Raw genomic sequence first — 57,671 nt, forward strand, 5'->3', positions numbered from 1 at the left:
AGGGTACATAAAACAGGGTACATAAAACAGGGTACATAAAACAGGGTACATAAAACAGGGTACATAAAACAGGGTACATAAAACAGGGTACATAAAACAGGGTACATAAAACAGGGTACATAAAACAGGGTACATAAAACAAGGGGAAATAGTTCAGGACCGGTAAAAATTAGGATAAGATGACTGTCCTGTCAGCAAGATAATTGTCAGGATCTGACTAAAAATCGGGATGCGGAAATTTCAGGTCTTCCCTTTTCTTTTTTCCTTCCCCTTTTCCGCTTCCTTTTCTTATTTTATTTCTGGATGATAATGGTAAGGATGTCTTCGTCCTGCATCACGTGTTCGAGCCCTACTCTCTGCCCGGGGTGCTTTGCGGACGTGCCCCAGACCTGAGCATAGCGGAATTTCCTGCGGAAATCGCGGTGCAGGCGGTCACAGATCTGGCCGATGTTGGTCCTGCTCATGACTATCAGGGGTTCTTCCATGTCTGCGGGCTGGCCCTGGGGTTTTAAGTAGACCCGGATAAAGCCCAGGCAGTCATAGATCTCGTCTTTGAGGGTCTCGATATTGATCCCCTGGTGGGCTGAGATGAAGATCGAGTCCGGGTAAATCTCTTTGCATTCCTTGATCAGCTGGGGGTAGGCCAGGTCAACCTTGTTGACTGCGATAAGGGAGCGGACGTAGCTCCGGTTGCCCAGGACGACGTCGATCAGCTGGTCTACGGAGATGTTTTCCCTTATCAGGACGTGGGCGTTGTGGATCTTATACTCGTCAAGCACGGCCTTGATGGTTTCTTCGTCCAGGTCGAGCTCGATTGTTGTGTTGATCTCTACCCCTCCCCTGTCCTTTCTTTTGATCACGACATCAGGGGGAACTTCATCCACGCGGATTCCTGCCTGGTAAAGTTCGTCCATAAGCACATCGTAGTGCTTGGGCTGGAAAACATCAAGCAAAAAGATGACCATGTCGGAGTTCCGGATAACCGAAATGACTTCTTTCCCTCTGCCTCGCCCGGAAGACGCACCCTTGACGAGCCCGGGAACATCCAGGAACTGGATCGTTGCACCCTTGTGTTCCAGCACTCCGGGGACAACGGTAAGGGTGGTGAATTCGTATGCTCCGACTTCAGATTTGGCGTCTGTGAGTTTGTTCAGGAGAGTGGATTTTCCGACTGAAGGGAAGCCTACGAGGGTTACGGTCCCGTCTCCGGACTTCCTGACCGAGTACCCTTCTCCTCCACCTTTCGAGGACGCCTTCTTCTCTACTTCGTCCCGCAGGCGTGCGATTTTGGCTTTAAGCCTGCCGATGTGGTGGGAAGTTGCCTTGTTATACTGGGTCTTTCGGATTTCGTCTTCTATTTCCTGTATTTGCTCCTGTATGCTGCTCATCTGGAACCTGCCGACTTCGAGACTGAAGAAATGATAATAATAGTTGAAAAACGAAACCGCCTATAAGCGGTCTCTACAAACCCTTTTTGATCCAAAACAGATCCTTAATCCGGATTTTTTATCCTGAATAGTTGGATGAAATATATATAGCTATGGAATAATCCCGCGTTTCTATTTCAATTTATATTACTTAATAAATATAATAGTATTTAAACATTATTGGTGCCCTGCAGGTTCTGCCGGAAATTTACTCTTTCCAGGCTTCCTGTCGGGCCCCGGGCCGCGAAAAATGTCTGCTCGGGGGCTGTAAAACCCCCTTTTGCATTAAAAAATTAAAATATGCGGGAAACCCGGTTTAATCGGCCTCAATAATTTCCCCGGTCTTCTCATACACCCGCGTCCCTGTCGGCAGTTTCGATGCGAACTCTTCGGAAACCAGGGCCTCAAGGAACTTCCTTATCTCTGGGATGTCCAGCAGTTCTTTTCGGACCAGGAAATCATATTCTTCTTCTGCGATTTTTATGAACTTCAGGCCGTTTCTTTCGGCACAGGTCCGGGCACCTACGCCTGCTTCTGCCTTTCCTGATAAGACCGCCTCGCAGACCGCAAGCTCCGATTTTGCTCCCGAGTCATAACCCGGGATTGAGCCCGCAAGTTCTTTCTTGCTTATTCCCCGGGTTCCAGCCAGTTCCGTGAGCTTGAGGTCAAGAAGTGCCCTCATGCCCGAGCCCAGGTTCCGGTTGATGAGGCGTTTTCCAGGAAGGGCTTCCAGTCCGGAAACCGGGCTGTCATGAGGGACAAGCAGCCCCACTTCCCGGAGGTAGCCTTTGACGAGCACTGCGCCGGAAAGCCCCATACTCTCGATTACCGGAAGGTTGTATTCACCTTCGGAAGAAGGCATGTTCACTCCGGCAATATCGGCGGTGCCTGCGGCAATTGCACTGAAGCCTCCGCTTGAGCCCGTGTTCAGGACCCTGAACCGAAGCCCGCTCAGGTCTTCCAGCAGGTCAAGGCAGGGGCAGGGGTCTCCGGCTATCAAAAGGTCCGGCTTTTCAACGTCCCCGAAAAGGGTAACTTCCACCGGAGTCCCGGCTTCGATGAACTCGGTTTCGGGTGGGATTTCGATAAAGCCGTCTGCTCCTGCAAGGGAGGTAATGGCCCCCGAACCCCTGTCTGCCGGGTACGCCCTGCCTCTTACGAGGCCTACGGGAAGGAGCTGCTGGCGTCCTTCCGAGCGGAAGTCCGTGCCAATTATTCCGTTTTCGGTCTTTTTGAGCCCGGTTTCGGCCCCCAGGGCTTTTCGGAGAAGGGGGGCAACGAATTCGTCAAAGATCATAAGGGCTGAAGTCGGGTTTCCCGGAAGCCCGATTATTGGGACCCCCCGGATGATGCCTATAATCACGGGTTTCCCTGGCTTGATGTTTATCCCGTGGGCAAGGGTTTCCCCCATTTCATCAATCAGCCTGTACATTACATCCCCGGCTCCGGATGACGTGCTGCCCGAGGTAAGGACCAGGGCGCATTCTGAGACAGCGGTTTCGAGTACCTTTCTCATGGAGGTTTCATCGTCTTTTACGATGCCGTAAAGCACGGGTGAGGCCCCGCATTCCTGCACCCCTGCATATAATGTGTACGAGTTTGCGTCATAGATCTGCCCGAATGCCAGTTTCTCTCCGGGATTCACTAGCTCGTCCCCAGTCGAGAGGATCCCTGCGGGCAGCTTAAGGACAGGGACTTCTTTTTTCCCTATGGAAGCCAGGACTCCGATTTCCCGGGTCCCCAGTTTTCTCCCCCTCCTGAGCACCCTTTCCCCTTTAAGGATGTCTGACCCGGCTTTCATGATATTTTCGCCCACTGTCACAGGCCTGGTGATAAATACCTCCCCGCCTTCTTCCGAGCTGTACTCTACCATCACCACAGCATCAGCTCCTTCGGGGACCGGGGCACCGGTTGCGATTTCCACGGCTTCTCCTGCCTGTACGGCGTATTTTGCGCCCGAGCCAGCGGGGATGTTCCCGAGCAGCCTGAGCCTTATAGGTTCGGTCTCGCTGCAGGCATAGGTGTCGCTGGCCTTTACGGCATAGCCGTCCATCACTGCTCTTGAGAAGGAAGGGACGGAAATCCCGGCAACGATGTCTTCTGAAAGGGTTTTTCCCCGGGCGTCTTCAAGGGGTGCAATTTCGGTTCCGGGATTGACCTGAAGGCCGCCTATTATTCTCCGCGCCTCCTCAACAGAGACAAGTTTCCGAAATTCTTTGCGTTTCATGTGACTCAAATCCTACTTTATCCGTTTTTCAGATGAATGTTTTACTTTAATATCGTTTCCCGGCCCATTTCATGTTTTTCACGGCCTGCTTCTGAACCGGCCTGCCTCTGGACAAGTTAACAATGGTGAAATAAATAGCTCAAAAATGAACATAGAAATGAGCAGGGAAATGAGCAGGGAAATGAGCAGGGAAATGAACAGGGAAATGAGCAGGGAAATAAGCAGGGAAATAGGCAGGGAAATAAGCAGGGAAATAAGCAGGGAAATAAGCAGGGAAATAAGCAGGGAAATGAACCGGGATCTCATATAAACAAGTTAAAAAAGTTCAATAATGGCTAAAAAGAGAGTGCAGCGGGAAAAATCCCGCCATCTATTTGTTTTTTTCTTTTACCCTGTTTGGGGCCTGCCCGTTTATTTGTAGATGGGGGTCCCGGAGTTCTGGGTGATTTTCTCGAAAGCCTCAACCATTTTTCCGGTGAGAGGTCCGGGCTTGCCTGTGCCGATGAGCCTTCCGTCGAGCTTGGTCAGGGGAGCGGATTCGGCTGCTGTCCCTGTGACGAAGATTTCGTCGGCGGTGTAGAGGTCAAAGAGGCCGAGGTTTGCTTCGATTGTCCTGTAACCCATCTCGTCCAGGAGTTCGATTGCAGTTGCCCTGGTGATGCCTTTTAAGTTGCTGATGGTATAGGGAGTCAGGACCTGGTTGTTCTTGACGATGAAGATGTTGTCTCCCGAGCCTTCGCAGACAAAGCCGTTCTGGTCCAGGAAGATGGCTTCGTCGCCTCCCTTCTCATTGGCCTCGATCTTTGCCAGGATGTTGTTGAGGTAGTTTAAGGACTTGATGTTCGGGGACAGGGCATCGGGAGCATTTCTCCGGACGCAGACGCTGACTCCGGTGAGCCCGACTTCGTAGAGGTCGCCGTACATGGCGCCCCAGCCCTGGGCGATAACAACCACGCTGGGCTTTTCACACTTGCGTGGGTCAAGCCCGAGGTCTCCGACCCCTCTTGAGACGATGGGGCGGATATAGGCGTCCCTGAGGTTGTTTTTCCTGAGGGTCTCAAGGATTACCTCGCTCATCTCTTCTTTTGAGAGAGGGATCTCCATTGCAATTGCCTTTGCCGAATCATAAAGCCTGTCAACGTGTTCCTTTAACTTGAAGACACGCCCGTTGTAGGCCCTTATACCCTCGAAAACGCCGTCGCCGTAGAGGAAGCCGTGGTCATAAACCGAAACTTTGGCTTCAGTCTTGGGGACAAATTCCCCATTTAAGTAAATCAGTAACTCACTCATTTGCGAACCATCCTCTTGAAGTTTTACTACCTTTGGGGGTTAATTTACAGCGCACTTCTGTCTGCCGCCCGGTGGGGCGACAATTTACAGTGTACCTCTGTATAGTGTATTTTCCTTGATGTTTTCAATCCAATATAATCTTTGATGTATAACCTCAATAGCCCATTTCCGTTTTTCACGCATTAGCAGTCTGTAGAGCTCTATACGGAACTCTAAGGAAACTCTAAGCCTTTGGGAAGATCCCATACTGATAAATTATTGAGGAAGATCCCGGATAATATCGGGAAGATACTGAATATATATTACAATTCCGCTTCTACATAAATATTTTAAGATTTTTTACAACTCTCCTGAACATTTTCATACAAAAAGCTTTTATCTTAAAAGGCTCATTTCGTATTCCGCAGTAGGATAATCAAAGTGGGCTCGTGGCTTAGCCAGGATATAGCGCTGGGCTTCTAACCCAGACGTCGGGGGTTCAAATCCCTTCGAGCCCGCTTTATTCCTTTTCAGCTTATTTCTCTCTACTTTTACCCGATTCTTTTACCCAATTCTTATCCTGTTCAATGTTCAGTATTTTCTTATCATTTTTGACATCTTTTCTTTCAAGTTCTTTTTTTCGTTACCTGACCCTCTCATAATGCCGTTTTTTTCCGTTTTTACTTTGAAAATACGGATTAAACCGGGAAAGGAGGCAGAAAAATAAGCAAGTACAAGAGAACTAAAATAAGTACAAGGTAATTAAAATATAAGGTAATTAAAATACCAGAGAATTAAAATAAAAAAGAAGGTTTGGGACTCAGGAAAACCCTGATAATTCCCTTTATTTTTAAATTGCAGTTGAATTAATCCGTTTCAGTTATCCCTGTTCTTAAGCAGCAGCCAGGCCCCGCCAAGGATCAGGATTACAGGCAGGAACAATTCATCAAGCCACCTGAACCTCCAGAATATGCCTGTCCTGTCAAGCAGCAGGTAAGCGCCCACGATAAGTAAAATCGAACCCAGGAGACGGTTGCGGTCTGACTTTTCCCTTATGCCGCCGCCGGCCTGCTTGAGTTCCTCATGCAGTCCGTTAAGGTTGCTGGTAACGGTTTCTTTTGGAGTCATCTCCACGCTGTCTTCCGTGGGCATGATTACGGCCAGGATTATGTAAATGACCAGCCCTACCCCGTCTATGAGAGTAAGGGCCACGAAGGCAAGCCTCACCAGTGTCGGGTCTATCCCTAAGTATTCCCCAAGTCCGCCGCAGACCCCAAAGAGCATGCGGTTGCTTTTGCTTTTTGTCAGGCGCTTCTTCATGGTGTAGGCGGTGCGCCTCTCTCCTTCGTTTTTCTCTTCTGTCCTTTTTTCTTCGGTTCCTTCTTCAGCCTCTTCTTCTGTTCCTTTCCTGCTTTCTCTTTCGTTTTCTTTCCAGGGCTCTTTTCCGGTTTCTGCCTCAGGTCTCCCCGGGGCTTCGGAGATGTCTTCTTCTACTCCCTTTCTGTCCTGGGAGTCGGGATTTTCCTGCATACTGAGAATTCCTTTCCTGCGGATTTATATTATTTGGTTTCCTTTCCACATTTTTCATTATTTTATACTATTTTTTCCACAGTCTTTTTCAATCTTTTTGAAGTTCTGGGGTATATATAATAAACCATTTTTGGATTTCTTTTTACATTTCTCTTCACTTTTTGAGTTCCTTCATTATGGCCGGGAAGCTTTTCGGGAATCTTAACGGTGCAGGTTGGGGTTGGATTAGAGTTGGAAGGGTAGCTTGCAGAGGCTAACTGCCGTATCAAAAAGAAGTTAGGCTGAATTGTCAGTTGGCTGAATGGTCGGAATTGAAAGGATGGGAAATAAAATGTTGCAAAAAAAGTATCTATTCAGCGTACCAAAAATCAGTCGATTGATGCTGATTTTGAGGTTTCAAAAACATAGAATTACCAACTTACGTAAAACCGAAAAACACAATCAATAGCCGACAATTATATAAAATAAGGCAAGATGATTTTGCCCGTTTTACATTTAGGAGGATGTCTATTGATGTTGTTTTTCATACGCTGAATAGTTCCCAAAAAACAATGAAATAAATTTTTCGAGATATGAAGGGTTCGGGAATCTCCGAAAACCTCCTCTCTTTTCACTTCCGGTTTTTGTAGAGTAGCCAGGCTCCTCCGAGGATGAAGATTACGGGAAAGAAGAATTGTTTGAGCCACCAGAATACTGTGTAATCGCTCAGTTCGTTCAGCACGAGGTAAATGCCGGTGATAATTATGATCATACCAAGAATCTTTTCGCGCTCCACCCGGTCTATTTTTTCTTCCCCTCCGGGCTTCTCTGCCTGTTCGGACCCCATCTATTCTTTGCTCATCTCAATGCCGCTTTCCGAAGGCATGATGACGGCAAGTATGATGTAGATGACAATCCCTATCCCGTTTAGAAGAGCAAGGAGCACGAAAGCAAGCCTGACAAGTGTCGGGTCTATCCCGAAGTACTCTCCGAGCCCCCCGCAGACGCCAAAGAGTATTTTGTTGCTTTTGCTCTTTGTCAGGCGGCGTTTCATGGTGTAGGTGGTACGTTCTTCTTTAGCCTCTTCGGCTCCCCACACTCTTTCTTTAGCTCCTTCAGCCCCCTCTTTTGCTTCTTCAGCTGCTTCTTTTACTTCTTCGGCCGCCACTTTTGCTTCTTCAGCCGCCTCCTTTGCCGCAACTATCTCTTCTTCGGGCAGCCTTCCTCCTATAACTTTTTCTTCCCCTGCAGCCTTTTCCATTGCTTCTTCTGCAGCTTCTTTTGCAGTTTCCACCTCAGCTTTTACCTCTACTTCTTTCTCCACCTTTTTTCCGACTCCTTCTTCAGGCTCCGGGGCGGTTTTGGAGGTACCTGCTTCCACGTCCTTTTTTTCAATTGGATCGGGATTTTCCTGCATACAGGTAATTCAATTTCAGCGAATTTATATTATTCGTATATATTTTTTCAATGGCAACCACATTCTTTTTTTTGCCGGAATATCCCGTAAAGCATCAGGGGGAGGAGGAGGACTGCAAATCCGAGCTTTACGGTTTCGGGAAGCATTTCGCCTGCGCTTCCCAGGGTTGCTGTTGCGCTTATTCCCAGTTTCAGGTAAAGGAAGTCCAGAAGGATTCCCGCTCCCAGGGCGCAGAGGGAAATCACTCCCAGGTAAAGGGCTGCAGAGCGTTTGCCCAGGAAGCGGGCGACCATTGTAATAGTAGCCGCGTTGGTCGCAGGGCCTGCCAGGAGAAAGACGAAAGCTGTGCCCGGGCTCATTCCTTTTGCCATCAGGCTTGCTGCAAGGGGGGTCGAAGCTGTTGCGCAGATGTAGAGGGGAATTCCAACCACAAGCATGACCATCATTGAACGGAGGCCGCCTCCCAGGTATTCCTGGATCAGGGTGTCAGGGACAGCATAGGATATGGTGCCTGCAAGGAGGATTCCTATGAACATCCATTTCGAAATGTCTCCCGGAAGTTCGATGTAAGCGTACCGGAGTCCTTCGAGGACTTTTTCTTTTGCGGATTTCCCGGCTTTGCTGCTTTCCTTTTCCCCTTCGATTTCGTGCCCGCAGCTCCCGCAGCCACAGGAAGAGCTTTCTTTTATCGGGGAGGGAATGGAAAGGGGTATGGTGAAGGGGGAGAGTTTTTCACCGGTTTTGTTGCCGATTCCTGCAGGCTTTATTTCTAAAGTTCTAACTCCTGCAGGTTTTGCTACGTTTTTCAAAGCCGCCCCTTTCCCGTCTCCGGAGTTCGCAGCCGTGCTGCAGCCGCAGGATGATATGTTGCATGAGCTGTCGCTGCATGAGCTGTCACTGCATGAGCTGTCACTGCATGAGCTGCCGGTTTTCGGAGCCCCGATCAGGGTGGCAACTGCAAGCATCCCTGTCCTGTTTCCCGGCTTTTCCTGTGCTTTTGTCTCCTTCTTTTTTTGCTCATCTCCTATCAGCAGGTTGTCCGCAAGCCCTGCAAGGAGGGCGGTTGCAAGGGTTGCCAGGGGGCGAAAGACCGTCATCAGGGGGTCCAGGAGGGCGTAGGTGATTGCAATGGAGTCCACGCCGGTCTGGGGGGTCGAGATAAGGAAAGAGAGGGTTGCTCCCCGGTTTGCCCCTCTTTTCCGTATGGACATGGCGGCAGGGATCACTCCGCAGGAACAGAGGGGAAGGGGCAGGCCTGCAATGGATGCGTTGACCACGGAGCGGACTTTTCCTGCGGAGGTCCCCAGGTAATCAATGATTTTCTGGTCGGGGACCAGGACGTTCAGGAGGCCTGCAACCCCGAACCCGAACAGGAGGTAGGGGGCAGCCTCCGTGAATATGTCCCAGGAAGCCAGGAGGACGCCTGATATGACGGCCGTCAGGGTGGACAGGATCTCAGTGCTCATGTTTTTCCTCCACGTGTTCCAGGCACATCTCTATTAACATTCGCACGTGGGCGTCGGCAATATAGTAAATTGTAAATTTCCCCTCCCTCCTGACCCGCACAAGGTCAAGCTGCCTGAGGGTGCGGAGGCTGTGCGAGATCGCTGACTGGGTGACGTCCAGGGCCTGTTCGAGTTCGCAGACGCACATCTCCTTCTGCCTGAGCAAAAAGAGGATTTTCAGGCGGGTGTCCGACTGGAGGGCCTGGAAGACCGCAGCCATCCTTGTGATGCTTTCGGTTTCCGGGACTTTCTTCAGCATGCCTCCTATCTGCCCGGCATTCACTCTTTCGCATTTTTCTTTCATGAATATATGAACAACTGTTCATATATTAATATCTTATTAAAAACTGCAGCAGTTAACGGTAATTGGCCGGCTCCCGGCTTTCAGAGCCCCAGGACCAGTATGGAAAACAGCAGGAGGACCAGCAGGGCTGCCCAATCCCTTCCCTTCATGGAAAGTTCGTGCATCGAAGTCCTGGCCCTCCCCTGGTAGCCCCTGCTCTCCATTGCAAGGGCAAGTTCCCCTGCGTCCCGGACAAGCCCCCTGAGCAGGGGGACGGCAAGGGCGGGAATCGACCTGAAGGGACTTTTCCCAAAGTCCATACCCCGGGCAGCCTGGGCGGCTTTTGTCCGTTCCACCCTTTCGAAGAGGAGGGGGAGGAAAGCGATGGAGAGGTTCATCATCGTGGCAAGTTCAAAGGATGTCACTCCCAGCCAGCGCAGGGGGAGGGGGCGGAGCATCCTTTCGATCCCTGCGGTAATTGCGGAAGGGTTGGTGCTTGCGGTCAGGACGGCGGCAAAGAGCAGGAGGAGCACGAAGCGGGATGCAATCCTGGTCCCGTTTTCAAGCCCTTCGAGGCTCGGCTGCAGGGCCCCAAAAGAGGCCAGTGCCTCTCCCTCCGTGAAAAAAAGCTGGGCAAGGAAGATAAAGGTAATAAACAGCACCATTGGCCTGACTGCCCGGGCAAAGACCTTCAAAGGGACTCCCGAGAGCAGGGCAAGGGTGAAGAAGAGTACGAAAAGAGCCCCTATCCCTGTGAAACTCTCAGCCCTGAAGGTCAGGACCCCTAGCAGCATCACGGCTGCAAGCTTTGTCCTGGGATCAAGCCTGTGGAGAAGGGATGTCCCGGGCACGTAGCTGAATACAGGCTCTTTCATGTTTTTTCCTCAAATGCTGATTTTGCTTTCAGGATCTCCTCAAGGGCAGCTTTTACTGTGAATGCGGCAGGGTTTACGGGCAGCCCCCGGTTTTTAAGTTCCCGCATCAGGGATGCAACAGGAGGGAGGGGGCCGCATCCGGCTTCAAGGTACTCTTCCCGGCTGCCCTGGAACACTATCCTTCCTTCCTGCATAAGCACGACCCTTTCCAGCAGGGGGAAAAACCCTTTAAGGTTGTGGGTAACCGTCACGACTGTAGTGCCCTGTTCACGGATTCTCTTCAGGGCCTCAAGGGTTTCGGTCTTTCCGCCAGGGTCCAGGCCTGTTATGGGCTCGTCCAGCACCAGGTAGTCCGGCCTGAGGGCAAGGGCGCTTGCAAGGGCAACCCGCTGCATCTCCCCTCCGCTCAGGCTGAACGGGGACCTTAAAAGCACTTCCCGGTCAAGGGAAACGGCTTTTAAGGCTTCCAGGACCCTTTCTTCGGTTTCTTCCTTTGAAAACCCGAAGTTTGTGGGGCCAAAGGCTATCTCCTCATGCACGGTCCTGCAAAATAGCTGGTCTGCAGCCTGCTGGAAGAGCATGCCCACCTTTCTTTTTACCTCTCTCGAGGAAGGGTCAAGCCCGTCCACGCTCACGCTTCCCGAGTCCTGGCGGAGAAGCCCGTTAAAGAGTTTCATCAGGGTGGATTTTCCTGCTCCCTTCTCCCCGAAAATTCCTACAAATTCCCCTTTTTCGATCCGCAGGTTTATGTCCCTGAGGGCGGGAGTTTCAAGGGGGGTCTTTTTTGCGTAGGCAAAGTTTACGTTTTTGAGAATAATCGGCATATCTCCTCCGCAAATGTTTCCGGGGAACGGGTCTTTTCCCAGGGCACGTGTATCCCGTGGGCCCTGAGCTGCGCTGCAAGTTCGATCAGGGAGGGAAGGGCAAGGCCCGGGTCTCCCGGGAGGTCTGAAAACAGCTTCTCAGGCTGTCCTTCCCGCACGATTTTTCCCTGCTCCATAACTATGACCCTGTCTGCGGCATGGAGCTCTTCGAGGTTGTGAGTGACATATACTATGGTTTTTCCTTTTTCCCGGAGCCCTTCTATGCGTTTGAGGACTGCAGTCCCCGAACCGGGGTCGAGCATTGAAGTTACTTCATCAAATACCAGGCATTCGGGCTCCATTGTAAGGACGCCAGCCAGGGCCGTGCACTGCCCCTGGCCTCCGCTCAGGGTTTTCGGGGAACGGTGCCTGTATTTCTCAAGCCCTGTTTCGGCAAGGACCCTGTCCACCCGTACCCGGATCTCTGCGGGGGAAAGGCAGAGGTTTTCAGGGCCGAAAGCCAGGTCCTCTTCCACGGTCCTGCCCACAAACTGGGTTTCAGGGTTCTGGAACACGATGCCCACAAGTTTTCTTATCTCCGGGAGCCTTGCAAAGTCCCGGGTATCCAGTCCCCTGACCGTGACCTTTCCTTTTTCGGGCCTGAGGAGACCGTTAAGGTGGAGGGCGAGAGTGGATTTCCCACTTCCGTTTCGGCCTATTATCCCCAGGAATTCTCCCTCTTCAATCTCCAGGTTTATGTTTCTGAGGGCAGGAGTCCCGCCAGGGTAGCTGTAACTTACATTTTCGAGCCTGATCATGCTGAATCGGATTTCTTCTTTTTTTCTTCTTCTTCTTCTTCTTCTTCTTCTTTTAATTCTCTTAAATATGCCAGAGCAAATTTCTTTTCCTCTTTTTTAAATCTCCGGAATATCCGGAATATGCTAAACCGGATTCCTTATACTCTTTTTAAATTCTCCGGAAAAATTCGGGAAATGCCCTGTTTCTTTTTGCAGGAAAAGGTGAGAGCCGGGGGTGGCCTTTACAGTTCATGTGTTGCAGCAATGTATGCGGCAACTGCAGTCTTTAAGGCTTCTCCCGGAAGGAAGGGTAGGACTCCGAGGGCAAGGGCGGTTTTGAGCCCGAGCTCGGCTACGAACATCAGCTGGGCAACTCCGCAGGCGTAGATTACCAGGATTCCGGCTCCCATGTTCAGGGCATTTGTCAGAAATCCCGGTTTACCTTTCTTTTCAGCGATTTCGGAAAGCCGGCCTATCAGGTAGGCTGCCAGGATAAAACCGAAGATGTACCCTCCCGTGGGGCCGAGGACAACGCCCAGTCCGGAACTTCCTCCGGAAAAGACCGGGAGCCCTGCAATTCCAAGGAGCATATATACAAGCATACTCAGGCTCCCCCATTTGCTTTTCAGCATACTTCCAGCAAGCAGGACAAAAAAGACCTGCAGGGTTATGGGCACAGGCGAAAAGGGCATGGGAATCTCAATATATGCTCCTGCGGCAGTCAGGGCTGCAAAAAGAGATGCAAAGACCATCTTCCTGAGTTCGGGAGCTTGGGTTGTTTGCAGGTTACTGTTTTTCATTTTCATGGTTTTGCCTTTTTATGGTGGCTTTTGCTTTTTGTTTAAGGGATTTTTGCCCTCTTTCGGGCCTTCTGGAATGAGAAGATTTCTGATAATGCAATAAATTGGCAACGGGCCAGTTCTGCCGGGTATTGTTAACTGCTGTATTGTTTCCCTTTGCCGGCTAACTCGTCCACTGCGAATTTAAAAGTATTGTTAACCTCATTTTCACCTTTGGTTTACATTGGATTTAAAACTTTCCCGGTATCCATGGCTTAATCTTTCCGGAGGATTTTTCTCCGGTTCGGAGCGATAATTAGATATATATCTTCTGCCGGTATTATGGATACTTCACCTGAGATGCAGTCCTTGCAGAATAATCACGGGCATGTATTTCGGGAATATCATTGTGGGCGCGTGGCCTAGCCCGGATATGGCGGCAGCCTCCTAAGCTGTAAATCGGGGGTTCAAATCCCTTCGCGCCCGCTAATTTCCTTTCATCTGTTTTGCCTGTTTTGTTCTGGCATAGGGATTCAGTGTCAGGTTTCTGATCATGATTCTATGGTTTTTATCCAGGTGTCAGAGCCGGCAGCATGAACAAATTTTAACAAGCACGAAATTAAAATAGAGTACAGAATTAACATAGCAGTACTGAATTAGCATAACAAGTACGGAATCAGCACTTCAGAGGAAACAGGACCGTGATCAGGAAAGCCAGGGTCAGTGACGTTGTTGCGATGAAGCAGATCATCAGCACCTATTCCAGGGAGGAGCTTATGCTCGCCCGCTCCCTGAGTGAGATGTATGAAAATATCAGGGACTATTACGTCTGCGAGATGGACGGGGAAGTCGTGGGTTGTTGTGCCCTGCACGTGGTCTGGGAAGACCTTGCAGAGGTCCTTGCCCTTGCAGTAAAGCCTGAATGCGCAAGAAAAGGCGTGGGCACAAAACTGGTCTCGGCCTGTCTTGAGGATGCTGAGGACCTGGGCATGAAGGAAGTCTTTGCCCTTACCTACGTGCCTGAATTTTTTGAAACGCTCGGCTTCGATATAGTGGACAAAAACAGCCTCCCCCGGAAAATCTGGTCCGGGTGCCTCAGGTGCCCCAAATTCCCCGACTGCAATGAAATTGCTGTCCTGAAGTCGATCAATGCCTGAATCTTTTCGGGGCTTTTCCCGGAATCCCTGCTTTTTTCGTTCCCTGTTTCCATGTTTTAGTCCGGATGTGCGGGGTTTTCGGCTGCAAAAGCTTCTCCTCTTAATTAACTTTTTATTATAGATCAAAAACCACAAGTTATTTATTTGGGCAGTTTAGTTTTTAGGTTGTCCTAATTATCCGGCCCGGTGCTTTCAGGCCGGTGCTGGTGGGATGGTGTTGATGCATACGGATCGATTAGAAGAATATCTTGAGACGATTCTTTACCTTATCATGAAAAACCAGGGCCCTGCAAAAACCAAACAGATAGCAGACGAGCTTAACGTGTCTCCGCCCAGCGTGACGGAAATGATCAAGAAGCTGTCTTCTATGGGGCTGGTGGAATACACTCCCTACCAGGGAGTAGAATTAACTGAAAAAGGAACTGACCAGGCTGTCAGGATTAAACGGAAGCATCAGGTGCTGGAAACTTTCCTGGCAGATGTCCTTGATTTTGACCGGAAGGAAGCCCACAAGGAAGCCTGCGAACTGGAGCATGCAGTCTCGGACTCCGTGCTTGAGAAGCTCTACGAGTTCCTGGGGAGTCCCGAATACTGTCCTGACGGGCATCCCATAAACATTGACATGAGCAATATGAAGCGTGAGGACCATTTCCTCCCCCTTGACGAAATGAAAGAAGGGACTTCCGGCACCATTGCAAGGGTTACTCTCCCCAGGGAAACAAGAGAGCGCCTGAACTCCCTCGGTATCCTTGCAGGGGAAGAGATCGAAGTGAAGCGCAAGCAAAAACAGGGCTGTATTTCGGTAATAGCCGTGGGCTCGGAAATTGCCCTGGGCAGGGATGTTGCAAAGAAGATTTTCATCACCCCCAGGGCTAATGGCCTGTAAGGGCGGGGGACAGGCCCTGCCCGGCACGGAACATAAACAATGGAGGCGTGATAAGAATTCCCGGCTCATGCTGTACTTCCCGCAACAAAAAAAAGAAAAATTCTCCTTATGATATGACCTTTGCCTTCGTGGGCAACCCCAGCGTCGGGAAAAGCGTCTTTTTCAGCAGGCTTACCGGGGTTGGCGTGGAGGTTTCTAATTATCCCGGCACAACTGTCACCCTTACCCGGGGGGTTGTCAAAGCCAGGGGCAAAACCATCGAAGTTGTGGACCTGCCCGGGATTTATTCCCTCGGGGCTTCGACTGAAGATGAAAAGGTCACCAAGAAATTCCTGATCCAGGATGAACCTGACGTGATAATCAATGTCCTGGACGCAAGCAGGCTTGAAAGAAACCTTTTCCTTACCCTGCAGCTGCTGGAACTTAACATCCCCATGGTTATTGCCTTAAACCAGATAGACCTGGCCGAAGAGCTGGGGATCCGGGTTGACGTCGACAAGCTCTCCGAACTCCTCGGGCTTCCGGTTGTGCCCACGGTTGCTATCCGGGGGGAAGGGCTTGACGAGGTGGTGCTTGTGGCCCTCGGGGAGCAGGGCAAAGCCCAGGACCATTACAGGGTCATGTACAGCCAGTTGATCCGCCAGGCCCTTGCAGGACTTGACTTTTCTTTTCCCGATTCTTCCCCCAGTGTGAAGATTGCGGCGCTTCTGAACGACGCAGAGTTTGTGGAACTCTGCTGCATGCCTCCCGAAGCCAATGCCCTGCTTACTTATGCCCGGAGGTTCAGGCAGAACCTCGAACTTGAGCACAGGCTCTCGGTCCATGATACCGTATCCAGGGACCTTTACGGGGAATCAGGGCACATTGTAGACAGCGTGGTCATCCGGGTAGAGCCCGGAAAAAGCATGAAAGACAGGATTGACGGGGTCCTTACTTCCCCCAATTTCGGGATTGCCGTGCTTATCGGAGCCCTGCTCCTGACTTTCCTCCTGGTCTTCCGGGTCGGGGGGTTCCTTGAGTCCTGGATCGTGGACGGTATTTTCGAGCCCCATATCCTGGGGCCAGTGGAGGCTATGACCGAGGGAATGCCGCCTATAATCCGGAACCTGATCGTATATTCCCTCCGCGGGGTGGAGGCAGGGGTCGCAATTGCCATTCCCTATATAGCAGTCTTTTACGCCATCCTTTCGGTTTTCGAGGACTCCGGCTATCTTACCCGGGCAGCGTTTCTCCTGGACAACCTGACCCACAGGCTGGGGCTGCACGGAAGGGCTGTAATCCCCCTGGTCCTGGGTTTCGGGTGCAACGTGCCTGCCATCATGGCAGTGCATGCGCTTGGGACCCGGAGGGAAAAGAGGATAGCGTCCCTTTTGATCTCCCTTATCCCCTGTTCAGCCAGGACGGTTATTATCCTGGGGCTGGTAGGGACTTTTGTGGGCTTCTGGGCCGCGGTTTCGATCTACGTGATGGAGGTATTCATTATCGCCGCCATGGGTTGGGTCCTCGGAAAAACCCTGCCCGGCCAGCGCAGCGGTTTTATCATGGAGATGACCCCCCTCAGGAAACCCGAGCTGAACTCCACCCTCAAGAAAACCTGGATGAAAAGCCGGGAATTCCTTTATATCGCTTTCCCGCTGCTGCTTGTGGGAAGTGCCTTCCTGGGAATTGCCGACGCCCTCGGGCTGCTTTCGGTCTTCCAGGACTTTGTTGAGCCCCTCTCCGTGGGCCTCCTGGGCCTTCCTGCGTTTGCGGCAACGGCCCTTGTCTTCGGGATCCTCAGGAAGGAGATGGCTCTCCAGATCCTTGCCGTGCTTGCAGGCACCGCAAACTTTGCAGCCGTGATGACCCCCTTGCAGATGTACCAGTTTGCAGTTATCACAACCATCTATGTGCCTTGCGTGGCAACCATTGCAGTCCTGAAACACGAACTCGGGTGGAAGGACACGAGCATGATCGTTCTTTTTACGGTGTTTCTTGCCCTGGGAGTCGGGGTCCTGATCCGGTATTTCGGGCCTTACTTCCTCTGATCTTTTTGCCTTTTTCCTGCCTTCTGGAATACCTCGTGGCCTGGAATGTTCCAGGGGCCTGGAATCGGGTATCTGTTAGTTTTTCCAGCTGTTTTTCCGGCTGTTTTTCCGGAGGGTCCAGGCTCCGGCCTCAATGAACTATCAGGGTTCGTGGAAAAAGTGTCAGTGTCCTGAATAAAACAGATTTATCTGAAAGACTTCTCTAAAAGACTTCTCTAAAAGACTTCTCTAAAAGACTTATTTATAAATAACTTTGAAAACGGATCTCAATTCTTTTTTCATTAATTGGAAATAACCTTTTTATATATTGTATGTGTTTTCATCTACAGAAATGTATGGGGCATGGTCTGTGGCATAATATTTATATATTAATATGTTCATGTGTTACTGTTCTAATTGTTTTGCCCATAACCAAAAATTATTAATACTAAGCAAATCGTGTTTATTTCCGATGACCCGAATTACCAGTCAGTCACACAAAAACGTGTTTAGTGTTATTATGGATATCTTTGAAATGGATCATTTCCGTGAGCCTGAAATGGAGGAGGTGCAGTTTTTCCTGGAAAGCACGGGAACCCACGGTTCCATTGTGAATGAAAATGCCCTGGAACTGGACTGCAGCTCACCTAAAATCCAGTCTCGTGCAAGTGTATTATTCGATTTCGATGATTCCATTCCGTCCATCAAATAACACCTGCTTTTAATATTCCCCCCGTTCTGGAATCCAACCCCCCATACCGGTAGTTTTTCGGGTTAGTATTGGATTTCATTTCTTCTATTTTCAATTTTCTTTAGCTTTGCCTGCCCTGAGGCCCTTCCTTTAATCGTCCTTAAGCCGTCCTTCTATTTCCTTTATCTTTTTCTGCCTTAAGGCCGTCTTTGAAGGTGTCTTTGAAGGGTGTCTTTGAAGCCAACCTGACCTCTCCGGTATATTTAAATTTATTTATACAGATTTCATCGAAATATATTTATATGAGTTTCTTTTTGATCTCCTTCTCAACAATATAACTTCTTTTACTTGATTCCTGTTTTAGGCCAGGTTTTTTCAGATTCCTTCAGGTTTTTTCTTAGTTAATATATTTTTTGAGATTTCTTTTTAAAGTCCCTGTGAAATTTTCCCTGCAGGAGTTATCAAATTCCCTTCCCTCAGGTTTCCCCACAAAATTTTGTTCCCTTCCTGCAAAAAATGGCAGATAGCTATCCATTTTTTCAGAAAGGTTAATAAAGTTCCTCTTATTATATTTTAATCAAAAGTTCTTGCTTTTCCGGGAAAAAGCCATCGATTACCATATATATATAAAGTAAGATTACATGTACTTTGTACACATTATTTAAATTTGTCTGAGCAATACAATAAAATTATAGTTATGTTGATCTTGCCTGCTATCTAAAGTGTTACAGGTTTTCAGGAAATCGGGGACCCGAATTCATTTAATGAGGTATTTTATGAGAACTGGACAGAGGGATCTGAATAATACACCGCTCAGAAGGCGCCTGTCAATTACCTATGAGGAGCTCGAGACTCTCAAGAAATCAATCAAGGTTTCGGTTCTCAACGAACTGCGGGCCGAAATGGAAAACAGTTCCGATGTGGAATCAATGAAGGACCTTATCATTTCCGAGATCAGGTCCGAGTTGATGGGGATACCTAATCCCGCATCCCTTAAGGCTTCAATAGCCAATGAGTTGCGCCTGGAATTAAACCAGGCTCAAGGGCATGATGGGGGGGCAGTTGAAAGGAAAGTCAAGGAACTGGCCGGGCTTCAGGACGGGCTTGTCCGGGAACTTCTCGACCAGAAAACAGTTATAAAAAAGCTGGAGTCAGAAGTCGAAAAACTCTCAAAGGTAATTGAAGAATTGAAAACTGCAGCTCCCGCAGCCCCTCCTTCTGTTTCCCTCTCCCTCCTCGAAGACCCTCTTGACCTTCCTCCTCTTTCGCGGAAGCCAAGACAAAAGCCAGAATTCCGGAAAGAAGGGCCTTCTTCACACGGAATGATTGAAGTCAGGGAAGTCCCTGCCCCTCTTCCGGGTACAGGTACCAGAGTCCAGCTGAAGGTTAAGGAAGTGGAACCCCGGGAACTGGATGAAGAGGAACCCCACGAAGTAAAGTGCGAGTATATTATTGCCGAGAGTGGGGAATTGAAGCGGCAGAAGTCTCCCAGAAGAGTCCAGCGGCGCGATGATAATTATAAGTGTGAGTACATCATCGCAGAAAAAGGTGAGACACTGGTCCTGCATGACGAATCCGTGGTCGAGCGGGAAGACGAAGACGCCGAAATCATCACCTGCAGCAGGAAAATTCCAAACGCGCAGTGAGGACTGAAAAAACAGAAATCTCCTCAAAAACGCAAAATTACAGAGGCATTCTGTGTACATAAAAGAAATTGAGTTTGTTAATTTCAAGTCCTTCGGAAAAAAAGTAAAGATTTCCTTTTTCAATGACTTCACCACCATTTCCGGGCCGAACGGGAGCGGGAAGTCAAACATAATAGACGGGATTCTCTTTGCGCTCGGGCTTACCAGTTCCAGGACCCTCCGGGCCGAAAAACTCACGGACCTGATCTATAACGGAGACGAGGCCAAAAAACCCGACTTTGCCCTTGTTACGATCCGGTTTGACAACACCGACCGCAAACTGCCGGTGGACATGGACGAGGTTGAGGTTTCCAGGAAGATCAGGCGGACAAAAAGCGGGTATTACAGCTATTTTTATTTCAACGGCAAATCCGTAAGCCTGGGGGAAGTCCATTCCCATCTCGCAAAAGCAGGAGTTACTCCCGAAGGGTACAACGTGGTCATGCAGGGAGATGTCACCCAGATCATCTCCATGACGTCGGTGGAACGGCGCAAGATCATCGACGAGATTGCAGGGGTCGCGGAATTTGACGAACGCAAGCAAAAGGCGCTGGGTGAACTTGAAGTTGTAAGGCAGCAGGTCGAACGAGTGGACATCATCCTCGAAGAGGTGCGGGCCCAGCTGGGAAAACTCGCAGGGGAACGCGACCAGGCCCTGAAGTACCAGGCCCTCAAAGCCGAGAAAGTCAAATTCGAGGGCTATGTTCTCCTTTCCAAGCTGAAGGATGCCAGGACCGAACTTGGAAATGTGGAAAAAGAGCTTTCCGGAAAAGAAGAGCACCTTGAAAAGGTCCAGGCCCTCCTTGACGAAAGGGTGCAGGAACTCGACGCCCTCGAAGATGCCCTGGAAAAGCTTTCCCTTGAAATCCGGAAGAAAGGGGAAGACGAGCAGCTCAGGGTCAAGAGGGAAATCGAGGAGACTAAAGGGGAAATTTCCCGCTGTGTAGACAGCGTCGAGCTTGCCGAAAATGAAATAGAGGAATCCGATTCCAGGCGCAGGAAGGCCTTTGTTGAGATCGATTCCACCAAGGGGAAAATCCGGGAGCTTGACGAGAAAATCGAAGGCGAAAATCTCCGGAAAGCCAGCCTTGAAGTTGAGCTATCGGAGAGGAAAACCGAACGCATGCTGCTCCAGAGCAGGATTGCCGACGTGGACGCGAAGTTTGCCGCAACCAGGGACGAACTCATGGCTGTGCGGCGCAGGCTTGAGGACGTCAAGAACGAAAAGAACGAACTCATCCGAAACGAAGACCGGCTTTTAGATGCCCTCCGGCGGAAGTCCTCAGAACTCCGGGACATTGAAAACCAGATCAAAGAGGCAGAAGCGGCTGTTGCGACTTCGGATAGCGACACCCTTTCGGTGCGCTACGAGCTTGATAAGCTTTCGGAAAACCTGGAGTCCCTGATAAAGGACAGGGATGATATCGAAAGCAGCCATTTCAGGATCAAGGAAGATATAAGAAAAGTTGAAAGCAAACTTCATACCCTCCAGCAGGAATATGCCCTTACCGAAGCCAGGGTCCGGGCAGCAGAACACGGTGGAGGGTACTCAAAAGCTGTGGATATGGTGCTCTCCGCATCCCGGCAGAACGAACTCTTCGGGATCCGGGGGACCATTGCCCAGCTCGGGAAAGTGGACCGGCGTTACGCAAAAGCCCTGGAGGTTGCTGCAGGGAACCGGATGCAGGCAATCGTTGTGGACACGGACGCGGATGCGGCGGAAGCCATCGAGTACCTCAAACGGAGAAAAGGGGGGAGAGCCACCTTCCTGCCCTTAAACAAGATGAGGGAGTCCAGAAGGCTTGAAAAGCTCAGGTATGAGGACGGAGTAATCGGGTATGCCATTGACCTTATCGAGTATGACCCGGATTTCGAGGCTGCGTTCTGGTACGTTTTTCGGGACACCCTCGTCATGGACACCCTGAGCAACGCCCGCCGCCTGATGGGAAATTTCCGGATGGTCACCCTGGAAGGGGAAATTCTGGAAACGAGCGGGGCGATGGTCGGAGGGTCCCTCTCCTCAAATACCGGGCTTTCCTTTGCGGCGGCAGAAAAGGACAAGCTTATCAAGCTCGCTGACGAAATAAAGGCCCTGGATGCTAGCCGGAATGCGGCGATCGGCAAACAGGACAATATCGAAAGCCACCTTTTCGAGCTGAGCCGGAAAATCAGGGACTGTGAGGCAAACATTTCCCGAAAGGAACAGCAGCTTGAGGAAATCGAAGGCCGGGAAACCAAACTTGCAGAACTCCTGGAAGCCAGGCAGGCGGACCTCAGGGCCATCGAAGTGGCCAGGACCCAGCTCCGGAACGAAATGGACAGGGTCATTGCGGAAAAGGCCGAAAAGGACGAGGCAGCAGCCGGGCTTGAGGGCCAGATTGCCGGGCTTGAAGAAAAGCTTGCCGACTCCCCGCTTCCCGAGATCAACCGGAAAGCGGAGTTCGTGGACGAAGAAATCCGGAGGCTTGAAGGCAGGGTCCGGGATACGGAAGCCGGCCTGAACGCCCTGCAGCTTGAAAAGGAGTATGCAGAGCAGAAAATTGCCGGAGCCAAGGAACTGATCGGGGAACTTGATGCAAAGAAAGCCGTCCTGCGGGAAAAGACTGCTTCCCTGGGAGCAAAAATCGGGGAACTCGAAGCAAAGCTGGAAGATAAGCAGAAGCGGGAACTTGAGCTTTCCGACGAGCTTGTGGAGCTCCAGCAGGAGCGCGAAAGGGTGCAGGCCGAACACGGCGCTGTGAAGCGCAGGGTCAGTACGGCTGCAACAACCCTTGAAAAAGCAAAACAGCAGGTACTTACGCTTACCGCGACCAGAAACGCGCTTATGGACCAGGAAACGCAGTTCGTGCAGGAAATCGAAAGGAGGGGCATCGAAGAGACGGACGAGGTCCCGAGTTACGAAACTGTCTACGTGCGGATCCAGGCAATCGAAGAAGCCCTCCGCAGGCTTGAGCCTGTTAACATGCGGGCAATTGACGAGTACAATGAGGTAGAACTCCGGCTTTCGGACCTTCAGGGAAAGCGCGACACCCTCTTTACCGAGCGGGAACAGCTGCTGGGACGTATTGACCAGTACGAGCAGCTCAAAAGGGACGCCTTTATGGAAGCCTATACCAGCATCAACGAGAATTTCAGGGAGATCTTCCACGAACTCTCCGACGGGCTGGGCGAGCTGGTGCTGGAAGACCCGAACGACCCCTTTGCAGGGGGCATGACGCTCCGGGCCCAGCCGAAGGAAAAGACCCTCCAGCGGATCGAAGCCATGTCCGGAGGAGAAAAGAGCCTTACTGCACTTGCTTTCATCTTTGCGATCCAGCAGTACCGTCCGGCTCCCTTCTATGCTTTTGACGAAATCGACATGTTCCTGGACGGGTGGAACGTGGAACGGGTCTCGAGGAGAGTCAAGGAGTCCGGGTCAAAGGTCCAGTTTATCGTGGTCTCCCTCAGGAAACCCATGATCCAGGCTGCAAACCGGACCATCGGGGTCACGATGCAGGAAAATAATTTCACAAGCATTACAGGAGTGAAGCTGAATGGGTGAGCTTGCGGAAAACGCCGGGACTGCACTGGAAGTTCCTGGGCTTCCTGCTCCGGAGGTTTCGGAGGTTGGGGACGGCGATTCCTTGTTTCCGGACCCTGAATCATACGGGCTTCCTGCTACCCTTTCCAGCCTGGGGGTCGAGTGGGGCCTGCTTGAACTCTCGGAGTTTGAGACTTATGAGCCCCTGGGCATCCTGGTCGAGCTTGCAAAGGACGGGAGAATCGACCCCTGGGACATTGACATCGTGGAACTTACGGACGGTTTCCTGCGAAGGGTGGAGGAATTAAAGAAAATGGACCTCCGGATTTCTTCCCGGACGCTCCTTTATTCTGCGATTCTCCTGCGCATGAAATCCTCCTGCATCCTTGAGGAGGACGGAGAAGAAGAACTTGAGGACGACTCCGGCTTTTTTGATGATGAGAACTTTCCGGAACCCGACGAATTCCCTATCCCTAAACTGCCTGTCCGCCGCGTGTCCACCCGCCCCGTCACTCTCAACGAACTGATTTTAGAACTCAAGAAAGCTGAAAAGGCTCTTTCCAGAAAGAATGATAAGAAAGCAAGGCAGGCTTCGGATGAAGCTCCTGCCCCGAAAGGCCCGGTACTTAACACCGGGGATGTCCTGGGCATTGCCCATGAGGAAGCCATCGGGTCAAGGCTGTCCCTGATCTGGGCCCGGCTTGCCGAAATGTTTGAGAAATACCCCCACGTGGTCTTTTCCGACTTCCTTGAAGGTAGTGAAGACCGGATCATGGATTACCTCTCCCTTCTTTTCCTTGCCTCCAGCAAGAAGATCTGGCTCTGGCAGAAAGAACTCTTCGGTGAACTGTACATCTACCCCGGGGAAGAATCAGGCTTTTCCACCGAGGGCAACCCCTCTCTTTTCCATGAGCTGAGATTACGCCCTGAAGAGGAAGTTTCGGAACATGGGGTTTCGGAACATGGGGTTTCGGAGCATGAAGTTACGGGTTCCGCAGATGCAAAGTTTGCCGGTAAAGGGCTTCTGGATGAGGCTCCGGAAGGATCCGGGCCCGCTGAGGCTGTCTCCATTGAACTGAAGTCGGTAGAAGCAAACCCTTTTGAAGAATAATGTTGATCTGCCTGAAGAATTATGTTTGCTATTTAAAAAATACTGTTCAAAATTTAAAAATAATATTACTATTTTTTCCGGAAGTGAAACCTTATGAGTGAGCTTGAAGTCATCGAGGCGGCTCTTTTTGCTGCGGGCAGGGCGGTAAGCCTTGAAAAACTTGTAAAAATCACCGGAAAACCCAAAAAAACCGTCCTTTTGGGAGTGCAGGAGCTGATGGAGGCTTACTCTTCCCGGGAATCGGGTGTTGAGATCCTGGACCTTGGAGAGCGCTATGTCATGCAGGTCAAACCCGAGTATTCCGAACTTATGCGCGAGGTTGCTCCAAAAGAACTCTCCGCCCCGAAACTCCGGACCCTTTCCATGATCGCCTATCACCAGCCCCTCCTCCAGTCCGACCTGATCGAGATGAGGGGGAGCGGGGCTTATGACCATATCAAGGACCTGATCGAGCGGGGTTTTGTGGAGTCCGTGCCCTGCGGGAGGAGCAGGCAGCTTTCAACAACTTCCCTTTTTGCGGATTATTTCGGGCTTAAGAGAAACGACCCGAAAGCGATAAAGGAAAAAATCCTGGACCTTTTGAAGGCAGAAGGCGGGCAGAGCGAGATCAACAGGTGGATAGGCAAAAAGACCGTTGCCGTAACTCCCATGTACGAGTCCCTTATGGGCATGTGCGGGATTAAGGACTACTTTGTGGCCAATGCCTATTCACCTTCAAAAGAGGAACTTTCCCGCCTGCTTGAGGTGGACGTGCTGGTGGTAACGGCCGGCTACCTGGAAACCGTGAGGCAGCACTGTGACGGGGAAATTCTTGAGGTGCGCTCAACGACCTTTGAGGATGTGGTTGAGGCGGTCTCTACAATTGCTGAAGAACTTTCGGATGAAATCGACCCGAAATGTGTGGAAGACACAATCCGGAAAATCAGGGAGACCCGGGAAAGGTACGTCTCTTCTGCCCTTCTAATTGAACGGAGGGTGAAGCCTGCAACGGAGATGGTCTCCAAAATCGTAAACGACCTGAACCTGAGAGTTTCGGCTGACGGTGTCCTGGTTGCTCCGGACTACGGGACTTCGAAAAGCGGCGTAAAAATCGGGAACGGGGCGGAAATCCTGGTGCCTACTCATCGCAGTGTGGAGGGCGACCTCCTCCGGAGGGTCTGCATGAAGTATGATGCTGTGCTTGAAGGCTTGAAAAATCTTGAAGACTGAGGCGCCTTAAATCGGGTTCGGCTGTCACATTCTTTCTTAATTTTTTTCTTTTTAGGTGCGCCTTTAATTTAAGCTTTTCCGTACTATATATACTGTATTTATATAGCATTTATATACTATGCGGTTCATTTAACTATAGCTTTATATACTGGTTAGAGGATATTACTTTTGCTTTATATACCGAGGGTTGACTAATGAGCGAATCTAGCATCAAGATCGAAAATGTGGTTGCATCCACCAAACTTGCTGAAGAATTCGATTTAACCGTTATAGAATCCGAGTTCGAAGGGGCCGAGTACAACAAACAGAAATTCCCGGGCCTTGTCTACAGGGTCTCGGATCCGAAAGCCGCATTCCTTGTCTTCACTTCGGGAAAGGTGGTCTGTACCGGGGCAAAGAACGTCGCCGACGTGCACACAGTAATTGGCAATATGGCAAAGAAACTGAACAGCATCGGGATCAAGACCATGGAAGATCCCCAGATCACGGTGCAGAACATTGTGGCCTCTGCAGACCTGCACACCATCCTGAACCTCAATGCGATTGCAATCGGGCTCGGACTTGAAAACATCGAATACGAACCCGAACAGTTCCCCGGCCTTGTCTACAGGATCGATGAGCCCAAGGTAGTTGTCCTGATTTTCAGTTCCGGAAAACTCGTGGTCACAGGCGGCAAGTCCCCCGAAGACTGCGAGAGGGGAGTAGAAGTAGTCCGCCAGCAGCTGGACAACATGGGGCTTTTATAAGACCCCTTCCCTTCATCTTTTACATCTATCTCTCCGCTACATCTACTCTCCGCTATTACAATAAAAACGGATTCTGCGACATATATAGAGGGTCCGGCAAAGGATACGTGTGAAACTTGAAATATACAAATGTTTGCGTCCTTATCCCTACCCTGAACGAAGCTGCCACGATAGGACAGCTTATCAAAGATTTTAAAAGTGAAGGGTTTACCGACATTCTTGTTATTGACGGGAACAGCAGGGATAAAACAAGGGAAGTTGCAGAGGCCGAAGGCGCAAAAGTGGTCCTGCAGACCGGAAAAGGCAAGGGGCAGGCGATGATCCAGGCCTTCAAGCTTATCGAAAGCCCCTACGTCGTACTGGTCGATGGGGACGGGACCTATCTTGCCTGGGAAGCCAGTTCCCTGCTTGAGCCCATCCTGGAAGGCCGGGCAGACCATGTGGTAGGCAACCGGCTAGAAAAATATTCCTCCGGAGCCTTTACAAGGCTCAACCTTGTGGGCAACCGTATGATAAATATGCTTTTTGACCTTGCATACGGGGCGCACTTAAGAGACATCCTCTCAGGCTACCGGGCCTTTACCCTGGAAAGCATCAGGGAACTTGAACTGAACAAGACCGGTTTTGAAATCGAAACCGAAATCTCAGTTGAGTGTATCCTGAAAAACCAGAGGGTCCTTGAAGTTCCCATAAGCTATCTCCCGAGAAGTGAAAAAGGGGCAACCAAGTTAAACCCCATAAAAGACGGGTTAAGGATCGGGTCAACGATCTACAGGCTTGCAAAAGTGCATAACCCCATGTTTTATTTCGGGATCATAGGCTCCTTCTTTATTCTGGCTGGCATCTTTACGGGGACCTTTGTAGTTGCCCAGTGGCTCCAGGGAATCACCCGAATACCCCTGACAGTCCTCACCGCCCTGCTGATAATCTTCGGCCTCCAGATGTTTATCTTCGGGATGCTCAGCGACCTGATAGTGTCCCTGCACAGGCAGACAATCCGCCTCCTTCAGGAAAAGAACAAGTAAGTGTTTAGTGAAGGTCCTCTTCATTTCGTAGTATAAATTCTCTCTTTTTTATTTCTCTCTTTTTTATTTCTCTCTTTTTTATTTCTCTTTTTTATTTCTTCCTTTTTAGCTCTCTATTTTTTAATTCTCTCTATGTTTCTATTTTTTGAATTGTATCTCCTCATGATGACGTTTATGTCTATTATAAGGCAGGTTTTTCAGGCTTTGATATTTCGTTTCTTTTTTATCGGTTTTTTTCTTTCTTTTCTTCAAATTCCTTCTTTTTGATTTCTTTTTTTCTCCATTTTTCTTCACAAAATCAATATTACTTTATTTGATCTCAAAGAGATCTTTGTTTTTCTTTATAAAAAAGGTTATTTTATTCTCATGTCTCCTATTATCGATATTAGTAATGCAATAAGTCAAGTTAAGTTGATTAAGGTTAAAGTTAATTTTTTAAATAGTGTTATATATAATTACGCGCCTTTATTGATCAAACAGGTCCTAAGTGTATTTACGGACAAATCTTGCTGATGAATCTTACAGACGAATCTTACAGATGAACGAAAACTTGAGGTTATTAAGATGACAATCGTGGAAGATGCACAAAAAGGGATTATCACTGAAGAGATGAAGATCGTAGCAAAGGACGAAGGGCTTGACCCCGAATTCGTCCGCCGTGGTGTTGCAGCCGGAAGGATCGTTATCCCAACCTCCCCCTACAGACAGGTAAAGATCTGCGGGATCGGAGAAGGGCTCAGGACCAAGGTCAATGCCTCCATCGGTGTATCCTCAGACATTGTTGATGCAGACATGGAAGTCCAAAAGGCAATCGCTGCCGAAAAAGCAGGTGCTGACACCCTCATGGAGCTCGGGACCGGCGGAGACTTCCTTGGGATCAGGAAAAAAGTCATTGACAGCATTTCCCTTTCCGTGGGTTCCGTGCCCCTCTACCAGGCCTTCATCGAAGCCGCAAGGAAGTACGGTTCCATCGTGCACATGACCGAAGACGAGCTCTTCAACGCAACCGAAGCCCAGGCAAAGCTCGGAACCAACTTCATGGCAATCCACACCGGGATCAACAACATCACCCTCGACAGGCTTAAAGCCCACGGCAGGTACGGCGGTCTCTGCTCCCGCGGCGGCGCCTTCATGAGCTCCTGGATGCTTCACAACGAAAAGGAAAACCCGCTTTTCGCAAACTTCGACTACCTCGTTGAAATCCTCAAGGAACACGAAGTCGTCCTCTCAACCGGAAACGGGATGCGTGCAGGTGCAGTCCACGACGCAACCGACCGCGCCCAGATCCAGGAACTGATCATCAACTCCGAGATGGCTGACAGGGCACACAAGCAGGGCCTGCAGGTCATTGTCGAAGGTCCTGGCCACGTCCCCCTTGACCAGATTGAAACAAACGTAAAGCTCATGAAGGAAATGAGCGGCCACAAGCCCTTCTACATGCTCGGTCCTCTCGTTACTGACATCGCCCCCGGCTACGACCACATCGTAACCGCAATCGGTGCATCCGTGTCTGCCTCATGCGGCTGTGACTTCCTCTGCTACGTGACTCCTGCAGAGCACCTCGCCCTCCCGAACCTCGAAGACGTCATAACCGGAGTCAAGACCTCCAGAATTGCAGCTCACGTCGGTGACATGATAAAGTACCCCGAAAGAGCAAGACAGTGGGACCTTGACATGGGCAGAGCCAGGAGAGAACTCGACTGGGAAAAGATGTACTCCCTTGCAATCGACCCCGAACACGCAAGAGCAGTCAGGAACAGCAGGGCACCCGAAGACACCGACGCCTGCACAATGTGCGGCAACTTCTGCGCCCTCAAGATCGTCAACCAGAACTACAACCTCGCAAAATAAGTTTTAAAAAAGGTAAAGTAAGGCCTCCGGGCTTTACTTTTTAACCTTTTGTTTCATCCTCACTTTTTTTGTATTTATTCTGTTTTTATTCTTTGTTTTTCTGTGTTTTTTCCCGTGAATTTGCTATCTGGAATGTGCAGGATTTATGCTTCTTCCGAAATTGACTCCGCAATTTTCAGTATCTCTTCTTTATCAAGGGTGCCTCTCAGGTTCAGGTCAACATTTCCGAGCTTCCACTTCAACACTTTCATATCCCCCGGGGCAAGGTACTTTCCTTCTTTCCCGTTAATGGCGATGTCTTCGGCAGAATTCATTATTGCTGCATCCGGGGCCTGGCCTTCAAATGAGGTTTCCGTAAGAATTACGCTGGCTTCCCCTTCTTTATATGTCAGGACGACCGTTTCGGAAGCCTGGCCTTCAGGGGCTGTTTCGCTGGTGTTGTAGGCTGTAGCATGGCTGAACTCGTAACCTTCAGGCAGGTACTCAGGGATCAGGATTTCAAACCCGACACGCTCCTCAGCTTCTTCGAGGCTTAATTCTCCAGAAGGATTCAATTCTCCGTATTCCACGGTCTTTATGTTTTCCACGGTCTTTACGGTTGCACCTTCCGGGATTTTGAACTCAAACTCGGAATCCGGAATCCCGGTGTTTACTTTCAGGTCCCGGACTTCTACTTTTGAAATAAGGGTCCCACTGCTATCGTACATCTCGTACCCGAGGAGCATCCAGGTCTCTTTGTCTACCCAGATTTTCATGCTGTATGCAGGGGCCTCTTCTCCTGCCACTTTCGGAGTAGCTTCCAGCAGGTAGGCTTCTCTTCCTTCAATCTCCTCGGTCCCCAGCAGGGATACGTCCATATCGTTAAGGGTTATTCCTATGAGTGAGAGATAATCGTCCCCGGTTAATTCCGGGGTTTCGGGAAGCTTTGTCTTTATGACCGTGTTTGTCCCCGGGGCATAGGTCCACCTGAACTCCCCATCCGAGAGCACAAGCGTCTCTTCTTCTTTTTCCGGCTCTTGTAGGAAGTTTTTCATCATATGTGGTTTCTTGTACATTGTCTTAAATTCGCTTTCTACGACCTTTTCCCCCATGTAGGAGGTCATATGCATTGTGTATGAGTAATCTTCAATGCTGCCCTGTTTTTCCAGCATCCGGGCCGCAATCTCTTCAGCACTCAGTTCTTTTTCCATGCAGCCCGACGCGAAAAGGGCCAGAACCAGCAGGGCCAATAATATAAGTTTCGTAGGTTTCGTAGGTTTTGTAAGTTTTGTGAGTTTTGTGATTTTTGTGAGTTTTGTAAGTGCTTTTCTGTTTCTCATTTTCTTCACCTTTTAATTCCGGCCCTTTCCGAATTCTTCTTTCTAAAGGGTTGAATCCTGCCCCTTTATTCAGGGACAAAAACCGATGATTAACCCTGCGGCAATCGGGTTGGCTCCATCAGGGCCTGTCATGTTTTCCGGAGGATAGTGTTTCCCGAACTCCCTGGTTTCCATGTTTGCTCCTTCCGGGAGCTCGAATTCAAATTCTGAATCCGGGATGCCCGTGTTGATTTTCAGGTTGCTTATTTCGAATTTCGCTGTCAGGTTTCCGCTGCTGTCATATGCCTCATACCGGAGAAGCATCCCTGTCTCTTTGTCTATCCAGGACTTCTCACTATATCCTGTAAAGGCTCCCTCTTCTTTTTCCTCCCCTTCTTCCTTTTCTTCTTCCCCATTTTCTTCGAGCCCTTTTCCAAGCAGGTATGCGGGCCTGCCGTCGATTTCCTCAGTCCCGAGCACGGATACTCCGCCCTCATTCAAGAGCCCTTCAATATAGCCGGTGCCGCTGTTTTCTGCTGATTCATTTCCTTTAGACTCCTTTCCTGCGGGTTCTTTATCTTCGGATTCCATTTCCCCGGATTCTTTATCTTCAGGCTCGGACGTTTCGGGCAGTTTTACTTCTATGGCGGTATTTTTCCAGGGGTAGTAGGTCCACATGTACTCCCCGTTTGAGACCTCTACTTTCTCCGGTTCTTTTCCCGGCGTTTTTGTAAGAATCCTGTACATGTCCGGTTTCTTGCCCATAACCTCAAATTCCTTTTCCAGGGCTTCCCCTTCTAAATCCAAATTCAGGCTAAAAGTGAAAGAATAATCATTGACATTGTACTCTTTCTGCTGCATCTGGGCTGCTATCTCTTCTAAAGTAAGTTCCTTTTCTGCGGGGAGTCCCTTATCTTCGCAGCCCGATGCGAAAAGGGCCAGAGTTACGAGGGCCAGCAGGAACAGCATTTTCTTTGTTGCCATATTTCTCATCTTTTTCCCGGTTTTAATTGCCTATTAAAAGAGCTTTTCAGGCATTTTCCCGTATGGACTCCGCAATTTTCAGCAATTCTTCTTTATCAAGGGTGCAGGCCAGGCTCAGCTCAATATCTCCGATTTTCCATGTCAGGATCTTCATGTTCCCCAGGGTAAGGTACTTCCCCTCCGCCCCGTTGATAGAAACGTCTTCGGCAGAATTCATGATTGGAGCTTCCGGGGCCTCGGTCTCGTATACGGTTTCCGAAAGGGAAATGACATCATCCTCTTCGTTTTCGTATGTCAGGGAGACGGTCTCGAAGGTCTGCCCTTCAGGGGCGATCCAGCTGTTATTGAAAATCCTTGAATAGTTGAAGACATAACCTTCCGGCAGGTACTCCGGGACCAGGATTTCAAATCTTGCGGCTTCTCTGGCTTTTTCGAGGGTCGTTTGTTCGGGAATTTCAAATGAGTCCATATCCACGGTCCTTACGGTTGCCCCTTCCGGAACCTCAAATACAAACTCGGAATCCGGGATTCCCTGATTGACTTCCAGGTCGCTGATCTCGAGTTCTATCACCGGGTCTCCGTTGATGTCATACGTCTCATACCTGAGAGGCATCCAGGTCTCTTTGTCCACCCAGAGTCTCATCCCCTCGATGAGCCGCATTCCTTTTTCCTCCTCTTTCGGGTTTGCTTCCAGCAGGTATGCAGACCTTCCGTCTATTTCCTCTACCCCAAGCAAAGAGACATTCGTTTCGTTCAGGAAATCTTCAATGATACCTGCGTAATCCATCTCCCCTAAAACAGGAGTATCCGGCATTTCTATTTTCGTGACCGTATTTGTCTTCGGGTCGTAGGTCCACATGACTTCCCCGTCCGAAACCGCAAAAGACCCTGCATCTTCTTCAGGTTCGATTGAAATGGTTTTCACCTTGTTTGGCTTCTTCTGCAGGATCCGAAGCTCGCTTTCCTGTGTCAGTTCCCCCAGGTGTAAAGTCATGTGCATCGTGTACGAATAATCCTGGATACTCGCTTCTTTTTCCTGCATCTGTTCTGCGATCTCTTCCGTGCTGAGTTCCCCGGTGCATCCCGATACAAAAAGGGCCGATACCAGCAGGATCAGTACGGCCAGGGCTTTTCTTACTGTCATTCTTTTCATTCCTCCGCTTGTGTGTTCTATCTTCCAATAAAAGTTACATTTTTAATCACGGTGCCATGTCTGGACTTTAATGGTTATACTTCTCCGTTCATTTTTTTCGTTATTCTTTCGCTGAGATTGACTCTGCAATTTTCAGCAGTTCAGCTTCATCAAGAGCAGCCGTTATGCTAATTTCAAGTTCCCCGTTTGTCCACTCAAGTTCTTTCATGTTCTCCCCAAATACCGGATAGAGCACCCACTCCCTGCCGTTTACCGTAATGTTTTCTCCGTCTTTTTCAAAAGGCCGGTATGCGGATTTGCCTTCTTCATACAGGGTTTCGGAGATTATGATCCGGTCGTTTTCTCCGATATATTCCAGGGTAACTCTCCTGTAACAGGGCATTGCCGCAAATGTGCTAAGATCGCTATTAATCACCGTCATATATGCCCGATCCCTGCTGTTAAAAATCGTTGAGTGATTGAATACGTAGCCTTCGGGAAGGTATGCCGGGGTAAGCACCTCAAACCCTGCCCGCTGCTCGGCTTCTTCAAGTGCCAGTTTTTCCAGGTCGATTTTATAATCTTCCAGACTCAGGGTTTTTACCCGGGCTCCTTTCGGTACCTCGAATTCAAACTCGGAATCCAGGATGGCCGAATTTGTTTTCAGGTCCAAAATATCAATTTCAACCGCAAGCATGCCCCTGTTATCGTACAGTTCGTATCTGGCGGGCAGCCAGGTCTTTTTGTCAATCCAGATTTTTGTTCTCAGGAGGTACAATTCATGTTCTTCTTCAGGAATAAACTCAAGCAGATACGCGTCCTTCCCTTTGATTTTCTCTGCTCCCGAAAGGAATACCTTGCTATTGTTCCTGTCCAGGTTTTCGCCAAAGAAGAGGGGGCAGGTCTCAGTGTCGATCGTATCCTGTTCTTCAAAAAGCTCTGTCTTTAGGACGGTATTTGATTCAGAGTTGTATATCCACTGGAACTTCCCGTCCGAAATCATCACTGACTCCGTACCTTTCTCAGGTATCCGAATCGTATTTTTCATAAGGGCCGGTTTTTTCCACAGGATCTCGTACGTTTCCTCTTTTTGTTCAAGGAAAGAGGATTTCATATGTGCTGTATATGAGCAGTCTTCTATACTCGCCTGTTTTTCCCGCATCTTTGTTACAATTTCCTCTGCGGTCGGTTTCTTTTCATAACCAGGAATTAACTCCTGCTTTTCCCACATCTTTACCTTCTCTCTTTCTGCGTTGATTATTTCCCCACAACCGGATGTGAGGAGAGCCAGTGCCACCAGCAGTATGACTATGGCTTTCATTCCTTCGATTTCTCCGATTTCCAATTTAATTCACAATAAATTAAACTTTGTCATTTTATGTGATCTGTATTTGACAGCTGTTGGGTATTTCGAGATTTTTTACCTCTCTTCCGAAGGGCATTATAAAAGTGGATTAAAGTGGATTAAAGCGAATTAAAGAGGATTATTCAGGATCAGAAGCCGAAGATAATTGCGGCGGATGCCACACTTTCCTCCCCGTCAGGAGGTGTTAGATTTTCAGGGGAATAGTACTTCCCGAATTCCCTTGTTTTTACTTCCATCCCGTCCGGGACCTCTACCTTCTCAGGGGCCTTTCACTGTTTTTTTGTAATGATCCTGTATTTTTTCCGTGCAGCCTGAAGCTGAGGCCAAAATTGCCAGCAATAAAAAGGACAGGATGCCCAGCACTTTTTCTTTTGGTATTTTTCCTTTATCCAGCCAAGTTTCTCTATTTTTAGATATGTTTATCTCTAAATTTTATTCATATATACCTCTTCTGGCCAGATCATCAAACTATTCGGCAGAGTCTACGGATTTTCACTTTGCGTTTTGAACGGTTGAATCTCTTTAGCCCGGCTTTCGGAAACATCCGGAAAAGCAATAAGAACAAATCGGCAGTTTTTTATTCGGTTTCTTAAATTCCTATCTATCTTTTACTATATTTCTTGGAAAGTTATGATGTGCTCCCTCCGGAAATGGGGAAGAGCCCGTTCAAATACAAATCGAGGTAGAAGTTTTATGAAAAGGGAAGTTTTTACAGGGGTTACGGTTCTCGGGATATTCCTTTTATTTTTTGTTTTTCCAGGATGCGGGGCTTCGGTTGAGGCTGAAGCCGGGTCACCCTCCGGAATTACGGTAGGGGAATATGAATTTGAAGAAATCAATCCCGACGAGGTTACGACAGCATGGGACGACACATATCTCTTCGGCAGCAGGGGAGATGCTCAGGAAGAGCTTGAGAGGCTGAAACAGAGGTCTGTGGAGATCAGCGAAACCTTCCGTCCGGAATTCGAGGAGCTTTCGGGGCCTGTCTTGCTGGACTACATCGAAACCAAAAAAGAGTTTTCAAGGTCCTTTGAGGTCCTGTATATTTATGCATACACAGGGCTCAGCAAAAACGTAAATGACCAATTTTTTTCATCTCTTCTTGCGAACACCCAGGACCTGGCTACAGAACATGGGAAAGCCGTTGCATTTGCCACTGTAAAGCTGACTTCGCTCTCAACGGAGGAATGGGAGCAGCTCTTTTCCGAAGAGCCCGGGCTTGAAGAATACCGCTCTTATCTTGAAGCTGCCTATGTCAGGTTTGCAGAGCACAGGCCGGAGGACGAGGCCCAGGCGGCATACCTTGCAGATCTGGAGAACCAGCGCATGAAACTCCGGACCGAGGCATTTTCAAAGATTACGAACAACGTCACAAGGGCAGGGAACATAACCCTCGAGAACGGGGACGAATATGCGGTCAACTCCCAGTCCTATTACACCCTGCTTTCAACGGACCCCAGCAGGGCCAACAGGGAAAAATGCTATGGTCAGAGGTTTTACCACCTGATTGACGAATCGGATTCAATGGCTGTTCTCTATTCCGAAAAAGCCCGGCTTGACGACCTTGCTGCAAGGGAGCTGGACTATAAGGACTCTTACGAAGCCTGCCTTTACCGCCTCTACCTTAAAGGCTCGCAGGTTGAAGAGATGAATACGGTCTTCAAGGAACGAAAAGGCGTATTTGAAGGCTGTAACGATTTCAGGAAAACAAAGCTCGGGCTCGAAACCCTTAAACCCTTCGACATCAACCTGCAGTTGACCGAGGTACCGGGAGGAGAATATGCTTATGCGGATGCTCTGAAAAGCGTCCAGAAGTCCTATGCAGGGATGGACCCCCGTTTTAATGGCATCTTTCTGGAGATAGTGACAGGGAATTTCATAGACGTGTACCCTGATCCCGAGAATGGAAAACAGCCGGGCGGCTACTGCTACGGACTCTCCGCCCTGCAGGCCCCGGCCCTGATCTTCATGAACTATAACGGCCTGATCTCAGACCAGAAGGCCCTCACCCACGAACTGGGGCACGGGATCCATTTCTACCTGATGGGCCAGTCCGTTGATTACCTCTACTGCAGCGCCCCGATCTACGAAATGGAGGTCCCTTCCACTTTCAATGAAGAGCTCTTTGTCGATTACGTGGTTGAAAACTCTGATCGGGATACTGCTGTTGCAGTGCTCTCCCAGCATATAGGGGAATACCAGAACTACTTCTCCTTCCAGCCCATGATAACGGAATTCGAATGGAAAGCCCACCAGCTCTGCGCCGAAAAAGATGCTGAAAACGGGACTGTCAGCGGAGCAGAACTCAATGCCCTCTGGACCGAACTGTATAAAGAATACAGGAGCGACTCCATCGAATACTATGCCGGAGACTCTGCGGAATGGACCTACATCAACCACATATACCTGACAAATAACTACTACACATTCAACTACGCAGTTTCTAAATCAATAACCCTTGCCCTCTTCAAGCAGTATAGGGAAGACCCGGAAACCTTCAATGAAAACTACATTGCCTACCTCTCTGCAGGCACGACGATGACTCCCGAAGAAAAACTGAAAAAATACTTCGGCATCGAAATCAACAAGCAGCTCTTTGAAGACGCCATGGATGTCGTGGAGCTAAGGATCCTGCAGCTTGAGGAGCTGGAAAGAGAGAGGAACGGCCCGAAATTCGAGTCTGCCGCAGAAAGCCTGAACGTCTATTCCGGTTCTTTCTGGGAGGTTCCGGTGGGAGAATGATCGATTGAAAGCTGATCGATTGGAAGCTGATCGATTGGAAGTTGATCGATTGGAAGCTGATCGATTGGAAGCTGATCGATTGGAAGTTGATCGATTGGAAGTTGATCGATTGGAAGTTGATCGATTGGAAGTTGATCGATTGGAAGTTGATCGATTGGAAGTTGATCGATTGGAAGTTGATCGATTGGAAGTTGATCGATTGGAAGACTAAAATGAATTGAAAACTTTGGGGCTCCGAGGACATTTAAGTGCCCTCCCCTCCAACTTCTTTTCTTTTTGCTTACTTTTGCCCCGCGAAAGGTATTTTTCTGCTTTTTGCAGTACCTTGCACTCTCACCGGTCGTGCCTGCACGACCGGCTTTTCCTGAATATGAACAAGAATAAGCATAGAAAATAGCTATAGTCCCTTGTTCAGTCCCTGGAGGTCAAGTTAGTTTCCCGTTGTTATCCCGGATGGGCTGGGCATTGAACAAACATTTCTACCATAAACGATAGAATTACCTGTAACCGGCAGGAGAAAACAGAAATGTACTATCACATCGTTGAATCCCCGATCGGCCCCATACTCCTTGCAGGAGACGAAGAGGGGCTGAAATACGTAAACATCCGGAAAGGCAAAAAGAAAGTCGAGGTTCCGGACAGCTGGGAGGAAAACAAAGAGTTTTTCAGGGATGTTTCAAGGCAGCTTGGAGCTTATTTTGCAGGGAAACTCGAATCTTTTAATGTAAAGCTGGCTTCCGAAGGCACGGAATTCCAGAAATCCGTCTGGAAGGCCCTGAGAGAAATTCCTTACGGGGAGACCCGGACTTACGGCCAGGTTGCAAAAAGCGTCGGAAACCCAAAGGCTTCCCGGGCTGTGGGGCTTGCAAATAACCGGAACCCTGTTGCGATAATCGTGCCCTGCCACAGGGTCATCGGGGCAAACGGGAAGCTAACAGGTTATGCAAGCGGACTGGACGTAAAAGAGTTTTTATTAAGGCTTGAAGGAAATAAACTGTAATCATAAAAGTAAAATTCCCCATGTTTTTTACGAGCTCTTCGCAATCTCTTCATTATCCCTTCAATATCGGAAATGTCCCGGAGAAGATAAGATGGACTTTAACACGGAACTCAAAAACAAGATTGAGCATCTCATAAAAACTGAAGCCTCGAATCCAGGCACGCAAACCCATTACAGGGAACCCCTGGTCGGCTTTGCCTCTGCAGAAGACCCGATCTTTGATGAAATGAAGAATATCATCGGTCCCCACCACCTGCACCCGAAAGAGATCTTTCCCGAGGCAAAAACCGTGGTGTCCTTTTTCCTGCCCTTTGAAGAAAAACTGGTGGAATTGAACCGGAAGTCTTCAGGTCCGCTGAAGGAATGGATTCAGGCCAAGAGTGAGACCGACCGCCTGATCGGGGAAATCAACGAAAAGCTCAGGGCCGAGCTTGCAAAAGAGGGGATAAGTTCCGCGGTTCCTGCGGGGGTTTTTGATCATGATAAATCCGGTTTCGACATTTCCTGGTCCCATAAGAGTGCCGCTTACGCTGCGGGCCTCGGCACTTTTGGCGTTCACCACATGCTGATCACGAAAGCCGGGTGTGCAGGCCGCTTCGGGACCCTTTTGATTTCTGCCGAAATCCCTCCGACTTCCCGGGCCTCCGAAGAGTTCTGTCGTCACAAGAAAGGGGGAATCTGCCTTGTCTGCGTGGACAGGTGCCCTTCAGGGGCACTCCGGGCTGGCGGGCTTGATAAGGAAAAATGCTACAGGCAGCTTAAGGAATATGAAAAGGCTTTTCCCGAACTTCATCAGATGGCCTGCGGGAAGTGCGCTACCGGGCCCTGTGCGCTCCGATCCCGCTGAAGCAGGGGAAATTTTCCATTTTTTGGATATCGATTTCGCGATTTAATTACTTCATCTTTTTTGAGAACGGCAGGGTCCGGTGCTGAATCTCAGTTCAGTTATTTATATTGCCGTTAATTGAATTGAAACGTTTTCCGAGAGATTCTGCGATACATTTATCCATATATTAAGGTCTCTATAAGGCAGGCAGATAATATCCCCTTCAAGTACTTCTTTCTCGCCCTCATTGTAGAGAGAAAATCCGAGCATCATATGCGTTCCCTCAAAGGGAGGGGTTATGGTAACTGCTTTTTCCCAGGTCTCGTTGTCCCCGAGACTTATATACTTCTGATCAGGGGGTAAAGGCAGAGACTTATCTTCGAGCTTAACTTCCATTGTATAATTGACATGCTTCTGCTCATGGTTCACGACTCCTACTATTACTGTCCCACTTTCCCCTAGCACATAATCTGTTGGATAGTTCTCAGCAGTTCCTTCAGGCCCGAGGATATAGAATTCGGTAAAAGGTTCCGTTAAAGACTCCGTCATCTGTTCGGCGTTCCTTTTTTCCTCGCACCCGGATGCAAGAAGAGCCAGGCTTATGAGAATCAGTATGAATAATATTTTTGTATGTTTCATTTTCTCCATGCTTCTTCTATTTTTTTCTCTATATTTCCAATGTTAACATGTACTTTCTAACATCTTAATATAATTTCCCCGACCTCCATATTATAAAATAGAAAAAAACCGAGTGATATTATGCCCTTAATTTCCCTTACCACTGATTTCGGAGACCTCTATCCCGCAGCCATGAAAGCTGTGATCCTGGGTATCAATCCCAGGGCTCAGATCGTTGACATTACTCACGGTATCTCCCAGGCCGGCATTCGGGAAGGGGCTTTTGCCCTCTACTCCCTTGTCCCTTATTTTCCGGAAAAGACCGTGCATGTGGCAGTTGTCGACCCCGGGGTCGGGACTTCCCGCCGTGCCCTTGCCGTAAAAGCCGGAGCTGCCGGAAACGAGCAGTTTTTCGTGGGCCCGGATAACGGGCTCCTGGTCCCTGCCGCCCGCCGCCTGGGGAATATGGAAGTTTACGAAATTACAAACAGGGACCTGATGCTCAAATCCGGGATTTCCGCCACATTCCACGGGAGGGACATCTTTGCGCCTGTGGGAGCCCACCTCTCAAAAGGCTTCCCGGTTGAAGATGTCGGGCCGGAGGTTTCGGATTTCGTGGACCTTGATTTCGGAACATACGGGATTGACGGGCCTTTTCTTTTTGGGGAAGTGGTCTTTTCCGACAGTTTCGGGAACGTGATTACGAACATCCCTGAAGAAGTGGTCCTGAAGTTCTTCAACTTCGGCTCCAAAGTGGAAGTAAACGGCAGGAATGTTCCCTTCGTACAGACCTACGGTCTGGCCGGGAAGGGAGAGCCGCTCATTCTCATAGGCAGCCACGGTTTCCTTGAAATTGCAATTAACGGGGGGAATGCTGCGCTGCAGTTCGGGCTTGAAAGCGGCGGACAGGTGGTGATAAAGGTTTTGTGAGTGAAGCTTTCTATGAATTGGGCTTCTCAAACAAAACAATTTTTATATAATATCTGAAATACAAGTTCCCAGTTAAAAATGAAATTTTCTGACATAAAAACGTACAAACTGGAAGTTTTTTTCTTTTTGATTTTAATTGTTTTAAGCTATGCTGCTCTTTCCGGAAATGATTCCGGGACAGGGGCAGGAACCGGGGCCGAAACCGGGGCCGGGACCACGAACAACTACTTCTGGGTACCCTCTGCGGTGATGCAGTCGATAGCTGCGGTATATGCCGTGTTTATTGCAATTTTTGCACTGTCCCTGCAGAAGAATCAGGACAGCATCCATTCGATTGCAAACAGGTTAAAGCCCCCCCTTAAGATCGTATCCTACACCGCAGCCGGGAGCATATACTTAAACGGGCTCGTGCTCATCATTTTCAGCGTATATTCCCCTCCGGAAACAAAGGCAAAGCTCCTGCTTTTCGCTTCCCTGCTCTCGTTAATAGCCTCATTGATCGCGATTGTTTACCTGTCCCTGGAGATGTTGAGCGACGTCTCCGGGTTGAAAACCTCGTCGGAAAAATTTGCCCACATCTCCTCCCTTCTCCGGGGCCTGAAAGAAGGAAACCTCCCGGAGGATGCGGAACTCAGTGCCGGGGATACGGAGCTGTGCATCCAGGCCCTTTACGATGAAAAACCCGAGGTCCGCCTGGCTGCAGCCGAACTGCTGGGCCGCATAGGGGACGAAAGGGCAGCAGATGCCCTGCTCTCCAGGCTGAAAGACAAAAATTCCCGGGTCCGGGAAGCCGCAGTTGAGGCCCTTGGCAGGATAGGGGACGAAGATACGGTAGGAGAACTCCTCGGGTGCCTGGAGGACAAAGACAGAGGGCTCAGGCTGCAGGCGGTCCGGGCCCTTTCCCGGCTCGGGGACGAAAGGGCAGTTGACCCCATTATCCGGAAGCTTGACGACAAATCTCCCGAAGTCCAGGCCGCTGCCGCCGAAGCTCTCGGAAACCTGGGCAGCCGGGATGCGGTAGATGCCCTTCTCAAAAAGCTGGAAGCTTTTCAGGCAGGCACACAGGCAGGCACACAGGCAGGCACACAGGCAGGCACACAGGCAGATACCCGGGCAGCCACACGGACGGCAGCCCCTTCCCCGGAACTCCTGAAGCAAACCCTTGCCGCTCTCGGGAAAATCGGAGACCCGAAAGCCCTTGATGCCCTCCTTTCCAGCCTTGACTCCCCCTACCCGGAAATCAGGACGCAGGCTGCCGAAGCCCTCGGGAACCTGGGGGACGGGAGGGCAGTATCTCCCCTGGTCAAGAAGCTCTCAGATCCCAGCCCCGAAGTAAGGAACGCTTCCGCATACGCCCTCGGAAACCTGGGGGACAAACGGGCGCTTGTCCCTCTCATGGGGATGCTTGAAGACCCCGACCCCGAACTCAGGATCACTGCCGTATACGCCCTTGGAAACCTAAAATCCCCGCAGGCGATAAGCCCGCTCGTCAAAATGCTGGACGACAGCAACCACTGGGTAAGAAAGTACGCCGCCGAAGCCCTGGAAAAAAGCGGGGATAAAAAAGCAATCGAAGTCCTGGTCAATAAACTGAATGACATGGACCCCGAGGTCAGGAGAGTTGCGGCCGGAGCCCTGGGAATAATAAAAAGCGATTAAGGTCTCGGATAAATATCGGATAAGACCTGTGAGTGTCTTCAGGGCAATAACTGCAAAGCTTCCCGGGCACTCATGAACCTTACTCTCAAGATATTCCCTTCAGGACAGGCGCTTTTTTATTTCTTCTAATTCTTCTTCAGTAATTTCGCCCTTCTCATACCTTGAATTTGCAAGCTCAAGTTCGGACTTTTCTTCTTCCGGGGGCTTGTCTTTCTGTAAACTCAACTTGACCACTGCAATGGTACACACAATTATGATAAGCCAGACCAGAACTAAGAGAAAATAATTTCCTCCTCCGATCCCGGAGCTTCCTATTGCACTTATCCTGCTCACTTCCTTTATTTTACTCTAAAATTGAAATATACTAAACTATCTTTCTTCAGGTATATTAGGTATCTTTTTTGACTCAGGAATTGCGGATACTGCACTTGTGCCCCGGCGGTGGCCAGCTAGCAGTTATTTTGCTGCAGGTTCTTTAGTTAAAATCAACTTCTAAATTAGTAGTTAAATTTAAATATAGTCAAATTTAACTACATTCTATGGCCGAAAAGGTGTTTGTGGTCGGAGGGGACGTTGAGCCTCCGTACTTTATCGGAAGGGAGCGGGAGATTCAAAAGTTGACACTGGACATCCTGGAACAGGCCCAGAACAATGTGATCATAGGCCCGCGAAGGATCGGGAAAACTTCCCTGCTCGGAAACCTCAAGGCTGCAGTGGAAAAAGAGGTACTTTTTGTCCCGGTCAACTGCCGGGAAATGACCGGCCTTGCCGATTTTTTCGGGGTAACGGCCCGGGCCCTGGTCGAAGCCTATGCAGAAAAACACAGGATCAGGGGCCTTGCCCTGAAGTTTTCCGGAATTTTCAGGGAAAAAATTACGGCAGCTTACGGGGCCCTTGCAGAAATAGGGGGCAGTATCGAGCATGTGGGAAAGGTCTACCTCAGGTTCCGGGACAATGAACTGAAAGTAGAGGAGCTGATAGCGGAAACTTTTGAGTTTATCGAAAGCTTCTCTCACGAAAAAAAAGAGCCCGTACTGGTAGCTTTTGACGAGTTCCAGGAACTCAGCAGGTTTAACGGCAGCATCTTCAATACGCTGAAAAGCCGGATGGACAGGCACCTGGAAGTCAGGTACATTTTCTCAGGTTCTTCCATATCCCTTTTGCATGAGGTTTTCTTAAAACCTGATTCCCCCCTCTACCTCATGGCCGCCAGGACCGAACTCAAACCGATACAGGAAGCCGATGTGAAAATATACATACGGAGCCGGCTCGCAACAAGGCAGATTGAAATCTCGGACCAGGCCCTTGAAAAAATCCACGAGCTAACCGGAGGCTTCCCCTTTTACTTCCAGAAACTCGGCTTCCTGCTCTACCAGGACGCTTCCCTCGAAGAAAAGACCCTGATCGGCTCCGAAGACGTGGAAAAGGCTTTCTCCGCAATGCTTGACGAATTCGACAGCGAATACGAAGCCCGCTACATGGACAAATTCAGCGAACAGCAAAAAAAGGTCCTTAAATACCTCTCAGCCGAAAAGCAAATGCGCCTTAGCCAGGTCGCCCGGGATATGGACGCGCCTGCCTCCTCCCTCACCACCTCCATGCGGGACCTCTACAGCACAATGACGGTCAACAAACCGGAAGAGGGCCTGTACGGGATTGCGGATAACGTGTTCCGGCTCTGGATAAAAAGGAATATACTGGGACAGGGCCAGGAATGAGTGAATTCTATTGAGAGTATCGAAAAATTGAAGTTTATATATATTAACATAGTATTAAGGAATCCAATCAAAAGTAAGGATCATGCAAACTTTTGAGATTTATTGCAAAATATCAAATGTGCCAAAATTTTTTATTAAGACTGGAAAAAGGCCGCTTGCAAGCAAGCGGACAAGACACGTTTGATACGGTATTACGTTTGCTCCGGTGTTTTCATAATGCGTATCTATCCACCTGTTTTTCGTCCGCTTGAGTGAGCGCAGCGAGCGAAACGGACACCGTGCTGCCGAAGCGGAACTCGGCTGCTGTGCCAGTGCCCCGGTGGTGACCAGACCGCAGTCCTGCGCCGGTGTCTGCCGGACAAAGAGAATTCGAGCCGCTGCCTCTGGTAGGACCGGATGCCAATAATGCTGAGGTTTCGAAGGCGGTAGCGGTTTCTACAAAGTTTTTATCCAGTTTTTGCTTCGTGTTTTTTCATGCGCTTCGTATTTTCATTCTGGATTCAGGAAAAGGCCATTTGCTTCGCAAATGGGACATAACACGTTTGATAAGGTATTACAGTTGCCTTGGTTTTTCATTCCCTCAGCTTATCCCCACACCGGTTTTTAGATATATTAAACGGTTTTTTCGTCCTCTTGAGCGAGCGTAGCGAGCGAAACGGACACCGTGCTCCCGAAGCGGGATTCGGGTGTTACATCCACTCATAACACATCAATACTTCCGGATTGAACCCCTGCATCAAACTGTTTTCCGTATACCCGAAAAAGAGGCACCCCTCACAGTTCCTCACGATCTCCTCCCGCCGGGCTTTCGAATCCTCCCACACTTTCTCAAACCCGTCCCTCATTACATTCCCGAGCGGCTCGTGCTGCACCCGGCAGGTTTCTGCCGTTCCGTCGTGGGTGACGTTGATGATTACGCTGCTCGCCCGGCATGTGTAGTCCATGTTCCCGTCCCTGACCATGCGGAGGTATGTTTTGGAGTTGATGATGGGGTAGCCCTGTTTTTTCAGTTCGATTATGCGGTCGACGGTGCGGCGGAACTTTTCTTTATCGCGGATTCCGATTTCGTTCCAGGTCTCTTTGTCGATTCCGGGGAACTCGTGGACCGGCTCAAAGGAGATTTTTGTGCCCAGGTCTTTTGCAAGCAAAATCAGGGGTTCGATGTCGTCCAGGTTTTTCCCGCTGAGCACGCAGTTCAGGAGGATGGGGTTTTTCTGGCGCTGGAGTTTTCTTACTTCAATGGCTTTTTTGATGCCTTTTAACAGGAAGTCGAAGTCCATTTTCCGGATTTCTCTATAGCTTTTTATCCCGTCAACGGAAACCGAAAGGAAGTCTACGTCCTCAAGCTCTTCGGCTTTTTCGTAGAGCAGCTTACCGTTTGTGACCATGGACGTTACCATCCCTAACTTTTTGGCATGGGCCATGATAAGGTGCAGGTCGTTTCGGAGAAGAGGTTCCGTGGTCCAGGCGTTGTAGACTCCTATACCGAAGGCTTTTGCATCTTCGAGCAGCCTGAAGATCTCTTCGCGGCCCGGCTCCTCGCCTGTCTCTTTCCAGTATTCGCAGAACTTGCAGCGCATATTGCAGCGGGCGTTTACGCCGTGGGAGATAACAAAGGGGCGTTTTTTTACTCTTATCTGCCAGAGGGCTTTTGCGGCGAAAAAGGGGTCAAACCGGGACATGGGGATCGCTTTTTGTTTTTAATAACAGAATTCTGTTCAAAAGGAATATGTTCTATTGATGAGCTTTTCTGTTATAGCTTTTTTGTAAATAGTAATTTGAGTTCCTCATGTTGAGTTTCTCAGGTGGAAGGTTTGAAAAGCCTTGGAGAAAGAATCGCATAAAATTGAGTGTGGACATGAACCGGATATTATAGAGAGTTGAAATTAACCGGATAAAATAGGGAGTTTAAATGAACCGGATAAAATAAAAACGAAAATTATTATTCCAACCCAATTATAAAAATTATTATAAAGTGGGCAAAGCCAAAAAAAAGAGATTGCCCGCCCTGAGGCGAGCTGTAGGTATTGAAATCACCCGAAGAGGGCGCCGAGGCCGGCCATCCCGTCTTCTTCGGAGGTGTCTTCTTCTTCTTCAACCTCTTCTTCAACAACGGCTTCTGCTGCTGCAGGGGCTGCTGCTGCGGGGGCTGCTGCGGGGGCTGCGAATGCTGCCTTTGCGATTGCTTCTTCGATGTCTACGCCTTCGAGGGCTGCGACAAGGGCCTTTACTCTGGCTTCGTTCACTTCGATACCGGCTGCCTGGAGAACGGCAGAGACTGCTTCTTCGGTAATGTCCTTACCTGCGTTGTGCAATAAGAGAGCTGCGTATATGTATTCCATCATTGATCACCTTTAATTTCAGTTATCGTAAAATTTGTTTATCCGAAAAGGGCTCCGAGTCCTGCCATTCCGTCTTCTTCGGAGGTGTCCTCTTCTTCCTCTTCTGGTTCTTCCTCTTTAGCTTCTTCCGCTTTAGCAGCGGGTGCGGCTGCTGCGGCTGCGGCTGCGCTTGCGGCGGCCCCGAGAACTTCTCTCAGGTCATCGTCTACGGCGTTTGCATCTTTGTCAGCGGCTTCGGATGCGACCGAGGTCATCTGGGCATGGGCTTTTGCCATAAGGGCGTCCATGACTCCTGGCTCAAGGACAACTGCATTGACACCCAGGTTCTTTGCCTCTGAGAAGGCCTTTGCCAGCAGGGTGGTGACGGTTGCGCTTGTCGGATATGCCGTGTTGACCGAGAGGTTGAAAGCGTTCTGGGCTGCTCTGATGATGTCAGAGAAGTACTGGCTTTCATCGATTGCAAGAAGTTCCGGCTCGTAAATTGTCCCGGCATCGTAGACTGACCTTAAGTCCATCCCGACGATGAGGGGATAAATTTCCAGCTTTGTAAGCATGGTTGCAAGCTTCTGCGGAACTGCCTCGCCTGCCTTACAGACTACTTTAGTTTCCTTTACGGCCACTTTCCCAGCTTCGATTGCTGCTGGAATCCCTGCGCTCTGCAGTTCTCCAAGGATAGGGCCCGGAGGGAAACTGGTTGGTCCCTTCTGGACAATAATGTCCACAGGTGCAATTGCACCTCCCCTGATCGGGGACGGGGTCTTAGTCTGTTCGAGAAGTTTGTAAAGCTTAAAGGGGCTTTCGTTTGTAAAGACCAGTGCGGTCTGCTTGTCAAGGTACTTGTTCATCCCGGGAATGCTTTCCCCGAGTTCGTCTAAAGCCCGCTCAATGAGGGTGTTTCTGGAGACTTTGAGCACCGCAACGTCTTTGAGGTCCCTGCGTATTTTCTGCATTTTGGTTGCAAGAATTCCTTCGATTCCTGCCATACCGAAAATACTGTGGGACTGGATGAGTTCCTTTATGTTTTCGATTTCATCCTTTTTCCACTGCGGGATGTGCTCGGTGTGATGCCTATCTTCTGCCATTTACATCACCCTCTCGGATTTTCCCATGGTTGTCGTTACATAGACCGACCTTACATTGTGCTTCCCCTTATCGAGGGCACGTTCCAGCCTGGCAACAACTGTTTCGATGTTCTCTGCCAGTATTTCGGGGTCCATGTTTCTTCTGCCGACAGCCACATGGAAGGTGAGTCTGTCTTTTGACCTGAGCTTGACCGCGCTTTGCTTGCTCTGGATCAGTTCGCCAATGTCCTTGTTTGCCAGGAGCGGAATCGGCATCTTTCCCCTTGGTCCTAATACGACACCGAGGTTCTTACCGATTATAGGCATGAACTGGGTTTCTGCGATGAAAATGTCGCACTCGTTTGCAAGAGTTCTGGCTTTGTTCTTGTCAGCTACCAGCTCTTCGAGCTCAACGTCAGAAATAACATACGCGGCACCGGCGGCTTTTGCCCTGAGGCCCACATCACCTTTTGCAAAAACGCCGATCTTCAGTTCTTTTCCGAGCCCGTGCGGAAGAATTACTTCTTCGTCGACTCTGTTCTTCGGTTGGTTCATGTCAAGGTTCTTTAAGTTAATCGCCAGGTCAACGCTTTCTGAGAATTTGCGTTCTGGGGATTCCTCAAGAACTTTTTTGACAGCTTCCAGTATTTGCTTTTCTACCATCTTGTTCCTCCCCGTAGTGTTGAACTCCTTTGTCCAAGCAGCCGTTCCGGCTTACTACGGCGGTCTAAAGTTGGCTCCCCGTAAATCCGGGTTCCTTTACTGTTATAAAGTAAATAACAGTAAGCCGTTCATAGCTCTCTTATATCCCTGGGCTATCCCAGCGTGCTATTTAAAGCTGTTGAGCTATAAGTGGTATCCCATTTAAAACTATTGGTGCGGATAGGACATCCCGGATAAAAAGGAAATAGCCGGGAAGGCTTACCACTCCTCGCCGGCAAGCACTTCATCGAACTTGCCTTCATCGAGGGCCTTCTGGCATTCCCTGGGTTTCATTCCCTCTACGGTCACGCCCATGGGGACACAGGTGCCTACTACCTCTTTCATTGTTGACTTAAGGTCGTAGGAAAGGACATCTTCCTTCTTCATCCGTGCGATCTTTACAACCTGCTGGATGCTGAGGTTGCCAACAACTTCGCCTCCGGGGTTGCCGGATCCTTTTCCGATTCCGGCTTCCTGCATGACCAGGGCAGAGGTAGGCGGCGTGCCCACTTCAATTTCGACGTTTTTCTTGTCGTCAACAATTATCTTTACAGGGACCTGCATCCCGTTGTAGTCCCTGGTTTTTGCATTTATCTTCTCGACTACTTCCTTTATATTGATCCCGAGGGGACCAAGTGCCGGCCCTAAAGGCGGTCCTGGATTAGCTTTCCCTCCCGGGACAAGTGCTTCAACAATACTTGTCATCTGAGTCTCACCGGTTTTAATAAGTATAAAGATTTGTTTGAATTATTGAGTACTGGTGATTAATTAATAAGCGGAATTTTTGTTGTGGTTCCGTTCGCCGAGCTTTTATTTTCGGCCTTAAACTTCATCTTCTTTTTTCAGTACCCTTACGGTATCCCCGCGGATTGTGATGGGGATCGGAACTACTGCATCGAAGAGCTCTACTGTAATCTCTTCGTGCCCTTCGTCAACCCGTTTAACCCGGGCTTTTTCTCCTTTGAAAGGTCCTGAAGTGACTTCTATTATGGCCCCTTCCTTGATTCCTGTCACTATCGGCTTGGGCTTCAGGAAGTGTTCGATTTCAGCAATCGTGGAACTCCCTTTCACAAGAGCTCTTGCATGAGGGATGGTCTGAATTGCCAGTTCCACAGTCCCGGATTTCGGAGCCTCTACAAGGACATATCCCTTCAACTCATCGGGAGCCAGAATCGCCCTTATGTCAAGCCTCTCTTTTTTCGAAACCCTGGCAAGGGCAGTCGCAACCGACCTTTCCTGGTTTGCCGTTGTCTTGATGACGAATATCAGGGATTCCTCACTCATTGGGCCACCCACTGGGGCAACATTGTCAGCAATACGTAGATAATGAAGCCGATTGCTCCCACCGCCAGGATGCCGGCACCTGCAACTTTGGCAATGGTCAAGAACTCTTCCCTGGACGGTTTTTTCGTAAGTTTCAGGACCCTCAGGTGTGACCGGATTGCCTGACCGACGCTTTCTACAGTTATTTTCGGTTCAAACGTTGATTCTGCCAATCAATTCACATCCAGGTTTTATTACTCTTTGTTAGCTGGAATTTCTTTATTAATTCGCTTCCGGTTCTTTCCCCTTGTGCTCCTTTTCCGGATTCTGCTTTTTAATTTGCATTATCCGAATTCGATCTTACAGGAAAGCCCGGGCGGATTATATTATTAATTCCTATTATATGAAGATATCACTGGCACGGTTTTTAATGCATCAAAATCTTCCGATGCCGGGTTTTTTCTTCAATTTGACCCGCTCGTGTCAGTGTCTCTAAATATTTTGCTTTTGATGCCGAGTCGTATCGGCATCATACTGCATTTACCATAAAAATAGTTTTCGATTGGATCGCTATTCTTTATTTTTTCCCTTTAAGGAGAGGAAAACAGTAAATGTTTACCCAATCGAAGTTTTTATCCCTCTAAATGTAACGTTTTTCCTCTGATCACTCTACGAAATCGATTCCGTACTTAAGGGTGATATTCTTTTCGTTCCCGTGTCCGTATATCTGGGCGGATGTGACCCCCGTGACCACAATCATGGTGCGCACGGTCTGCTCCAGTTCTGGGTCGATCTGGGCTCCCCAGATAAGGCGGGCATTGCTGTCTATGCGGTTGTAGACTTCCTGGACCACGCTCTCAGCTTCCGAGATGGTCATGTCCGGGCCGCCCACCACGTTCACAAGGGCAGAGGTTGCGCCGGATATGTCAACGTCCAGAAGCGGGCTCCTTAAAGCTTTTTGCACGGACTCCACGGCTTTGTTCTCACCGTCGGATTCTCCCAGGCCAATCATTGCAACGCCTCCGTTCTGCATGACCGTCCGGATATCCGCAAAGTCAAGGTTAACAAGCCCTGGCTTTGTGATCAGCTCGGTTATGCCCTTGACTGCTCTCATCAGGATCTCGTCTGAGACCTTAAAGGCAGCCTGCAGCGGAAGCCTCGGGACTACCTCGATAAGCTTGTCGTTGGGGACCACGATTACCGTGTCAGCAACATCTCTTAAGCGTTCCAGGCCTGCTTCGGCGTTTGTCCGGCGGATGTGCCCTTCCACACTGAACGGAAGGGTGACGACTGCAATTGTAAGGGCTCCTGCTTCCCTGGCGGCTTCAGCCACAATAGGCGCCGAACCGGTTCCGGTCCCTCCTCCCATCCCTGCAGTGATGAAGACCATGTCCGAGCCTTCCACAATCCGGTTGATTTCATCGATACTCTCGATTGCTGCATCTTCTCCTATCTGGGGAAGGCTGCCTGCTCCAAGTCCTCGGGTTTTCTTTCTTCCGATAAGGATTTTCTTTCCTGCACGCACATGAAGGAGGTGCTGGGCATCAGTGTTCACAGCAACCAGGTCTGCTCCCTGAATCCCTTCGCCCATCATGCGCTGGATGCTGTTTGAACCGCCGCCCCCGCAGCCGACTACCTTAATGGTTGTTTTAAGGCTTTTCAGAATTTCTTCAAGTTCGGCATTTACGTTCTCGTTTTCGTCAGAGTAATTGGGGGGTAAATAATCTCCCTGCCCGCCCCTGCCCTCCAGGGCAGATCGAGCAAGAGCTTCTTCCACAATGGATCTCATGCTACTGTTTTCCTCCAGTCCGATAGGGTAATGGCTTAATAGATAATATTGAGGAGTATATGTATTTTAACCATCAAATACACAGTTTCCAATTTAATAGTTTTCCTTTTCCAATTTTTAAATTTACACTGTATTTGTTTAATTATTTTATTAATGTTACGGGGTTTCCTGTTCAACTTCCAGTTTTTTACTCTTACAGGAATCTCCAGGTCGGGTTTTTCTTGTCCCCTTTCTTCCGCCACACCCATCATTTTTTTATTAAAGGCGTATATTTTTTAATATTTTATATTTTTTTGAAGCCTTTTCTTGTATTTTTATTTTTCTCTTTTTCCCTGAACCTGGTTTTCTCCGCTTCCCCATTTCCAGGATAACCTGGCTGCAGGTTTATTCGTGAAGGCTTTTTTTCCAGGGTACACTTTTCCCGTACAGGGCTTTTGCTTCCTTAACTATGCTTTTCCCCGGGACTCCCCTAGGATTATGCCTGTCGCGATCAGGTGGGCCACTCGCAGGGGTTCAGGGATATTGCTTCTTGTTGAGGTGAGGCTCACTATCTTTTTTGCGCTCATGAGCCCGATTCCTGCTCTCTGGATATACACGGGGTTTTTGTCTTTCTTTGTCCTCACCTGTTCTATGTTTCCGGCTTTCTCTATTATCTTCCACCGCTCTTCCCCGTCCGGGAAATGCTTTAGAGCAGCTTTGATTTTTTCAAAATCCGGGTATGAACGCATGACCACTATGACCGGAAGCCCCGTCTCCCTGTAAAGCTGCTCAATGTCCACTACGTTGAACCCTCCGTAAGTGACCCCGTCGAGCATGATCACCCTGAGCTGCCCGTAGTGCCTGCTCTCCTTTACCATCCTGGCAATGACTCCTGTGGCATCAACCCCGTCCCGGGTGATTTCCGCCCTGAGGAGCCCGTCCATCCAGTCCCCTCCCCGGAAGACAGTCCCGACTATCATTATTTTCTCGTTAAGGAGGGCCGAGTCATCGATTCCAAGGATGCGAATTTCGGGCTTTATATGAAAATCCGGGTCCACATTCATCCCTGTATTAAAATTGTAAAAATAGCCTGGCCGTTTTCACTAAAGGCCGCATCCTGCAGGAAGCCCGGCTTAAAAAAGCAGAAATTTTTCCCGGGAATAAGTAGGCCCACACAGGGTTTTTTTCCCGGTTTGTACAAACGTTTTTATACAAACATTGTTTCCGGCAGGCTCTGGGTCATCTTCTGGGCATCCGCAGCCATTGATACCTTATCGACCGCTTCGAGGAAGTCTTCCATTCCCACTGACTCTTTGTCCTTCCTTACCGCAAACATTCCTGCTTCCGTAGCAATTGCCTTAAGGTCCGCTCCGCTCATGTTCTCCGTAAGTTTTGCGAGCCTCTTGAAATCAATGTTTCCTTCAAGTGTCATCTTCTCACAGTGGATCTCAAGGATCTTTTCCCTTGCTTCCGGAGTCGGCATGGGGACATGGACCAGCCTGTCAAAACGGCCTGGCCTGAGGATTGCAGGGTCAAGGACATCAGGGCGGTTTGTTGCTGCAATGATCCTGATGTTTTTCCTCTTGTCAAACCCGTCCATCTCGGCAAGGAGCTGCATAAGCGTCCTCTGGACTTCCCTGTCCGCGCCGGTGGTTTCGTTCAGGCGCCGGGCTGCTATCGAGTCCAGCTCGTCGATGAAAATGATACTCGGGGCTTTTTTCCGGGCCATTTCGAAGATTTCCCTGACAAGTTTGGAACCATCCCCAATATATTTCTGTACGAGTTCGGAGCCTACGACCCTGATGAAGGTCGCATTGGTCCTGTGGGCCACAGCCTTTGCAAGCAGGGTTTTGCCCGTGCCCGGGAGCCCGTAGAGAAGGACTCCTTTCGGAGGCTCGATCCCTATCCGGGAGAAGCGTTCAGGCTCAATTAGCGGAAGTTCGACTGCTTCTTGAAGTTCCTGGATCTGGTCATCGAGGCCGCCGATCTGGCCGTAATCCACCTCCACGCTTTCGAGGACTTCCATTGCAGCCACAAAAGGCTCTTCACTGGAAGGAATTACCTCGGCAATGGCGAGAGTATGCTGGTTTAAGGCGACCTTTGCTCCAGGCAGCAGTTTTTTCTCGTCGATGTACTGTGAGACATTTACCAGAAACTGGGGCCCGTTGCTGCTCCGGACAATTATCCGATCATTTTTGATCACATCAATAACTGTACCAATGATCAGTGGAGACGTTTTCATGCGATCAAGTTCGGACTGCAGCTTTCGGATCTCTCTTTCATATTTGATTTTCTGATTTTCCAGATAGCGCTTTTCGGATTCGATCTGGCTACACTGCTCTTCAAGAAATGTATTGCGGCTCTCGAGTTGCCGCACGCGGTCATGGATGCTTTCAGCTGAGTCATCCAGTTCCTCAGAATCGATTCCGTCATACACAGGCCCGGACTTCACAATGTGACTGCGCATGCTTTCATCCTTACTTTTGGTACTTTCCGTCATGGAGCTCCGAATAATATTTAAGTTCATACCGTATATAGCGTTTTCGAAGTGATCAATATGCAATGCGAAATATGTGGTGCAGAGATTCACGGAAAGCCGATAAGCATTACAATTGACAACAGTGAACTCCAGGTCTGTCCCAAATGTGCCCCGTATGGCAAACCCGTTGACAAGCGGTCCCCCGTTTCAAGGAAAATCTCGCCTGTAGCTCGTGTGGCACCACGAACCTTAAAGAGGCCACAAAAAGACTTTTTCGACATCTTGAAAGATGAACTCTTAGACAACTACGAACAGATTATCCGGGATGCCCGGGAAGCCCGGGGCTGGTCTCAGGAAGACCTGGCTGAAAAGATCAAGGAAAAAGCGTCCCTTATAAAAAAGATCGAACGCCGCGAAATCGTGCCCGAAGATTCCGTCCGAAAGAAGCTTGAACATACCCTCAACATCAGACTCACGGAACGGGTAGATGTTCTGGACCAGGAAGTTTCACACTTAAAGAAAGACACAACCCTGGGAGATATCGTTACAATCAAAAGAAAATAAGTTCCGATGCAGGGATTTGCCCTATGCAGGTTTTTTCAAGGCCTGGGTTTTGTCCCTCGATGGCCTGAAAGCCGTCAAAGGTCCTGTTCCGGAAGCAGCAGGGTGCTGAGTGCTGAGAGCGGAGTAGCTTTCCTTTTCTGCTTCTCCTGCTCTATATTGCCTTTTTTCCTGCTCTTTCGGGAAGCCCTTTAGATTTTACTTTTCTTTCTGGTCCAGTTTTCTTGACCCAGTTTTCTTGACCCAGTTTTCTTGATCCATTCTTCTGAGTTTACTTTCCTGTATTCAGAGTTCAATCTCTATATCGTATACTTTTTCCGGGTTTTCCTTGTGAATCACCCAGAATGGCTCTTCTCCGTGTGTTTCCATTAGCTTTATGGTTCTTTTGGGAATTGTCTTCGGACCAAGCACAGCACCGGGGCGGTCGGGGTCATCGATGTAATCCGTTTCCATCATAAAACGTGTCCCTTCCTCCAGGGCTTGCTCGATTGCCCCCTTGGCGGAGATAACTCCGGGGAAGACCCCAAGTTCTTCACAGACCTTTACCAGGGGAGGAGCATAGTGCTTGACCACCCTGTACATTTTGATCCCCGTTTTTCTTGCCCTTTCCGCGATGTCCTTCAGTTCGGGCTCCCCCACGCTTTCGGTATGGAGCTGGACTGCGCAGTCCTGTTCTTTTCCCAGGGAAAAGGCATGTTCCATAACCCCGTTTGAAGCTTCCCACATCTCCTCCGACACGGGGTAGTGAGGGCGTCCGGACTTTATTCCCACAGCCAGCCCTTTTTCCACGTATCCCGCGGCAAGCTCGAGGCCGCTTTTCATGGTTTCTGCAGCCTCCCGGAGTTCCATGTACTCCGTAAGTTTTGAGATCTCGGCGGGGTGTACTCCCAGCACGGGAAAAGCTCCCACGCCCATCTCCCTGATTTTTGTAGCGATTTCCACGGTCTCATCAAAGACTGCGAGGTAATCTTCCGGCTCTTTAACCCTGACTCCAAGGGACCAGCTGGGTTTGGCGACCAGGATTATATGGGTCCCTCCTGCGTTTTTGAAGTCTTTTACGGCGTCAAGCCCCCTGGCCCGGGGGTCAATGTGCATGTGGTTATCGGTAATCGGGATTTTTGCAGGCATTCTTCCACCTCAAAAGTTTCCTGTAGCCTTTTTATGTTTCCTGTAACCTTTTAAGTTTCCTTCAGCCTTTTAAGTTTCCTGTAACCTTTTATAGCCGGCCTTCCGAATGCTGATCCGGCTTTGAGCTTCCTCTACTTCCCAAGAATCATTGTTCTATAATATTATTACCCAAAAGTTGAAATATATAGGCTTACTTTGAGTAGCCGGGAAGATTCGAATATTTTTTCAATAAATTTTTTGAAAAGTTTTCCCCTTTTCAGCTTATTCAATCGCTACAGTTCTTTGAATGTGGACCTGAACATAAGGTGAGAATATGAGTAAAACTGCAGCAGTTATCAAAGGTGACGGGGTAGGCCCCGAACTTGTGGATGCAATGCTTAAAGTCGCGGAAGCCGCCGGAACCGATGTGGAATTCATTATGTGTGAGGCCGGAGCCGGCTGGTGGGAAGAGCACGGAGGCAATTCCCTTATCCCGGATGAGACCTGGGACATCCTGGACAGTTCCGATGCCTCCTTTAAGGGCCCGACCACCACCCCCGGAGGGATCGGTTCCCCGAGAAGTGTGGCCGTGTCCATCAGGAGAAAGTATGACCTCTATGCAAACGTGAGGCCCATAAAAACTTTCCCGAATTCCAATGCCCCCCTTGGAGACGTTGAACACATCTGTGTCCGGGAAGGGACGGAAGGCCTCTACATTGGTGAAGAAATCGCACTCACGGATGATGTTTCGATAGCTATTCGCAAAATTACCCGCACGGCCTCAAGTAAGATTGCCCGCTATGCCTTTGAAGAAGCAAAGCGGAGAGGTTACGACGCTGTTGTCCCCATCCACAAGAGCAACATCCTTAAACTGACATGCGGCTCCTTCCTCGAGGAAGTTGAAAAAGTCGGGAAGGAATACCCTGACATTGAGGTCTGGCCTTACCACATCGACAACATCGCCATGCAGCTTATCAAGAACCCGCAGATCTTCAACAAGAAAGTCCTCCTGTCCACCAACCTCTTCATGGACGTCATCAGTGAGGAGTGCTCGGCCCTGGTCGGCAGTATCGGGATGATCTACTCCGCCAATATCGGAGACAACTTTGCCATGTTCGAACCTGCCCACGGCTCCGCCCCCAAGTACGCAGGCCTGGACAAGGTAAACCCTGTGGCAACCGTCCTTGCAGGGGCCTGGATGCTCGATTACCTGGGTGAAAAGGAGAAGTCCAAAGCCATCTTCAAAGCCACTGAGCGCGTGATTTCCGAAGGCAAGTACGTGACCTACGACCTCGGAGGCAGCGCAAAACTCAGCGAAATGGCTGGCGAGATTGCAAAATACACGGCAGAAATCCTGAAGTAAACTTATAATGTATAGCTATTACGTAAAGTTCTGAAATAGTTCTAAAGTAGTTCTGAAGTAGTTCTGAAGTGTAAATTAGTGTGGGTTGATATGAGGTCTCAGGAGGACCTTATACCACTCCTTACATTCTATTTTTAATCCGATTTTTGAATTCTATTTTTAATCCTATATTTTGAATTCTATTTTTATCCGATTTTTTGTTTCATTCTTTAGGTTCAGGGATTTTTCCTTTATTTTTGAGCTTTCCCCTTCCGGTATGGGCCGGGTTGCAGATGGGCTGGTAAAGGAAGTATTTTTCGACGTAGGTCAGGAGTTCTTCATCCGAGATGCAGGAAACCCTCTCTTCGTTGTCGTAGAGCCTCTGGATATCCTGCTGGATGTTCAGAAGCCTTTCATCGTCTTTTTCGACTATTGTCTCCACATCAAGGAGTTCGTTTAAGGTTTCCTGGATCCTGTGGCGGATCACTTCCAGTCCCGAGGAGTCTCCTATAAGCAGGAGCCGTTTTCCACCCACCAGCTCGGGGGGATAGGGTTCGTAGTTGAAGGGGTTTTTCAGGACTCCTGCTGCATGAATCCCGGACTCGTGGGCAAAGATGTTTTTCCCGACAACCGCCTTGTTCCTGGGGACCCTGAGGCCCAGTTCCTTTTCCATAAATTTTGCAAAGCGGGTGATCGGTTCCAGGTTGTACTTCTCAAAGCCTTCCACCCTGTCTGCCAGGAAGAGGAGTATTTTTTCCATTTCGCTGTTCCCGGCGCGTTCCCCGATCCCCAGGAAAGTCACGCTGGTCCAGTTTGCTCCGTGCCAGAAGCCTGCAATGGAACTGGCAGCCCCAAACCCGTAGTCGTCGTGGACGTGGGTCTCTATGTTCTTTACCCCTATCTCTTTTTTGAGGTGCTGGACGATTTTCGGGATCCCGTAAGGTTCGTCGATGTTAATGAAGGGCAGCCCGTATCCCACGGTGTCGCAGACCCTGATGATGCATTCCGGATCGATCTCCATGATCTTTTCGACCAGGGGGAAGACAAAGCCATAGTTATCCGCCCTTGTCATGTCTTCCAGATGGGCCCGGGTGCGGAGCCCGTGGTCGACTGCGTACTGCAGGGCGTCCAGATACTTCTCTTCGGCTTCTTCCCTACCGGACAGCCTCATCTTTGAAAATATATGTGTATCGGAAACAGACATCAGGATCCCGGTTTCTTCAAGTCCGTCCACTTCCAGGATTTTGTCTATGTCGCTCCGGGCAGCCCTTGCCCAGCCTGTAATCTCTGGGCATTCGTAGCCCAGGTCGAACATGAGTTCTACGGCGTCCCTGTCCCTTTTGTTGAAAACAAAAGCTTCCAGTTTTTCGATCCCTATCTCGTGCAGGTACTCATAGATCTGAAGTTTGTGTTCTCTGCTCAGGACTATCCCTGGCATCTGGGAGCCGTCGCGGATAGTGCTGTCGCTTATGAATATTTCATTTCCATAGGGCAGCTTTAATTTGGGCAGATCATCATATGATTCGTAAACCTTCATCCCTTTTCCTCCTTACTTTCAAATTGCAGTGCCCTTTCTCGGGGGAGCGGGCTTGCACTGCCGGGGGGTCTTTTTCCTGTGTGAAAAAAATGCTATCATGCATTATAATGTTGGAAAAACCAGGTGCAATAAACGGGAAATTTCTCCTTCTTTCCCCTAAAAATATTTTTTGGAGCCCTACTTATGTTTCCCTTATGGCAGGTAATCTGCACACATATATGTGGTTATAGTTGAAATCTCTTTCTTTTAAAGGGAAAAATTTATTTTAACTATTATATAATATCTCTCCCAAATACAATCCAAATCCAATATAAGTCTGGTATATGATGAAGAATAAGTCTGGTATATGATGAAGATTTAAGAATATATGCTTGCAGAAGACCCATTTTTCCATTATTTTTCGTTTTATCCCTAAATTTCTTTTTCTCCCAATTTTTTTCCTTTTTTCCAATGTTTTT

At 49.3% G+C, this 57,671-nt stretch carries 52 protein-coding genes, 2 tRNA genes and 1 pseudogene (1 of these 55 running past the window's edge); 22 read left to right on the forward strand and 33 right to left on the reverse strand.

Going from position 1 to position 57,671, the window contains the following annotated elements:
* Positions 1-293: 293 nt before the first annotated feature.
* Together FTO70_RS00005 and FTO70_RS00010 are read right to left on the reverse strand one after the other, a co-directional pair.
* On the reverse strand, positions 294-1,388 hold the full coding sequence (locus FTO70_RS00005) for a GTP-binding protein (RefSeq protein ID WP_255333638.1): 1,095 nt from the start codon (positions 1,386-1,388) through the stop codon (positions 294-296).
* 355 nt (positions 1,389-1,743) lie between these two features.
* Entirely contained in the window at positions 1,744-3,654 is a 1,911-nt protein-coding gene (locus FTO70_RS00010; protein ID WP_255333639.1) for a molybdopterin biosynthesis protein, read from the reverse strand.
* 145 nt (positions 3,655-3,799) lie between these two features.
* Between FTO70_RS00010 and FTO70_RS00015 the strand changes: the two genes are divergently transcribed.
* Entirely contained in the window at positions 3,800-3,964 is a 165-nt protein-coding gene (locus FTO70_RS00015; protein ID WP_255333640.1) for a hypothetical protein, read from the forward strand.
* Between the two features lie 101 nt (positions 3,965-4,065).
* Here FTO70_RS00015 and ilvE read toward each other — a convergent pair whose 3' ends face one another.
* A complete protein-coding gene (ilvE, locus tag FTO70_RS00020) occupies positions 4,066-4,944 on the reverse strand; it encodes a branched-chain-amino-acid transaminase (protein WP_255333641.1) in 879 nt (292 codons plus the stop codon).
* A gap of 422 nt (positions 4,945-5,366) precedes the next feature.
* Here ilvE and FTO70_RS00025 point away from each other — a divergent pair.
* Positions 5,367-5,441 (forward strand) — tRNA-Arg (locus FTO70_RS00025).
* Positions 5,442-5,799: 358 nt separating this feature from the next.
* On the opposite strand, the gene FTO70_RS00030 is transcribed toward FTO70_RS00025, so the two are convergent.
* From FTO70_RS00030 to FTO70_RS00070, 9 genes are all read right to left on the reverse strand, one after another.
* On the reverse strand, positions 5,800-6,453 hold the full coding sequence (locus FTO70_RS00030; protein WP_255333642.1) for a PspC domain-containing protein: 654 nt from the start codon (positions 6,451-6,453) through the stop codon (positions 5,800-5,802).
* A gap of 610 nt (positions 6,454-7,063) precedes the next feature.
* Positions 7,064-7,279 (reverse strand): hypothetical protein, encoded by a 216-nt coding sequence (locus tag FTO70_RS00035; protein WP_255333643.1) that lies wholly within the window; start codon positions 7,277-7,279, stop codon positions 7,064-7,066.
* Entirely contained in the window at positions 7,280-7,849 is a 570-nt protein-coding gene (locus tag FTO70_RS00040; protein WP_255333644.1) for a PspC domain-containing protein, read from the reverse strand.
* Between the two features lie 47 nt (positions 7,850-7,896).
* On the reverse strand, positions 7,897-9,315 hold the full coding sequence (locus FTO70_RS00045) for an SO_0444 family Cu/Zn efflux transporter (protein ID WP_255333645.1): 1,419 nt from the start codon (positions 9,313-9,315) through the stop codon (positions 7,897-7,899).
* A complete protein-coding gene (locus tag FTO70_RS00050; protein WP_255333646.1) occupies positions 9,305-9,658 on the reverse strand; it encodes a helix-turn-helix transcriptional regulator in 354 nt (117 codons plus the stop codon). Before FTO70_RS00050 ends, FTO70_RS00045 begins: the two co-directional genes overlap by 11 nt.
* 80 nt (positions 9,659-9,738) lie before the next feature.
* Positions 9,739-10,512, reverse strand: coding sequence for an energy-coupling factor transporter transmembrane protein EcfT (locus FTO70_RS00055; protein WP_255333647.1), 774 nt, complete (start codon positions 10,510-10,512; stop codon positions 9,739-9,741).
* Positions 10,509-11,336, reverse strand: coding sequence for an ATP-binding cassette domain-containing protein (locus FTO70_RS00060; protein ID WP_255333648.1), 828 nt, complete (start codon positions 11,334-11,336; stop codon positions 10,509-10,511). Before FTO70_RS00060 ends, FTO70_RS00055 begins: the two co-directional genes overlap by 4 nt.
* A complete protein-coding gene (locus tag FTO70_RS00065; protein WP_255333649.1) occupies positions 11,312-12,133 on the reverse strand; it encodes an energy-coupling factor transporter ATPase in 822 nt (273 codons plus the stop codon). Before FTO70_RS00065 ends, FTO70_RS00060 begins: the two co-directional genes overlap by 25 nt.
* A 221-nt stretch (positions 12,134-12,354) precedes the next feature.
* Entirely contained in the window at positions 12,355-12,918 is a 564-nt protein-coding gene (locus tag FTO70_RS00070) for a biotin transporter BioY (RefSeq protein WP_255333650.1), read from the reverse strand.
* 384 nt (positions 12,919-13,302) lie between these two features.
* Here FTO70_RS00070 and FTO70_RS00075 point away from each other — a divergent pair.
* The 5 genes from FTO70_RS00075 (at position 13,303) to FTO70_RS00095 (ending at position 17,652) form a co-directional block, all read left to right on the forward strand.
* Positions 13,303-13,377: transfer RNA gene (locus tag FTO70_RS00075), tRNA-Arg, on the forward strand.
* Positions 13,378-13,592: 215 nt separating this feature from the next.
* The gene (locus FTO70_RS00080; protein ID WP_255333651.1) at positions 13,593-14,048 is read left to right on the forward strand and encodes an N-acetyltransferase; all 456 of its coding nucleotides are present in this window, start codon (positions 13,593-13,595) and stop codon (positions 14,046-14,048) included.
* A gap of 211 nt (positions 14,049-14,259) precedes the next feature.
* Positions 14,260-14,934, forward strand: a complete 675-nt coding sequence (locus FTO70_RS00085; protein ID WP_255333652.1) for a metal-dependent transcriptional regulator — start codon at positions 14,260-14,262, stop codon at positions 14,932-14,934.
* A 113-nt stretch (positions 14,935-15,047) separates the two neighbouring features.
* The gene (gene feoB, locus FTO70_RS00090; RefSeq protein WP_255333653.1) at positions 15,048-16,961 is read left to right on the forward strand and encodes a ferrous iron transport protein B; all 1,914 of its coding nucleotides are present in this window, start codon (positions 15,048-15,050) and stop codon (positions 16,959-16,961) included.
* A gap of 451 nt (positions 16,962-17,412) precedes the next feature.
* Entirely contained in the window at positions 17,413-17,652 is a 240-nt protein-coding gene (locus FTO70_RS00095; RefSeq protein WP_255333654.1) for a hypothetical protein, read from the forward strand.
* 376 nt (positions 17,653-18,028) lie between these two features.
* On the opposite strand, the gene FTO70_RS00100 is transcribed toward FTO70_RS00095, so the two are convergent.
* Positions 18,029-18,166 carry a hypothetical protein gene (locus FTO70_RS00100; protein WP_255333655.1) on the reverse strand — a complete coding sequence of 46 codons (138 nt, stop codon included), beginning with the start codon at positions 18,164-18,166 and terminating at the stop codon, positions 18,029-18,031.
* A 241-nt stretch (positions 18,167-18,407) separates the two neighbouring features.
* Here FTO70_RS00100 and FTO70_RS00105 point away from each other — a divergent pair, with 241 nt between their 5' ends.
* From FTO70_RS00105 to thiC, 7 genes are all read left to right on the forward strand, one after another.
* Positions 18,408-19,277, forward strand: coding sequence for a hypothetical protein (locus tag FTO70_RS00105; RefSeq protein WP_255333656.1), 870 nt, complete (start codon positions 18,408-18,410; stop codon positions 19,275-19,277).
* Positions 19,278-19,329: 52 nt separating this feature from the next.
* Entirely contained in the window at positions 19,330-22,857 is a 3,528-nt protein-coding gene (gene smc, locus FTO70_RS00110) for a chromosome segregation protein SMC (RefSeq protein ID WP_255333657.1), read from the forward strand.
* Positions 22,850-23,947 (forward strand): segregation/condensation protein A, encoded by a 1,098-nt coding sequence (locus FTO70_RS00115; protein ID WP_255333658.1) that lies wholly within the window; start codon positions 22,850-22,852, stop codon positions 23,945-23,947. Before smc ends, FTO70_RS00115 begins: the two co-directional genes overlap by 8 nt.
* A 93-nt stretch (positions 23,948-24,040) precedes the next feature.
* Positions 24,041-25,156 (forward strand): SMC-Scp complex subunit ScpB, encoded by a 1,116-nt coding sequence (gene scpB / locus FTO70_RS00120; protein WP_255333659.1) that lies wholly within the window; start codon positions 24,041-24,043, stop codon positions 25,154-25,156.
* Positions 25,157-25,350: 194 nt separating this feature from the next.
* A complete protein-coding gene (locus tag FTO70_RS00125) occupies positions 25,351-25,902 on the forward strand; it encodes a TATA-box-binding protein (RefSeq protein WP_255333660.1) in 552 nt (183 codons plus the stop codon).
* A gap of 116 nt (positions 25,903-26,018) precedes the next feature.
* Complete coding sequence (gene aglJ / locus FTO70_RS00130) at positions 26,019-26,927, forward strand: S-layer glycoprotein N-glycosyltransferase AglJ (RefSeq protein ID WP_255333661.1); 909 nt, start codon at positions 26,019-26,021, stop codon at positions 26,925-26,927.
* Positions 26,928-27,491: 564 nt separating this feature from the next.
* Positions 27,492-28,778, forward strand: a complete 1,287-nt coding sequence (gene thiC / locus FTO70_RS00135; protein ID WP_255333662.1) for a phosphomethylpyrimidine synthase ThiC — start codon at positions 27,492-27,494, stop codon at positions 28,776-28,778.
* A 143-nt stretch (positions 28,779-28,921) separates the two neighbouring features.
* Here the strand turns inward: thiC and FTO70_RS00140 are convergent, their stop codons facing one another.
* From FTO70_RS00140 to FTO70_RS00155, 4 genes are all read right to left on the reverse strand, one after another.
* Complete coding sequence (locus FTO70_RS00140; RefSeq protein WP_255333663.1) at positions 28,922-30,097, reverse strand: outer membrane lipoprotein-sorting protein; 1,176 nt, start codon at positions 30,095-30,097, stop codon at positions 28,922-28,924.
* Positions 30,098-30,166: 69 nt separating this feature from the next.
* Positions 30,167-31,060, reverse strand: coding sequence for an outer membrane lipoprotein carrier protein LolA (locus FTO70_RS00145; protein ID WP_255333664.1), 894 nt, complete (start codon positions 31,058-31,060; stop codon positions 30,167-30,169).
* Between the two features lie 46 nt (positions 31,061-31,106).
* Positions 31,107-32,204 carry an outer membrane lipoprotein-sorting protein gene (locus FTO70_RS00150; RefSeq protein WP_255333665.1) on the reverse strand — a complete coding sequence of 366 codons (1,098 nt, stop codon included), beginning with the start codon at positions 32,202-32,204 and terminating at the stop codon, positions 31,107-31,109.
* A 109-nt stretch (positions 32,205-32,313) separates the two neighbouring features.
* Positions 32,314-33,537 (reverse strand): outer membrane lipoprotein-sorting protein, encoded by a 1,224-nt coding sequence (locus tag FTO70_RS00155; RefSeq protein ID WP_255333666.1) that lies wholly within the window; start codon positions 33,535-33,537, stop codon positions 32,314-32,316.
* A 714-nt stretch (positions 33,538-34,251) separates the two neighbouring features.
* Here FTO70_RS00155 and FTO70_RS00160 point away from each other — a divergent pair.
* Positions 34,252-36,300, forward strand: coding sequence for a M3 family oligoendopeptidase (locus FTO70_RS00160; RefSeq protein WP_255333667.1), 2,049 nt, complete (start codon positions 34,252-34,254; stop codon positions 36,298-36,300).
* Positions 36,301-36,376: 76 nt separating this feature from the next.
* Here the strand turns inward: FTO70_RS00160 and FTO70_RS17985 are convergent.
* Positions 36,377-36,544, reverse strand: a pseudogene (locus tag FTO70_RS17985) (hypothetical protein); the annotation flags it as partial.
* Between the two features lie 282 nt (positions 36,545-36,826).
* Between FTO70_RS17985 and FTO70_RS00170 the strand changes: the two are divergent.
* The gene (locus FTO70_RS00170; RefSeq protein WP_255333669.1) at positions 36,827-37,300 is read left to right on the forward strand and encodes a methylated-DNA--[protein]-cysteine S-methyltransferase; all 474 of its coding nucleotides are present in this window, start codon (positions 36,827-36,829) and stop codon (positions 37,298-37,300) included.
* 91 nt (positions 37,301-37,391) lie between these two features.
* Positions 37,392-38,147, forward strand: a complete 756-nt coding sequence (locus tag FTO70_RS00175) for an epoxyqueuosine reductase (RefSeq protein WP_255333670.1) — start codon at positions 37,392-37,394, stop codon at positions 38,145-38,147.
* 102 nt (positions 38,148-38,249) lie between these two features.
* Here the strand turns inward: FTO70_RS00175 and FTO70_RS00180 are convergent, their stop codons facing one another.
* Positions 38,250-38,774, reverse strand: a complete 525-nt coding sequence (locus FTO70_RS00180) for a DUF1616 domain-containing protein (RefSeq protein WP_255333671.1) — start codon at positions 38,772-38,774, stop codon at positions 38,250-38,252.
* 111 nt (positions 38,775-38,885) lie between these two features.
* Between FTO70_RS00180 and FTO70_RS00185 the strand changes: the two genes are divergently transcribed.
* Complete coding sequence (locus tag FTO70_RS00185) at positions 38,886-39,674, forward strand: S-adenosyl-l-methionine hydroxide adenosyltransferase family protein (RefSeq protein ID WP_255333672.1); 789 nt, start codon at positions 38,886-38,888, stop codon at positions 39,672-39,674.
* A 78-nt stretch (positions 39,675-39,752) separates the two neighbouring features.
* A complete protein-coding gene (locus FTO70_RS00190; RefSeq protein WP_255333673.1) occupies positions 39,753-41,333 on the forward strand; it encodes a HEAT repeat domain-containing protein in 1,581 nt (526 codons plus the stop codon).
* Between the two features lie 99 nt (positions 41,334-41,432).
* Here the strand turns inward: FTO70_RS00190 and FTO70_RS00195 are convergent, their stop codons facing one another.
* A complete protein-coding gene (locus FTO70_RS00195; RefSeq protein WP_255333674.1) occupies positions 41,433-41,666 on the reverse strand; it encodes an SHOCT domain-containing protein in 234 nt (77 codons plus the stop codon).
* Positions 41,667-41,872: 206 nt separating this feature from the next.
* Between FTO70_RS00195 and FTO70_RS00200 the strand changes: the two genes are divergently transcribed.
* Positions 41,873-43,051, forward strand: a complete 1,179-nt coding sequence (locus tag FTO70_RS00200) for an ATP-binding protein (RefSeq protein ID WP_255333675.1) — start codon at positions 41,873-41,875, stop codon at positions 43,049-43,051.
* 689 nt (positions 43,052-43,740) lie between these two features.
* On the opposite strand, the gene FTO70_RS00205 is transcribed toward FTO70_RS00200, so the two are convergent.
* The 10 genes from FTO70_RS00205 to FTO70_RS00250 form a co-directional block, all read right to left on the reverse strand.
* Complete coding sequence (locus FTO70_RS00205) at positions 43,741-44,733, reverse strand: radical SAM protein (protein ID WP_255333676.1); 993 nt, start codon at positions 44,731-44,733, stop codon at positions 43,741-43,743.
* A 351-nt stretch (positions 44,734-45,084) separates the two neighbouring features.
* Positions 45,085-45,393 (reverse strand): 50S ribosomal protein P1, encoded by a 309-nt coding sequence (gene rpl12p / locus FTO70_RS00210; protein WP_255333677.1) that lies wholly within the window; start codon positions 45,391-45,393, stop codon positions 45,085-45,087.
* Between the two features lie 38 nt (positions 45,394-45,431).
* Entirely contained in the window at positions 45,432-46,475 is a 1,044-nt protein-coding gene (locus tag FTO70_RS00215) for a 50S ribosomal protein L10 (protein WP_255333678.1), read from the reverse strand.
* Entirely contained in the window at positions 46,476-47,117 is a 642-nt protein-coding gene (locus FTO70_RS00220) for a 50S ribosomal protein L1 (RefSeq protein ID WP_255333679.1), read from the reverse strand. It lies immediately after the preceding gene.
* Positions 47,118-47,375: 258 nt separating this feature from the next.
* Positions 47,376-47,861: a 50S ribosomal protein L11 gene (locus tag FTO70_RS00225; protein WP_255333680.1), complete on the reverse strand. Its 486-nt coding sequence runs from the start codon at positions 47,859-47,861 to the stop codon at positions 47,376-47,378.
* Between the two features lie 117 nt (positions 47,862-47,978).
* Entirely contained in the window at positions 47,979-48,440 is a 462-nt protein-coding gene (locus FTO70_RS00230) for a transcription elongation factor Spt5 (RefSeq protein WP_255333681.1), read from the reverse strand.
* Positions 48,437-48,652, reverse strand: coding sequence for a protein translocase SEC61 complex subunit gamma (locus FTO70_RS00235; RefSeq protein ID WP_255333682.1), 216 nt, complete (start codon positions 48,650-48,652; stop codon positions 48,437-48,439). Before FTO70_RS00235 ends, FTO70_RS00230 begins: the two co-directional genes overlap by 4 nt.
* 431 nt (positions 48,653-49,083) lie before the next feature.
* On the reverse strand, positions 49,084-50,208 hold the full coding sequence (ftsZ, locus tag FTO70_RS00240; RefSeq protein ID WP_255333684.1) for a cell division protein FtsZ: 1,125 nt from the start codon (positions 50,206-50,208) through the stop codon (positions 49,084-49,086).
* A 446-nt stretch (positions 50,209-50,654) separates the two neighbouring features.
* Entirely contained in the window at positions 50,655-51,245 is a 591-nt protein-coding gene (locus FTO70_RS00245; protein WP_255333685.1) for a DUF99 family protein, read from the reverse strand.
* A gap of 149 nt (positions 51,246-51,394) precedes the next feature.
* A complete protein-coding gene (locus tag FTO70_RS00250; RefSeq protein ID WP_255333686.1) occupies positions 51,395-52,687 on the reverse strand; it encodes a proteasome-activating nucleotidase in 1,293 nt (430 codons plus the stop codon).
* Positions 52,688-52,744: 57 nt separating this feature from the next.
* On the opposite strand from FTO70_RS00250, the gene FTO70_RS00255 reads away from it, so the two are divergent.
* On the forward strand, positions 52,745-53,230 hold the full coding sequence (locus FTO70_RS00255) for a multiprotein bridging factor aMBF1 (protein WP_255333687.1): 486 nt from the start codon (positions 52,745-52,747) through the stop codon (positions 53,228-53,230).
* A gap of 282 nt (positions 53,231-53,512) precedes the next feature.
* Here the strand turns inward: FTO70_RS00255 and FTO70_RS00260 are convergent, their stop codons facing one another.
* The gene (locus FTO70_RS00260; protein WP_255333688.1) at positions 53,513-54,355 is read right to left on the reverse strand and encodes a TatD family hydrolase; all 843 of its coding nucleotides are present in this window, start codon (positions 54,353-54,355) and stop codon (positions 53,513-53,515) included.
* A 313-nt stretch (positions 54,356-54,668) separates the two neighbouring features.
* Between FTO70_RS00260 and FTO70_RS00265 the strand changes: the two genes are divergently transcribed.
* Positions 54,669-55,697 (forward strand): isocitrate/isopropylmalate dehydrogenase family protein, encoded by a 1,029-nt coding sequence (locus FTO70_RS00265; protein WP_255333689.1) that lies wholly within the window; start codon positions 54,669-54,671, stop codon positions 55,695-55,697.
* 202 nt (positions 55,698-55,899) lie between these two features.
* On the opposite strand, the gene FTO70_RS00270 is transcribed toward FTO70_RS00265, so the two are convergent.
* Both FTO70_RS00270 and FTO70_RS00275 read right to left on the reverse strand, forming a co-directional pair.
* Complete coding sequence (locus FTO70_RS00270; RefSeq protein ID WP_255333690.1) at positions 55,900-57,213, reverse strand: isopropylmalate synthase; 1,314 nt, start codon at positions 57,211-57,213, stop codon at positions 55,900-55,902.
* A 265-nt stretch (positions 57,214-57,478) separates the two neighbouring features.
* On the reverse strand, positions 57,479-57,671 hold the 3' portion of the coding sequence (locus tag FTO70_RS00275) for a hypothetical protein (protein ID WP_255333691.1). The gene runs 122 nt beyond the window's last position; only the last 193 of its 315 coding nucleotides appear in the window; the start codon falls outside the window, past its right edge; its stop codon occupies positions 57,479-57,481.

The sequence above is a fragment of the Methanosarcina sp. KYL-1 genome (assembly GCF_024372725.1).
In the GTDB taxonomy this organism is placed as follows: domain Archaea; phylum Halobacteriota; class Methanosarcinia; order Methanosarcinales; family Methanosarcinaceae; genus Methanosarcina.

Bases quoted from the DNA above. Each gene is read 5' to 3' on its own strand.
- FTO70_RS00005 (WP_255333638.1), bottom strand. From the start codon at position 1,388: ATGAGCAGCATACAGGAGCAAATACAGGAAATAGAAGACGAAATCCGA.
- FTO70_RS00010 (WP_255333639.1), bottom strand. From the start codon at position 3,654: ATGAAACGCAAAGAATTTCGGAAACTTGTCTCTGTTGAGGAGGCGCGG.
- FTO70_RS00015 (WP_255333640.1), top strand. From the start codon at position 3,800: ATGAACATAGAAATGAGCAGGGAAATGAGCAGGGAAATGAGCAGGGAA.
- ilvE (WP_255333641.1), bottom strand. From the start codon at position 4,944: ATGAGTGAGTTACTGATTTACTTAAATGGGGAATTTGTCCCCAAGACT.
- FTO70_RS00030 (WP_255333642.1), bottom strand. From the start codon at position 6,453: ATGCAGGAAAATCCCGACTCCCAGGACAGAAAGGGAGTAGAAGAAGAC.
- FTO70_RS00035 (WP_255333643.1), bottom strand. From the start codon at position 7,279: ATGGGGTCCGAACAGGCAGAGAAGCCCGGAGGGGAAGAAAAAATAGAC.
- FTO70_RS00040 (WP_255333644.1), bottom strand. From the start codon at position 7,849: ATGCAGGAAAATCCCGATCCAATTGAAAAAAAGGACGTGGAAGCAGGT.
- FTO70_RS00045 (WP_255333645.1), bottom strand. From the start codon at position 9,315: ATGAGCACTGAGATCCTGTCCACCCTGACGGCCGTCATATCAGGCGTC.
- FTO70_RS00050 (WP_255333646.1), bottom strand. From the start codon at position 9,658: ATGAAAGAAAAATGCGAAAGAGTGAATGCCGGGCAGATAGGAGGCATG.
- FTO70_RS00055 (WP_255333647.1), bottom strand. From the start codon at position 10,512: ATGAAAGAGCCTGTATTCAGCTACGTGCCCGGGACATCCCTTCTCCAC.
- FTO70_RS00060 (WP_255333648.1), bottom strand. From the start codon at position 11,336: ATGCCGATTATTCTCAAAAACGTAAACTTTGCCTACGCAAAAAAGACC.
- FTO70_RS00065 (WP_255333649.1), bottom strand. From the start codon at position 12,133: ATGATCAGGCTCGAAAATGTAAGTTACAGCTACCCTGGCGGGACTCCT.
- FTO70_RS00070 (WP_255333650.1), bottom strand. From the start codon at position 12,918: ATGAAAATGAAAAACAGTAACCTGCAAACAACCCAAGCTCCCGAACTC.
- FTO70_RS00085 (WP_255333652.1), top strand. From the start codon at position 14,260: ATGGTGTTGATGCATACGGATCGATTAGAAGAATATCTTGAGACGATT.
- feoB (WP_255333653.1), top strand. From the start codon at position 15,048: ATGACCTTTGCCTTCGTGGGCAACCCCAGCGTCGGGAAAAGCGTCTTT.
- FTO70_RS00095 (WP_255333654.1), top strand. From the start codon at position 17,413: ATGACCCGAATTACCAGTCAGTCACACAAAAACGTGTTTAGTGTTATT.
- FTO70_RS00100 (WP_255333655.1), bottom strand. From the start codon at position 18,166: ATGGATAGCTATCTGCCATTTTTTGCAGGAAGGGAACAAAATTTTGTG.
- FTO70_RS00105 (WP_255333656.1), top strand. From the start codon at position 18,408: ATGAGAACTGGACAGAGGGATCTGAATAATACACCGCTCAGAAGGCGC.
- FTO70_RS00115 (WP_255333658.1), top strand. From the start codon at position 22,850: ATGGGTGAGCTTGCGGAAAACGCCGGGACTGCACTGGAAGTTCCTGGG.
- scpB (WP_255333659.1), top strand. From the start codon at position 24,041: ATGAGTGAGCTTGAAGTCATCGAGGCGGCTCTTTTTGCTGCGGGCAGG.
- FTO70_RS00125 (WP_255333660.1), top strand. From the start codon at position 25,351: ATGAGCGAATCTAGCATCAAGATCGAAAATGTGGTTGCATCCACCAAA.
- thiC (WP_255333662.1), top strand. From the start codon at position 27,492: ATGACAATCGTGGAAGATGCACAAAAAGGGATTATCACTGAAGAGATG.
- FTO70_RS00140 (WP_255333663.1), bottom strand. From the start codon at position 30,097: ATGAGAAACAGAAAAGCACTTACAAAACTCACAAAAATCACAAAACTC.
- FTO70_RS00145 (WP_255333664.1), bottom strand. From the start codon at position 31,060: ATGGCAACAAAGAAAATGCTGTTCCTGCTGGCCCTCGTAACTCTGGCC.
- FTO70_RS00150 (WP_255333665.1), bottom strand. From the start codon at position 32,204: ATGACAGTAAGAAAAGCCCTGGCCGTACTGATCCTGCTGGTATCGGCC.
- FTO70_RS00160 (WP_255333667.1), top strand. From the start codon at position 34,252: ATGAAAAGGGAAGTTTTTACAGGGGTTACGGTTCTCGGGATATTCCTT.
- FTO70_RS00170 (WP_255333669.1), top strand. From the start codon at position 36,827: ATGTACTATCACATCGTTGAATCCCCGATCGGCCCCATACTCCTTGCA.
- FTO70_RS00175 (WP_255333670.1), top strand. From the start codon at position 37,392: ATGGACTTTAACACGGAACTCAAAAACAAGATTGAGCATCTCATAAAA.
- FTO70_RS00180 (WP_255333671.1), bottom strand. From the start codon at position 38,774: ATGGAGAAAATGAAACATACAAAAATATTATTCATACTGATTCTCATA.
- FTO70_RS00185 (WP_255333672.1), top strand. From the start codon at position 38,886: ATGCCCTTAATTTCCCTTACCACTGATTTCGGAGACCTCTATCCCGCA.
- FTO70_RS00190 (WP_255333673.1), top strand. From the start codon at position 39,753: ATGAAATTTTCTGACATAAAAACGTACAAACTGGAAGTTTTTTTCTTT.
- FTO70_RS00200 (WP_255333675.1), top strand. From the start codon at position 41,873: ATGGCCGAAAAGGTGTTTGTGGTCGGAGGGGACGTTGAGCCTCCGTAC.
- FTO70_RS00205 (WP_255333676.1), bottom strand. From the start codon at position 44,733: ATGTCCCGGTTTGACCCCTTTTTCGCCGCAAAAGCCCTCTGGCAGATA.
- rpl12p (WP_255333677.1), bottom strand. From the start codon at position 45,393: ATGGAATACATATACGCAGCTCTCTTATTGCACAACGCAGGTAAGGAC.
- FTO70_RS00215 (WP_255333678.1), bottom strand. From the start codon at position 46,475: ATGGCAGAAGATAGGCATCACACCGAGCACATCCCGCAGTGGAAAAAG.
- FTO70_RS00220 (WP_255333679.1), bottom strand. From the start codon at position 47,117: ATGGTAGAAAAGCAAATACTGGAAGCTGTCAAAAAAGTTCTTGAGGAA.
- FTO70_RS00225 (WP_255333680.1), bottom strand. From the start codon at position 47,861: ATGACAAGTATTGTTGAAGCACTTGTCCCGGGAGGGAAAGCTAATCCA.
- FTO70_RS00230 (WP_255333681.1), bottom strand. From the start codon at position 48,440: ATGAGTGAGGAATCCCTGATATTCGTCATCAAGACAACGGCAAACCAG.
- ftsZ (WP_255333684.1), bottom strand. From the start codon at position 50,208: ATGAGATCCATTGTGGAAGAAGCTCTTGCTCGATCTGCCCTGGAGGGC.
- FTO70_RS00250 (WP_255333686.1), bottom strand. From the start codon at position 52,687: ATGACGGAAAGTACCAAAAGTAAGGATGAAAGCATGCGCAGTCACATT.
- FTO70_RS00255 (WP_255333687.1), top strand. From the start codon at position 52,745: ATGCAATGCGAAATATGTGGTGCAGAGATTCACGGAAAGCCGATAAGC.
- FTO70_RS00260 (WP_255333688.1), bottom strand. From the start codon at position 54,355: ATGCCTGCAAAAATCCCGATTACCGATAACCACATGCACATTGACCCC.
- FTO70_RS00265 (WP_255333689.1), top strand. From the start codon at position 54,669: ATGAGTAAAACTGCAGCAGTTATCAAAGGTGACGGGGTAGGCCCCGAA.
- FTO70_RS00270 (WP_255333690.1), bottom strand. From the start codon at position 57,213: ATGAAGGTTTACGAATCATATGATGATCTGCCCAAATTAAAGCTGCCC.